The sequence below is a fragment of the Acinetobacter sp. Ver3 genome (genome assembly GCF_000632455.1).
Classification (GTDB): Bacteria; Pseudomonadota; Gammaproteobacteria; order Pseudomonadales; family Moraxellaceae; genus Acinetobacter.
This window is the reverse complement of sequence record NZ_JFYL01000010.1, coordinates 1-57,671: the sequence shown is the minus strand read 5'-3', so window position 1 is coordinate 57,671 and position 57,671 is coordinate 1. Positions and strand designations below refer to the sequence as shown.

Here is a 57,671-nt window from a genome sequence, read left to right as displayed (position 1 = left end):
GTGACGTTTTATTTATTGATGAGATTCACCGTCTCTCTCCAGTGATCGAGGAAATCCTTTATCCTGCAATGGAAGATTACCAACTGGATATTATGATTGGTGAAGGCCCTGCTGCGCGTTCAATTAAGTTAGATTTACCGCCATTCACTTTAGTCGCTGCGACTACTCGTGCCGGTTTATTGACCTCTCCGCTTCGAGATCGTTTTGGTATCGTCCAGCGATTAGAGTTTTATTCAGTTGAAGATTTGACCCATATCGTGACTCGTTCTGCAAATCTGATGGATGTTCCAATCACTGAAGCTGGTTCGAAGGAAGTGGCTCGTCGTTCTCGTGGTACGCCTCGTATCGCAAACCGTTTACTGCGTCGTGTACGTGACTATGCTCAAGTGAAAGGTACAGGTGAGGTCACACAAGAAATGGCGCAACGTGCGCTTGATATGTTGAATGTGGACAAGGATGGTTTAGATACACTCGACCGCCGTTATTTATCCATGTTATTAGAACGTTTTGATGGTGGTCCTGCAGGTGTTGAAGCTCTAGCAGCGGCAATGGCAGAAGATTCAGGCACGCTGGAAGATGTGATTGAACCTTACTTGATTCAGCAAGGTTATGTGATGCGTACCGCACGTGGTCGTATTGCAACAAATCAGGCGTATTTGCAGTTTGGGATGACACCACCTGAACCGAAAGAGAAGTGATTTATAAAAGCAGCTTAGGCTGCTTATTTATTGAGAATTTTTTTAAACTCATCTGCCAACTGATCACCCAAATTTGCAATGTCAGTCAAGGATAATAAATCATTTGATTCATCCCACTTTCTAGCATCTATTAATATCTTATTAACTTTTCTTATTAAACCCTCTTCAATAATAAACTTACTCACATAAATGTCTTTGGTATCGGTCTGTTTTATTAATTGATTGTTAAAATGCATTATTGAGATGATCAAAAGTTTCCCAAGTTGAGAAATTATTTTTTCTTTTTCATGCCCAACACTAAAATATAAATTTAGTTTAGTTAAACAAGCATTAGTATTTTCTGTAACGTCTAAAATTTCTTTTAATTTTGAACCAACTAATGTTGAATAATCACTTTTATCAGCTACAGGAAAATTAACAAAATTATCCTTAAATATCATAACTTTTTGAATATACTTAGCTAAAGAGTTAAGACAATCCGATGTAATACTTATGATCTCATCTTCCCATTTAAGTTGCTTAGTGTACTGAAATTCTTGTTTTCCTAACTCTCTTTGTTGCTCAAATAATTTTTGATTGAGATTAAAAGCAATTTGTTGTGAACTTTTTATTTCTAGTACTACTGTATTAAAAGACATTTCAGTTAATTTAAAACTTCTGACACCATACCAAATTGCAATGATTGTCGCTGAAATTCCTAGAATAAAAGCTATCGCCATTGCAATCATAAAAGACCAAATTGCAGTCGTATCAGTTGAGCTTACATTCAAATCCAAAGGAATTTTCTGCGTTTCAGGATCAATTTGAATACTCGCCGTATATAAAGGTTGTTGAGGTACAGTCCATGGAAGTTGAATCATGACATCTTGATTATGCTTTAGTTCTTCTTCAACGCCCATTAGCTCCCCCACAACTATTAAAATAATTATTTAAAATGAATAATTTACAAATAATAACAACTTTAAATCTATGGATAAAGCATTAAAAATCAATGCTTCATGGTCACTATACTTTTCATGTATTTCGATATACCTGTTAAGTTTTGCAACCATCAGAAGTGAATGAGAAGCTCCTAAAACTTTAGGATTTTTAGGACATTGAGTTTATGATCTCACTTAGGCTATTTTTTGCTTGTACCATCTTGCCCCTTTGTTCAACCTTGAGTTTTGCAGATTGGGTTGATGACGGTGTGAACGCTGTTGAACAACATACCATCAAATTAAGACAGCACATTCACCAACATCCCGAACTCGGCAATATGGAATTTAAAACCTCGGCTCTGGTTCAAAAAGAATTAAAAAAATATGGAATTGAAGTCCGCACAGGCTATGCCAAAACAGGTGTAATCGGAATTCTTAAAGGTGCAAAACCTGGCCCAGTGATGGCATTACGTGCAGATATGGATGCATTACCGATTGAGGAAAAAACAGGACTTTCTTTTGCGAGTAAGGCAAAGGCAATCTATCAAGGTAAAGAAACGCCAGTGATGCATGCCTGTGGACATGATGCTCACACAGCAATGTTACTCGGCGCTGCAAAAGTGCTTTCGGAAAATAAAGATAAAATTGCAGGTACTGTTGTGTTTGTCTTCCAACCAGCTGAAGAAGGTGGAGCAGATATTGATAACTTTAGCCATGGTGATCAAATTGGTTCACGTAAGATGATTGCAGATGGGGCTTTAAAAAATCCTAAGCCTGAAGTGATCTTCGGTATGCATGTTATGGCAGGTATGCCAAGTGGTCATATTTTTTATAAAGATGGCACTATTTTAAACAGTGCAGATCACTTGCGCATTCAGGTCAGTGGAAAACAAGTTCATGGTTCTATGCCATGGCTTGGACGCGATCCCATTTACGCTTCATCTCAAATGATTAGTAATATGCAGAGTTTGATCAGCCGTCGTGCAGATTTAACCAAAGGTATGGGGGCAATCAGTATTGGCAGTATCCAAGGTGGAACGGTAGGAAATGTGATACCAGAGCAAGTCAATATGGTTGGCACGATTCGATCAAATAATGAAGAGGTCCGCCAGAATATTCTCAAGGATTTACCGAAATTGATCGAACATAATGCTCATGCAAATGACGTAAAAGCCAAAGTAGAAATTGCCGCTTATGCCCCCGTTACCACGAACGATAAAACGCTAACTCAACTCATCGCGCCATCACTTGCGAAAGTTCACGGTGAAGATAAATTACATGTGCTTGAAAACAATGCAAGCGCAAGTGAAGACTTTGCCTATTATGGTCAACTTATGCCTTCATTGTTCATTTTCATTGGTGCAACACCTCAAGATCAAGAGATCAGTAAGGCTGCACCCAATCATAACCCTAAATTTATTGTAGATGATGCGACATTAAAAACTGGCGTTGAAAGCCACATTCGTTTTGTGATGGACTATCCGACTATTGCACAACAAGTTAAACAAGATTGGAATAACAAATCTTAAGCATCATAAAAAAATACCTCCTTGATAGAGATTTTTTTATTTCAAAAAATTTATTTCTGCTCGATGAACTCTTTAAAATCTGCTTTACGAATCATCGCATGGATGCCTTTTGTTTTATCTACAACTTGAGAAACTTCAAAATCAGTCGCCGCACTGAGATAAGCATATGCAATATCTTCACTTATGCCATATTCATTCACTAAGAAATTAATTGCTTCACGCGTAGATTTGCGCATTGCTTCATCCAAATCTTCATCTAAACCAGGCGTGATCCAAAACTCACCATTTTCACCTAATGGCTGAGAAAGGTGCTTACCTGGAATATGATCTTTACCCGCTTTTAACACACTAATTTTAAACGTTGCGCGCGCTGAACCCTCTAAAGCAGTTAATGCAACCTCACCATCGCCTTGAACGAAATGACTATCACCTGTGTAGAATAATGCACCTGGAACTTGAACAGGATAATAAGCGGTTGCCCCAGCAGTTAAATCATTAATATCAATATTTCCACCATAAAATGAGGGTGGAACTGAGTGAACAGGTTCGCTGGTATTCGGTGCAACTCCCATTGTTCCCATAAACGGATTTAATGGAAAACGAATCGCTTTACCAGATTCTGTTTGAATCACCCCCTCCCATACACCCTCTTTATTTTGCGCAATGGGTGTAAATACTGAAACATTGCCATAAGCATCTGGATTTTCTGGCGAAGCATGATCATGTTTTTGACGTTTAGGGAATTCAGGCAATGTACCTTTACCATGACGGTTTGAAATAACACCATAAGGAACACGCGGTTCTATTTTGATGATTTCAACTTTAAGCACGTCTCCCGGCATTGCACCTTCAACGTAGATCGGACCAGTAATAATGTGTGGGCCATCTTTATGGAAATCATGCTTTAAATTAGAGCGGGTGATCAATTTCGCTTCATCTAAAATGTGCTCTTTTTTAACACCTTTAGATGTAAAGTATTTTTCAGCATCACGCCCTTGGTCCTCTAATAAACCTTCATGTGACACTGTATCAAAAGTCACATGACTCCCCGATGGAACCGTTAAAACTGGCTTAGCATCTTTATTCGGTAGATAACCCCATTGAATAGTATTGAGTGTGCTTGGAATATAATAGTGTCCAGCATATTCCCCTTTTTTTAGTAAAGTTGGCTTGCTTTCAATCTGTTTTAAAATTTTAAAATCTTCAGCCGAACTAAAAGTCGAAAAACTTAATATTGATGTAGCAATCGAAATCGATAAAGCTAACTTTTTTAACATGCACTCAAATCCAACTATAAATTTCATGTGAATTTATTTAAGCAATCCCTATGCCAAACATGATTAAAATTCAATTAAATCTGCATTTTCATCTTAAAATATTTCGCCCAATCTATAGCTATTTTTGAAATCTTGTGCCATTGGTCTGTAAAAATGGAGTGCTAAACTTCAAGCCTTTCAAACATTGTATAAATCAGCGTTTCGCATTCTTTGTCAAGAATGTTGCAAAACACTGGACTATTTAAAGTAATGGAACACCTGTATGGCGAACAAATTTGAATTTCAAATCCGAGTGTATATTGAAGATACAGATGCAGGAGGCATTGTTTATCATGCCAATCATATTCGCTTTATGGAACGCGCACGTACAGAATGGTTACGCGCTTCAGGGATTTCACATTACTGGCATCAAAAAGATTACAACTTTGTCGTGCATAAATTAGCGCTTAAATATTCACGTCCAATATTAATGGATGACTTAATTACTGTTACAGCAAGTGTAGTTTCGTGTAAAGCAACGTCTTTTGTATTGCAACAAAATATTTATCGTGGTGAAATCATGCTAGCTTCAGGGGAAGTAGAATTGGCGTGTATAAGCGCTGAAATGAAACCGCTGAGAATTCCAAATGAAATCCGTGATCTAATCGAAAAAGAATTAGCCCACGCATAAAAATATGATTGGCACATGTAACTATGGCAACACAACTCGAATCTTCACTTCACGTCACAGATTTAATTCTTCAAGCGAGTCCAGTCGTACAACTGGTCATGCTGGTGTTGGTACTAGCTTCACTCTTTAGCTGGTACCTTATTGCCAAGTTACATATGACTTTTAAAAAAGCTCGCCAAGGTGATGATCATTTTCAAAAGATTTTTTGGTCTGGTGCAGAACTCAACACTTTATATAACAATGCACAAGTCAACTCTAAGCGTGAAGGCTTGGAAGATGTTTTTTATCTTGGTTTTGCAGAGTTTCTCAAACTCAAAAAAACCAAAGCTGAAACAGCACAAGTCATTGATGGCACAGAGCGTATTCTTGGGGTGGGTTTAAGCCGAGATCAGAGCCGTATGGAACAAGGCCTCAGTGCACTTGCCAGTATTGGTTCAGTTGCGCCCTATGTTGGTTTATTTGGTACAGTTTGGGGCATTATGAATGCTTTTATCGGCTTAGCCCAAGTCGATCAAGTGACGCTAGCAACTGTCGCACCAGGTATCGCGGAATCCCTCATTGCGACTGCTATTGGTTTATTTGCTGCGATTCCTGCAGTACTTGCATTCAACCACTATACGGCCAAAAGTGAAGAAATTTACTCAGATCGTTCCTTGTTTGCTGAAGAAATGGTGGCGCTTTTACAACGTCGTTCTGTGGGTTCTACACAGGAAGCTGAATAAATGGCCGTTCGTCGCTCAGGGCGTTTCCAACGCATTAAAAAGCCACTTAACAGTGACATGAATGTAGTTCCTTATATTGACGTCATGTTAGTACTTTTGGTGATTTTTATGGTGACTGCACCAATGATCACAAGTGGCATAAAAGTTGATTTACCTGAAGCAAACAGTGTACCGATTGAATCTAAGGATGCACCAGCTATGGTGACTTTAGATCAACAAGGACAATACTTTTTAGAATACAAGGGTAGCCAACCAAGTCCACTGAGCTTGCAGGAATTACAACAGATACTTCGTGATGCACAACAAACTGCTGAACGTGAGAATAAACAATTTAGTGTCGTCATTAATGGTCATAACACTCGACCTTATGGTGAGGTGATGACGCTCATGTCTAACTTACAAGATGCAGGGATCAATCAAGTTGGCTTGCTGACCAAACCAATTCAATAAGCTATGAAAGAATCTAACTCTCGCTTTTCAAAAGAAAAGAAAATTGCAATCGGATTCACTGTTGCGGTCCATGTGATTGCGATCACAGGCTTATTGTTCCTTGGGTTGACTCAACCTCCTGAGCCAACTAAAACTGTTAAAACAGTTTTAGTGAAACCTGAAGATCTGGTACCACCTGAACCCACACCATTGGTTGAATCTGATCATTCAGATACAGCGCACCAGAACGTTCAAGAAAATATTCAACAGACCAATGAGCCTATTCAAAATGCTCCTGTGATTCCTGTTGCGCCTGCTGTACCTCCTCCAGCTCAACCAAAAGTCGAAGAGCCAAAATCCGACCGTAAAGCTGAGCAAGCGGCTGCGGTTAAAGCTCAACAAGAAGCCGAACGTAAAGCAGCGGCTGAAGCACAACGTCAAGCGACTCAAGAAGCGAATCGGAAAGCTAAAGCTGAGGCCGATGCTAGAGCTAAACAAGAGGCCGCCCAAAAAGCCAAAGCAGCAGAGCAAAACGCAAAACAGGAACAACAACAAAAGGCGAAAGCTGATGCGGCTTTAAAAGCGAAACAAGAGGCTGATCGAAAAGCTAAAGCTGAGGCAACTCAAGCCAAAGCTAAGCAAGAAGCTGATCGGAAAGCTAAGGCGGAGGCCGATGCTAAAGCCAAACAAGAAGCCGACCGGAAAGCTAAAGCTGCTGCTGAAGCCAAAGCAAAACAAGATGCTGATCGGAAAGCTAAAGTTGAAGCTGATGCAAAAGCCAAACAGGATGCTGATCGTAAAGCTAAGGCTGCAGCTGATGCCAAAGCTAAAGCGGAAGCTGATGCGAAAGCTCGTCAGGAAGCACAAAGAAAAGCGGATGCCGAAGCCAGAGAACGTGCCGAAGCTGAAGCTCGAGAATCTGCGGCTGAAAAAGCCAGACAAGAAGCAGCCAATAAAAAAGCTGAATCTAAACGCATCGCTTCTTCAGCAAAAAGAGACTTTGAGCAAAAAATTAAAGGTGCTTGGAGAATGCCAATAGGCTCTTCAGGTCAAAAAGCGACAGCACGCGTGACATTATCTGACAGTGGTTCTGTGACTTCAGTCATCGTCAATGCATCAGATCCAGATGTCAAAGCCAGTGTCGAACAGGCTGTTCGTGCAGCAGCACCATATCCGATGCCATCCGATCCTGATGCAAGGCGTGAAGCTCGTAGTTTCACTTCTTCATTCACCGTGAAATAATAAAAAACCTTTCGATTCGTCGAAAGGTTTTTTCATGAATTGCGGATAATTACACGCTTTATATAGATTCGGTACGGAGCTATATGCTAAAAAGCTAGAATATTCGAAAAATTAGTATCTTGAGTACGTGACTTCTCATGAAAATGATCTCAAAACATCTTCTCGGTTTAGCAATTTTGGTAGCATTTAGCCCTGCTCTCATTACGACCTCTTATGCACAGCTTCATCTTGAAATTGCTAAAGCACCTGAAGAAGCACCAAAAATTGCTATCGTGCCATTCCTAGGTGATCAACGCTTATACCCTGTTGTAGAGCAAGATTTAAACCGTTCAGGTCGCTTTACCAGTTCATCTAAAAATTTACCTGCAACAGCAACCATCAATCAAGCCAATGGTGCTGCTTGGCAATCTGCAGGCGTACCTTATGTTGTGAATGGTGAAGTTAAAACTAATCCTGATGGTTCACTGGCTGTTCATTACCAACTCTATGATGTCCAAAAACAACAATATTTGCTCAATGAACTATTAACTGTACCACCATCGCGCATTCGATCTGCAGCACATATGATCAGTGATGCGATTTACCAAGCATTAACAGGTATTCCTGGTGACTTTAGTGGTCGCATCGCTTATGTTTTGCGAAATCCTGCGACTCCTGATAATCGCTACACTTTACAAATCGCAGATACGGACGGCGAACAACCACGCACTGTATTGAGTTCACGCGATCCAATTTTATCCCCTGCTTGGACGCCTGATGGCAAAAAAATCGCTTATGTTTCATTCGAAACCAAACGTCCAGCCATCTATGTTCAAGATTTAGCGACTGGACAACGTGAAAAATTAGCTGGCTTCCGTGGCTTAAACGGTGCGCCAAGTTTTTCCCCTGATGGTAAAAGCATGTTGTTCACTGCTTCAATGCATGACAACCCTGAAATTTATCAAATGGATTTAAATACGCGCCAAGTGAAGCGTATGACAAATAATACAGCAATTGATACAGAAGCTCGCTATACCCCAGATGGTAAAGGTTTTATCTTTACCTCAGACCGTGGTGGTTCAGCACAGATCTATCATTACACATTTGCCGATGGTTCAACAAAACGTTTGACTTTCCGCGGAGCATTCAACGCACGTGGAAGTTTAAGTGCCGATGGTAAATATGTTGCTTTAGTACATCGCCCTTCAGGCAGCAACTATAAGGTAGCAATTCAAGAAATCTCAACTGGAATCACGAACATTTTAACGCCAACCAGTTTAGATGAATCACCAAGCTTTTCACCAAATGGTCAAATGGTCGTGTATGCGACACGTGAAGGCAGCCGTGGATTGTTATCGATTATGTCTACAGACGGTCGCTTCCGCATGAACCTACCTAGCGAACAAGGTGAAGTTCGTGAACCTGCTTGGGCACCCAAATAATCGAATTTAATCTTTCAAGGAGATGAACATGAACGCGATTAAAACGTTTGCTCTTCCACTCATTGCTGTTAGTTTAGTAATGACGGGTTGCGCAAGCCGTAAACCAGCAACTACAGATACCACTACGATGACACCACCATCAACGTCCACCTCTGTAAATACGACTGGTCTCAGTGAAGATGCAGCATTAAATGCTCAAAACTTAACGGGTGCTTCTGCTAAAGGGGTAACTGAAGCCAATAAAGCTTTCTTGGCTAAACGTGTTGTTCACTTTGATTATGACAGCAGTGAGCTATCTACTGAGGACTATCAAACCCTCCAAGCACATGCACAATTTTTATTGGCAAATGCAAACTCTAAAATCGCATTAACTGGTCATACCGATGAACGTGGAACGCGTGAATACAATATGGCTTTGGGTGAGCGACGTGCCAAAGCAGTTGAAAGTTATCTAGTTACAAATGGTGTAAATCCAAACCAACTCGAAGCTGTGAGTTATGGTAAAGAAATGCCAATTAATACAGGTAATAATGAAGCTGCGTGGAAAGAAAACCGTCGTGTAGAACTCAATTATGAAGCAGTGCCACCACTTCTTCGCTAATGAATGCAAAAAAAGCGCTCAATTCGAGCGCTTTTTTTATATCAGGTTTAAGACCTTTGCGAGTCTGGCATGGGCACTTGCATAGACTCAATCATGTCATGCTTATTAAACTCTTTATATTCAGGTTTAGCCTCGTACTGTTTCCATGCTTCCTTGGAACTCTCTGAACTAATTTCGTTTAAGTCGATTGCCTCACCTGGCGTTGGAGTTGCTTCAAACTTTTGAATGCTCATTTTAAAGCTCCTTTTAAAATCATCCTCCTATCAACATACCATGTTCTAAAACTCTGGCAAGTGCAAAATCACCACAAATAACGCAGGATAATTTCTATTTTGCACTGAACTCATCTAAAATAGCCCAAGATCCAAATTTTATTCTTTTAAAGCTTTTAGGAGCGTCCTTGTAATGTCATACCTCACCTTGTCACAATATCTTGCACAACAACAAGGAAATCTAACGCCTGAACTCTCTAATGTGATTGAAACCATTGCTGAAACGTGTAAAACCATCGATTCAGCATTGCAAAAGGGTGCCTTAGCGGGTGTATTAGGTAGTGCTGGTAATGAAAACGTACAAGGTGAAGCGCAAAAAAAATTAGATGTTATTTCAAATGACTATTTAATTGATGCGCTAAAAAACAACGCAAATGTAGGCGGTTTAGCTTCTGAAGAACTCGATGAGTTTACACCAGCACAAGAGAACGGTAAGTATTTAGTTTTATTTGACCCACTAGATGGCTCAAGTAATATCGATATCAATATGTGTGTTGGCACCATCTTCTCTATCCTACCTGCCAAAAATTCAGTGACACAAGCAGAAGATTTCCTTCAAGCAGGCACTGAACAAGTCGCAGCTGGTTATGTGTTATATGGCCCATCAACTATGATGGCATTAACCGTTGGTGCAGGTACTGTTTTCTTTACATTTGATCCAGAGTCAAAAACATTCCTGTTGACGACTGAAAATATCCAAGTGGATGCCGATACAAAAGAATACGCCATTAATGCTTCAAACCAACGTCATTGGGAAGAACCTGTTCAACGCTATATTGGTGAGCTACAAGCGGGTAAAACATCTGTACGTGAAAAAGACTTTAATATGCGTTGGGTTGCCTGCATGGTTGGTGATATCCACCGTATTCTTTGCCGTAGTGGGATCTTCTTATACCCTTACGATACCAAAGATCCTAAGAAAGCAGGTCGTCTACGTCTTATGTATGAAGCAAATCCAATGAGTATGCTCATGGAACAAGCAGGTGGTGCTTCGACAACAGGTCGCGTGCGTATTATGGAAATCCAACCGACTGAACTTCACCAACGTGTACCAGTCGTTATTGGTTCAAAAAATGAAGTTGAGCTTGTTACTGCTTATCATCAATAATCTTACAATTGAGAGCCTATTGATTTAGGCTCTCATGGAAGTCAAACTGAATGGCCATTATCTTTTTAGAATCTAAAGACAACCCGAAAATTAAACATTTACGTGGTTTAATTGATCAAAATAGTTACCGTAAAAAGCAAGGCCAAACTGTTCTAGAAGGCACACATTTGTGCTTAGCTTGGTTAGAAAAAAATCGTAAATTGAATTCGATTTTTACCACTGAAAAAGCAATGGAACACGCCGATTTTGACGAAATCGCACAACACTATACAGGTTCAGTGTTTGTTATTAGTGAATCACTCTATAAAGACATTAGCACGCTAGGAACCACCTTAGCATGTTTAGCGATTGTAGATTTACCAACTCAACGTGATGCTCTAGATTATACTCAAGACACTTTAATTCTTGAAAATGTTCAAGATCCAGGCAATGTAGGTACATTACTTCGTTCAGCTGCGGCTGCAGGTATTGAACAAATTGTTTGCACCAAAGGTTCAGCATCTTTGTGGTCTCCTCGCGTATTACGAGCAGGAATGGGTGCGCACTTTTCATTAAAAACCTATGAAAACGTTGCGCTTGAAGATGTGCTGTCTCAATTCAAAATTCCCGTGTATGTCACGAGCTCACATGAATCAGAAAGTTTATATGCAAAAGACTTAACTCAAGCTTGCGTATGGGTACTGGGCAATGAAGGCCAAGGCGTTTCGGAATATGCCCTAGCGCATGCTTCAGCAATTACCATTCCCCAACCGGGTGGTCAAGAATCATTAAACGTTGCAGTTGCCGGATCGATTTGTTTCTTTGAAATGGTACGCCAACGGATATGATTCGTTAAAATATATTAACGAAGTCACTGAAAATAAAAAAATCTATTAAACTGCTAAAAAATAGTTGCTTAGATTGTCAACCTACCATTATGTTTTGACGTTATATAAGTAACGATTAGAAAATAATGGTGGGTACCCAATGACGGGATTTTCCATCTCTATGGATTTAGCACCAAAAAAAGTCAAGCCTGAAGATTCGAGTGTTCTTTTGAATACGGCAGAACAACGTCTTAAATATTTTATGCAAGACGTCACTGGGCGTGCATTGGTGATGATGGAAAGTGCAACTCAAGGACACAATGGCATTGCCATGGATTTAGTCCAAGAAGCTTTTATATCCTTGCATAAATCATATGCTGATAAATCCACTGCAGAGTGGTATCCCCTTTTCTATACCATTTTAAATAACAAACTTCAGGATTGGCGTCGTAAAGAATCTCGACGGGCTTTTCCATTCACGTTATTTAAAAAAAATAACCACGATGAAGATGATGACGAAACCATCAATATTGTGGATGAATCAACACCTAATCCGCTGCAATTTCTTGCACAAGAGATGGCTGTTGAGGAGATTCAAAATGCAATTTCTAAGTTACCTGTTCGCCAACAACAAGCATTTATGTTGAGAGCATGGGAAGGGTTTGATACACAAACCACAGCCGAAATCATGAATTGTTCAGAAGGCAGTGTAAAGACCCATTACCATCGAGCTATACAGGGCTTAAGATCTGCTTTGTCTCACTTAAACCCAAATGACGGGGGATCATCGGATGAATCATGATGAATTTACGAAACAAGTGACTGAAAAATTGAATGTACTGGCATCACAACATCGCAATAAAGCGGTCGTGATGGAGCATGTACTCGATGAAATTAAAGACAAACCGTTATTTTCTCAGTTTATGACTTGGAAAGTTACTGGTTTTGCATTAGCAGCCGCGATCACAGGATTTGTGGTACTTCCTAATGCATTTGATTTAGAAGAAGCTCCAAGCCCACAACAAGTGATTGTCACCCCTAAACTTTCTCCGCAAATGATGGAAGATCTAGAAATGTTATCTGTTTTTGGTGAGGATAAATCAGCTCATGGCAGCTAAAGGCTTAGCGATTGCACTCTGCACATTAGGTTTTTTACAAACCAGTTTTGCAGGCTATGAACGTTTTTGGATCTTCTCGAAAGACAATAATCCTGAACTTAATGAATCTTGGGAATCTCTTTCTGAAGATGAACAAAAAGCACTGATTAAACGCTATCAAAATTTGAAAGAAATTCCTGAAGAGCAAAGTGTTGTTCTACAACAAAGAATGGATTGGTTTACTAAACTGCCTGAACAAGAAAAAATACAAATGCGCGAAACTTGGCAACAGATGAGCTCAAGTGAACGAAATGATTTGCGTAAAAAAATGATGAACGCGACGACTGCCGAGCAGCGCAAAGAAATACGCGAAACTTATTTAAATAAATATATGCAACAAACCACGATGAAATAATAAACTTTAAAGCCTCCACAAGAGGCTTTATTTTTTAGTTAAAGATATATGCCCTCTCGTTCAGGCTGATAGAGCACTTTATCAATTTTCACTTTCATTGTTTGCCCATCAGGCTGAGGCCATTCAATTTCTTGTCCTTCCGCCAAACCTAGGATTGCTGCACCAATAGGTGCAATCACATTAACCTGCCCCCTTTCACCTTTAAAGTCATGGGGATATACTAGCACAATCTCTGTAGATTCAGTGGACGGTGCAACCGTTATCAGTACTCTAGCATTCATCGTCACTACATTGGCAGGGATATCTTTAGGCTGTACGACTTCAGCACGAGCCAACTCATTTTCTAAATGCTCCATCGTTGGAGTTACCTGCTTCTGATGTTCCAACATGGTTTCTAAACGATTTAAATCCTGTTCAGAAATAATAATATTTGGATGGCTCATTTTCTGCTCCAATTCAAATGTATAACGACAATTGAATAATTAATAGATACATCAGTTATATCAGAACTATCTAAAAATGACAGATTTGACATTCCAACATTCAATAAAAAAGCCCCCTTGAGGGGGCTTTTCTCAAGTCGAAGATTATTTTGCGTAAACTGGGAATTTAGCGCATACAGTCTCAACTTTAGCTTTCACAGCGTTGATGACAGTTTCATCACCTTTAGAATCTAAGATATCCGCGATCCAACCTGCAAGTTCACGTACTTCTGCTTCACCGAAACCACGAGTTGTTACAGCTGGAGTACCGATACGGATACCAGAAGTTACGAATGGAGAACGTGGATCGTTTGGCACAGAGTTTTTGTTCACAGTGATGTGAGCCGCACCTAACCACGCATCAGCATCTTTACCTGTAATGTCTTGTTTGATGAGAGACAACAAGAACAAGTGGTTTTTAGTTCCACCTGAAACAACATCATAACCGCGTTCGATTAACACTTCAGCCATTGCTTGCGCGTTTTTCACAACTTGTTGTTGATATGCTTTGTATTCAGGAGCCATTGCTTCTTTGAAGCAGATTGCTTTAGCCGCTACAGCATGAACTAAAGGACCACCTTGGTTACCTGGGAATACAGCAGATTGAAGTTTTTTCTCAATCTCTTCGTTTGCTTTCGCAAGGATTAAACCAGAACGTGGGCCACGAAGTGTTTTATGAGTCGTCGTTGTAGTTACGTCAGCAATTTGAACTGGGCTTGGATAAACACCAGCAGCAACGAGACCAGCAACGTGAGCCATATCAACGAATAGATAAGCGCCTACTTTGTCCGCGATTTCACGGAAACGCTGCCAATCAACGATTTGGCTATAAGCAGAGAAACCTGCAACAATCATACGTGGCTTGTGTTCTACAGCTAAACGCTCTACTTCTTCGTAATCGATTTCACCCGTTTCTGGATTTAAACCGTATTGGATCGCATTATATGTTTTACCAGAGAAGCTAACTTTAGCACCGTGAGTCAAATGACCACCGTGAGCTAAGCTCATACCTAAAACAGTATCGCCTGGGTTAAGAAGCGCTAAATAAACTGCAGAGTTTGCTTGAGAACCAGCATGAGGCTGAACGTTCGCGTAATCAGCACCAAAGAGTTCTTTAGCACGGTCAATTGCCAATTGTTCAATCACGTCTACATATTCACAACCGCCATAGTAGCGTTTGCCTGGGTAGCCTTCTGCATATTTGTTAGTGAGTTTTGAACCTTGAGCTTCCATTACTGCTGGAGAGCAATAGTTTTCTGAAGCGATTAACTCAATATGAGCTTCCTGACGAGCATCTTCACTCGTAATAGCTTGAGCTAATTCTGGATCAAAGTCAGCAATAGAGATATTGGCAAACATTAGCGAGGTCCTATTAATGTAGGGCTTTTAAGCCGTGCTAAGATTGGCGCGTATTGTAACATGAACTTGTTAAATTTCGAGAATGAAGTTTAAACAGTTTGCAATTAAATTTGATTAATTCTTGTGTGTTCACTCTATTACTATTAAAAACAAATATCTGAATTAAGACTATTCTTTTTAAATTCAGCCATTTTTGAAAATTGCCTTTAACAACCTACAGCCTAAACTTGCAACGTTAATATGATCGAGCATGAAGATTACTTAAAATGAGCACCTCATCTAAATAATTCCCATGATTCGTTCAATTCAGCATAATTTATACAATTCACTGACTTTATTACTGTGAGCTCAGATTTGAAAATGTTAAATTAATTACATCTTTATCATTTACTTGGACATTTGCATGCAAGCCATTATCTTGGATACTGAAACCCATACATTGAACGGTTTGCCCATAGAAATTGCATATGCTCCTATTCAGATTGAACAAGGCAAATTAAGTCTTGATCGCGAAAAAATCTTTGACCAACTATATAGTATTGGTGACGAAAAAATTTCCTATGCTGCAATGGCGGTACATCATATTCTTGAAAGTGATTTAGTAGATCAGCCCAACTTCGGTACCTTCGAATTACCTCAAGAAACGACGTATATTATTGGTCATAATATTGATTATGATATTCGAGCTGTTCAGCAATGCGGCGTAGACACAAGTCATATTAAAGCCATCTGTACACTCGCTCTTTCTCGACTAGTTTGGCCTCATGCAGAAGCACACAACATTTCTGCTTTAATTTATATGATTAGTAAAGGCAGTAGCAAAGCTAGAGAGATGTTAAAAGGTGCCCATCGTGCTGATGCTGATATTATTTTGACTGCAAATATCTTAATGCACATTATTCATCATTTGGGTATTCAAAACATTGAAGAACTCTATGAAGTATCTGAAGATGCACGTATTCCTCGTACAATTAACTTCGGTAAACATCGTGGGACAGCCATTGTAGATCTTCCAAGTGATTATGTTTCATGGTTACTAAGACAAGAAGACTTGGATCCCTATTTGAAAAAAGCCTTAGAAAAAACTTTAATTGATACGCTTTAAGCAATATTTCATGACTCTCACTTTGAACCTAAACCTCAAAGTGAGAAATTAACTATTTTTTTAATACTTTTAAACGATTAAACTAAAATTTACACCAATAATTACAATAATATAATCACATGATAATTAAATATTTTTTATTATTTTTATTCATTCAACACTGCCCACCTCATCCGCTATTAGACTAAGGCGAAGTAGAACATCTGTACCATAAATATATTAATACCATCATCCAACCACGGTATAAATAGGTGCCTTATGTCTAAACTTAGCCAAATTCTAGAATTTGATCCTTTAGATAATCCTATGTATCTTAAAAAAGTCGGAAATTGGGTTCTCACCTTCTTGCATGCCCATGACCAGGTGGAGAAAATCCAGCTCGCCATTACCAATGTTATTCCGCGTCAAGCAGATGGCTCATTGCAGCCTCGACGTATTATCATTGAGCAAGCTGATCAAGATCATCAATGGCAAATCAATCACATAGAATGTTTTGATAGCCTTGAAAATAAAGAAGTCCTGCTCAATGCTTCAGAACAAACGGGGGGATCGATCATTCAAGACCTGCTCAGTGAATTTCGAAAATATGATGTTGAAGTCATGTTTAAAGCATAATTCCGATATGAAAAAGCCCGCTTTACGCGGGCTTTATGTTGGAAGGCTAGTGTTAGATTTATTGTTCAACTGAACTCAACTAACTGTCATTGATCCGTCCAACTCGTCAGTAGCGTTGAATATTTACAACCTACTGTGATTTTTAATTTAATACTTTCAATATGTGATGTGAAGTCACTTTAACACTTTTCAACAACTGTATAAAAAAAATACAATTGAATTTTTTTATTTATAGATAAGAATAAGTTTCGCGAATATGAACAAAGTTTTAATTCAAAAAAGTCGACCGAAATGGGTCGACTTTTAATTCTAATTTTAAGCTCAGAATTAAGCCAAATGACGTGAACGATTATTTGAATGATTTACACCAAAACGTCCAGCAAAAATCGTCACAATCAATCCAATCAATAAACCAATGAATGACCATAAGGCAGCTTTTGCAGCAGCTTTAGTCGCATTAGCTGCTTTTTCACGTGCTTGATCTTTTAGTTCAGCATATTTTAATTTAGCAGATTGAATATTCGCCTCTAAATCATTAAAGAATTTATCCTGCTGTATAAGGAAATTATTGACAGCTTGATTCGCTTCTTGCGGAGTTAGAGATGAATTTTTCGCTAAAGCAGCACTGACTTCATTCTTATTAATAGAAGCAGTTACAGATTGTGCACGAGTTTTTAATTGTTCTGATAACTTTTGAATAATAGCATCACTGTTATCTGGATGAATCACCAACTCTTTTGCAGCAACCTTAATTTGCTCTTTTGCCCATTCACCCTGCGCTTTTAAGAATTCGGGTTGCAATTCCTCGATTCCTGTTTTGCGTAATGCCTCAGACATCTTTTCATCACTATTTTCAAGCTTTGGTAAAGGAACCAATTCCTCAAAAGCTTGAACTCCGATCTGAGTTAAATTAACGCCACCTCGACCAATTTCTGATGCTACACTACCCGCAGCACTACTGACTGAACTAATCGCACTACCAGTAATTTTTGCCGCGCCGCTAATGGTCATTGCACCAAACCAGATACCTAACAGCAATGAAAGTGACCAGACAATAAAGCCATGGATTGCACCATCAGCTTGAGCCAAGTGACCTGCAACAAATCCACCAATAGCTAACGATACTAACAATGAAATAATTGTCCATACGCTTACTGCTATCCCTGAGCCATTTGTAATATCAGTGGTAGATTGTGGATCTAGGAGCGCAAATCCTAATGCAACGCCAAGTAATGAGAGTAAAATTGAAATAGCTAATACAACAATAACGCCAGCGAAAATACTCGCCCACGAAATTCGATTTTGGATCAGAACTTTTTCTTCGTACATTGTTGTGCCTCTTATTTGAATTATTCATAATTTATGTGATTTATACGGCAATGCCGCAATTCAAATTTAAAATAGGCCATGTGAATTTTATGTGACAAATTTTGCATTTTTATGTTTATTTTAAGACTAAATATATTGTTATTTGTCAGTATTGGAGCATCTCACGATTCAATCGACTCAGATTAACAATTCAGATTACGCACTAAATTTTGATAAAAATTTACTAAAAATATTTTATTTGACGGACTATGTTTTGTTTGAAAGACATAAAAGAAATGGTGCGCTCAGCGGGACTCGAACCCACGCCACAGGCTTCGGAGACCTGTACTCTATCCAGTTGAGCTATGAGCGCATTTTAGGAAGTGCGCACATCATAACAAAAAAAACTCTAAGGTAAAGCAACTATATATCTTTCCAATTTTTAGTGCTCATGCTTTATACAGCGTTTCAACATCAAAACAGAGAATTCTGATTACAGAGCTTGGTTTATTTTTCAAGATCACTCACAATATCTCAACTTTTCACCATTCGAGATATTCATGACTGATGCATTGACCTTAAGGGATTTGTCGAAGACCTATCGAAATGGTTTTCAAGCATTAAAAGGAATCAACTTAGATGTTCCAGAAGGTGAATTTTATGCACTTCTAGGCCCTAATGGTGCAGGTAAATCAACCACTATTGGCATCATCAGCTCTCTTACAAAAAAAACTGGAGGAACTGTCGAGATTTTTGGTCATAATCTCGATACACATCCTTCACAAGCTAAACAATGCTTGGGTGTAGTCCCCCAAGAATTTAACTTTGCGCAATTTGAAAAGACTTTCGATATTTTAGTCACTCAGGCAGGTTATTACGGCATTCCAAAAAAAGTTGCTGAAACTCGTGCAGAGGAGTATCTGACCAAATTAGGTTTATGGGAAAAACGTTCTACTCAAGCACGTATGCTATCTGGGGGAATGAAACGCCGCCTTATGATTGCCCGGGCAATGATGCATGATCCGAAACTGTTAATTCTCGATGAACCGACTGCTGGTGTTGATATTGAACTACGTCGCTCGATGTGGGACTTCTTAACAGAAATGAATCAGAAAGGTACATCTATCATTCTCACAACACATTATTTAGAAGAAGCAGAAGTACTGTGTCGCAAAATTGCAATTATTGATCGTGGCGTCATTAAAGAAGACACCACCATGAAGAACTTCTTAAATCAATTAAATGAAGAATCTTTCATTTTTGATTTGGCTGAACCTATAGAACCGATACAACTTGACATTATTGGTGTGAAATTTAATTTGGTTGATCCAGTGACCTTAGAAATTACGCTTGATAAAGCACATAGCATGAATGATCTTTTCCAACTTCTAGAATCACAGAACATTCAAGTTCGAAGTATGCGTAATAAATCAAATCGTTTAGAAGAGTTATTCGTCAAAATGGTCGAAAAGAATCTTGATGGAGCTGCGCAATGAATTTTAACCAACTCGCTGTAGCTTTATATACGATTATCCATAAGGAAATTCGTAGATTTATGCGCATTTGGCCACAAACATTGTTACCACCAGCAATTACCATGTCACTGTATTTTGTGATTTTTGGAAATCTAGTCGGTTCAAGAATTGGGGAAATGGGTGGCTTTACCTACATGCAGTTCATTGTACCTGGTCTAATTATGATGGCTGTCATTACTAATAGTTATGCCAACGTTTCATCAAGCTTTTTTAGTTCTAAATTTCAAAAAAGTATTGAAGAATTGATCATGAGTCCAGTGCCTTTACATGCCGTACTTTGGGGTTATGTGCTCGGTGGTGTTGCTCGAGGCTTATTGGTTGCTATCATTGTGACTGCGATGAGTTTATTTTTTACTGACTTATATATTACCAACTGGTTCGTAACAATTTATACCGTCCTGATTACATCATTACTGTTTGCATTAGGTGGATTTATCAATGCGGTCTATGCAAAGTCATTTGATGATATTTCGATTATTCCCACTTTTGTTTTAACACCGTTGACCTATTTAGGTGGGGTGTTCTATGCAATTTCTGCATTAAGCCCATTTTGGCAAAATCTATCTTTAATTAACCCTGTCGTATATATGGTCAATGCATTCCGTTATGGGATCCTTGGTCATAGCGATGTAAATGTATCTATCTCTTTATTAGTAATCACAGCGTGTTGCGCCGCGCTATATGCGGTCGCTTATCACTTACTCTCCCGTGGTTCAGGAATGCGTGAATAATGAGCGTTGAACAATCTCTTTTAGGCAAAGACACCAACTATCCAACTGAATATCAACCTGAGGTGCTATTTCCAATTGCTCGCGCAGAAGCACGAGCGAAGTACGCACATGTAGACGGTATTCAACAAGGAATAGATTGGTGGCATATTTTTGAAATTTCTTGGTTGAATCTGTCAGGGATTCCTCAAGTTGCGATTGGTCGAATGCACCTACCTGCTTCATCACCTTATCTCATCGAGTCAAAATCTCTTAAGCTATATTTCAATAGTCTGAATTTTGCTCAATTTGAATCTCAAAATCAGTTTATTGAGACAGTCGAGCGTGATCTATCTAAAGCTGCTAATGCAGAAGTCAGACTTGAATTATTCGATGTTGATCAGTTGAATATTGCCCAGCCTGAAGGAATATGCATCGACCATTATGAGCCTGAACGTCTTGAAAACCACCCTAATGCGAGCTTACTTAAACTCGATGCAGCGTCTTCCGAAGAAATCGTTGAAATTCAATTATATTCGCATTTATTAAGAAGTAACTGCCCCGTCACAGGACAGCCTGATTGGGGCACAGTTTTTTTAAGATATCGTGGCAAAAAACCTTGTTATCGTTCAATTTTAGCTTATATTATCTCCTATCGTCAGCATAATGGCTTTCACGAACAATGCGTTGAACAAATCTACGCAGACATTTGGGAAAACTTTAATCCTGAAAAGTTGATGGTATATGCGACTTATACACGCCGTGGTGGTTTAGACATTAACCCTTGTCGTGTATCGGACTTTGCATGGATGCCAAGCCCAATTCGATTGGCGCGACAATAAATTGAAGAATAGTTGAGGTTATACGATGTCATATTTTGGTTTTATTCCATCTGAATCTTTGTTAAAGAATATTCAAACTGGAATTGAGAAAAAAAATTCAAACGAACCACTTTACCCTTTGCGTGATCAAACTGCACTCGCTATTAATGATGAAATTATCGATGCAATTTTAGTTGAACTTGTACGTCGTTTCCCTGCAAGTGACAAACGAGAAACAGCTGAAAAACTTGCTGGTTATATTAAATCAACAGTATCGGTACTACTTAAACAGTTATTGGGTAAAGCACCAAATGACGTCGTGAGACAATCGATTGAATTCTCTGAAAAAAGTTTATTCAAAGATCCAGAGGGTAATTATCGTGTCGGTGCTCCATTACCCGCTGATTTAGTAACAAACTTAAAAAATAGCTTTGCAGAAGTACGTGCAGGCAATGATGTCAATCGTGCAGTTCTGTCTGAACAATACAAACAATTCGGTGAAGCTGCAGTTCGTCACTTTATGAATGATTTTAATAAGACCCTAGATTTGGGGATGATTAAACGTAAGGCGTCTGATATCGCTTCTTCAGCGGTCATCAAAGCAGTTCATATTGCTATTGATAAGCTCATTCCTAACTTTACTAAAGAAGAATTGTTAGCTGCAGCTGAATATCATGACACGCTATTTATTCAGGAATAAATCAGATTAATCAAAAACCTAGCTAAAGCTAGGTTTTTTTATGTTTTAAAGATGGTTCAACAATATTGAATAAATAAAAGACATAATTCATCCATTTTTACACTTTTTATGTAGGTTTTTGTGAATCCATCACGACCTAATGTTATCTTAATAAACATTGCGATTAATCAAATGATGCTGAACTTTTAATCCTTATCAACACTTATACCTTTGCATCTATCACCGATAATAATTGGATCTGCTGCTGTTATGTTATTTGAAAATTTTAATGTTAAATTACAACGTATTGGTCTAGCACTCAGTGCGTTTATGGTCACAAGTTTTGTTCAAGCCAATGACTTCGCTCAACATCCTCAATATCAAAATTTTAAACTAAAAACGATGCAGACCTATGGTTTGAGTGCTGAGCAAGTTGACTGGGCCATGAATGGGTCAAAAAACCTACCAAATATTATCAACATTATGAATCGCCCAGGAGAAAGCAAACCTTGGTACGAATACAAAAAGAATTTTTTAGCAGAAAGTACAATTCAACGAGGTGTGCGTTTTAAAAATCAGTATGCAGACACTTTAAATCGAGCAGAACAGCAGTTCGGTGTTCCTCAGTCCATTATTCTTGGTATTCTCGGCGTAGAGACAGGTTTTGGGGCAAATAAAGGCTCATTCATCACACGTGATGCCCTAGCCACGTTAGGGTTTGGATATGAACGACGTGCACAATACTTTCAAGATGAATTAAGCGCTTTGATTGCATGGTCTTATAAGGATGGCATTCCAGCTAATTCAGTCGTTGGCTCTTATGCTGGTGCTGTGGGCTATCCTCAATTTATGCCAAGCAATATTCCGAAATTTGGTGTGGATTATGACGGTAATGGTCATATCGATCTCAGAAACTCTGCTGTAGATGCAATTGGTTCTATTGCAAATTATCTTGCTCAACATGGTTGGCAACGAGATCAACCGATTGCTTTTGCCGCACGCTACCAAGGAAATAATGCGGATGCCATCATAGCCAAAGACTTAACACAACCTACCCCATATGGTGCATTAAAAGTTCAAGGCATTAGCCCACTCAATCCTATTGTTAAAATAGATGACTTAGACATGGTCAATGTGATTCAACTACAAGAAAATTATGGACCAGCTTATTACCTTACATATCCTAATTTTCAAGTCATTACGACCTATAACCGTAGTCGAATGTATGCAACTGCACTGTGGCTTTTAGGGACTGAAATCGCGAGTAGATAAATATAAATCTACTTGTTTTCACAAAAGTCAATAAATATTTTTGTGATTAAGTTCACTATTTGCACATTTTACATATTTTGTTACACTATTGATTAATTATTAACCAAATTTTGTGATAATTTGTCGTTTTTGTAACTAAAGTGAAAATAAAGCTAGACACTTTTGTATCAGGATGAATATCATCCACTACCGTTAAATGCAGTTGCACAAGTAAATTTACAGACCATTTAGGTTAATTATCAGCAACTTAGATAATTAACTTAGGGTTCCAAGGAGTTAAACGATGCATGCTTCGCTGAAAATGTTATCAATATTAGGTATTAGTTTGGCTTTGTCTCAAACTCATGCCGAGCTGGTTCAATCATCTTATCTGAATAATGATGTTGACCAATCAAGTCTTGCTTCACGCGTGATTAGCAAAGACTCTACAAGTTTCAATTCGCACTTCTCGAATTTAAACAGTTTAGCAATTACTGAAAGTTCAGGTGATAAAATTCGTCGCGAAACAATCGCAGCGAAAATTCAAGTACCTGTTGAAGAGCCTTCAGTGATTGATAAACTTAATAATGTTGCTTCAAACACTGTTCGTCGTTTTAGTCAAACAGGCGTTGCTTCTTGGTACGGTCGTCAATTTCACGGTCGTAAAACTGCAAGTGGCGAAACATTTGATATGAATGCACTTACTGCAGCGCATCGTAGCCTACCTCTTAATTGCTATATTCGTGTAACGAATAAATCAAATGGTAAAAGCGTCGTTGTTAAAGTAAATGATCGTGGCCCATTTCATGGTAATCGTGTTGTAGATTTATCTTACGGTGCTGCGAAATCTCTTGGTATTACCAATGCTGGTACTGCGCGTGTAAGCATCGAACGTGTGGATGGTCCAAACTCTTAGGTTCTCATGATTCAGCGAAGCATTTAACGACAAGCCACTCATTGAGTGGCTTTATTATTTTTAATTTTTTTTGATGTGACCAATATACAAAAAAGAATCTTGATTTATCATCTTATGTCATACTGTAGTTTATAGAATAAATAAAATTCAAATAATCAGTGAAGGAAATAGGATGAAGACAATTACAGAATGGTTAGATGAATATAGTGATAGCCATCAAAACCCAACCAATAAAACATTACACTGGATTTGCGTACCCACGATTCTATTCTCGATCATTGGCATACTCGCTCATTTCAGCGCATTACTGACTACCCTTTTACTGGTGTTAACACTCATCTTTTATGCAAGATTAGATCTTGTACTCGCGGTTGCAATGGCAGCATTATTATTGATCATGTCTTGGCTTATCATTATTCTTCCATTCGGGAAAGGATTCTATATTGCTCTGTTCGTTTTGGCTTGGATAGGTCAATTTTACGGGCACAAAATTGAAGGGAAAAAGCCTTCTTTCTTTAAAGACCTTCAATTCCTTCTGATTGGCCCTCTATGGTGTATGGATGCTTACCTAGATAAGATAACTACCTAATTGGAAATCACGCCAAATCAGCGCTTAAATTAGCAAATACAGCACGGGTTAAATTAGAATTTAATTTAGCCCGTTTTTACATTGATTAACTAATTCATTGATAACTTCGACCTTGATGCTTTAACCAACCATCAATATGCCGTTTATTAGGATCATGGTGAGTCCAATGAATTACACCACCCTTGTCGGTATATTCATATTCACCATAGAACTTGACGATATCCCCTTTTTGAATATTTTCAACACGTGGTGCCAAGTCTATATTATGAGCTACCAAAACTGTCTGACCATGATTAAGTTTTAAAATAAATTTCTGATGTCTAGATCCTTCATTATCATCTTTTAATATTGCAACAACTTCTCCAGAAGCCCTAACTTGCACATCACTGATCTTTTTTTGAAATAGTGTGGCTATTTTTGTGGCATCATCATTATCCGCAGAGGGTAGTTCTCGTTGGTTAGCATCATTATAGTGAGTACTTACATCCGTATGATTGAGTCTGTGCTCATTACTCTGTTTTAAATCCTGTTTTAAATCGATACCGAAATATGCTGCGACCACGACTACAATTAACGCAGCAATACTCATTTTTGATTTCTGAGACATATTGATCTCTAAGTTATATTTTTATTTCATCCTAAAGTTTATATCATTTAGACCCATCAAAAAAAAAGAAAAAGACCCTTAAAGGGCTTTTTCTTTTTCAAAATAATTGAATCAATTATTTTGCAGCAGCTTGAGCAGCAGCAACTTCTTCAGCGAAAGAAAGTTCAGCTTTTTTCTCAATACCTTCACCCACTTCGAAACGTACGAATTGAGCAACAGTTGTACCTGTAGATTTAAGAACATCAGCAACTTTCTTGTCGTTGTCGATAACGTACATTTGACGCTCAAGAACAACTTCATTTAAGTATTTTTCAACTGAACCAGTTACCATTTTTTCAACGATATTCGCCGGTTTACCAGATTCAATTGCTTTTGCTTCAGCAATTTCTTTCTCTTTAGCGATTAACTCAGCAGAAACACCTTCAGCATTTACAGCAACTGGGTTGAACGCAGCAACGTGCATTGCGATACCTTTACCAGTAGCAGCATCACCAGCAAATGAAACTACAACACCGATTTTTAAACCGTGTTTGTAAACTGCAAGGTTTTCACCTTCAACGATTTGAGCACGACGAACTTGAATGTTTTCACCGATTTTTTGAACAAGCGCAATACGAGCTTCTTCTACAGTTGCACCATCTTCAAGTTTCAATTCAGCAATTTGAGCAGCATCAGTTACGTTCGCAGCAAGCGCAGCAGCAGCAACTTTTGCAGAGAAACCAGCAAAGTTTTCGTCTTTAGCAACGAAGTCAGTTTGACAGTTTACTTCTAAAAGAATTGCTTTATTGCCTTCTTGAGCAATTGTAATCGCGCCATCAGCAGCAATGTTACCTGCTTTTTTAGCAGCTTTTGCTTGACCAGATTTACGAAGGTTGTCGATCGCTAACTCGATATCGCCACCAGCTTCTGTCAACGCTTTTTTACATTCCATCATTGCTAGACCAGTACGATCACGCAACTCTTTAACCATGCTTGCAGTAATAGCAGTCATGTTATTCTCCTAAATTCGGTCGAGATATGTATCTGTTAACAAAAACGGCCCAAATTAATCATCTGGGCCGTTTTGCTTGATTGATGCTTAAGATGCCACGATTACGTGTCGCAAAAATGACAAATCCGCATCAAATCGCATTAAGCCTCAGGAGCTTCTTTAGCAGCTTCTTCGCCTTTAGCTTGCGCATTAGCTTGAGTTTGAGCGTATTCTTTACCAGCAATAATCGCATCAGCCATCGCAGTAGCGTAAAGAGTTACAGCGCGGATCGCATCATCGTTACCAGGAATAACGAAATCAACGTTATCTGGGTTAGAGTTAGTATCAACGATACCGATTACTGGAATACCAAGGTTCTTAGCTTCTTTGATTGCAATCGCTTCGTGGTCAACGTCGATGATGAACAATGCGTCAGGTAAACCACCCATGTTCTTAACACCGCCAAGAGCACGTTCAAGTTTTTCCATTTCACGAGTACGCTCTAAAGCTTCACGTTTAGTAAGCTTAGCGAAAGTACCGTCAGTAGACTGAGTTTGAAGATCTTTAAGACGGTTGATTGATTGACGAAGAGTTTTCCAGTTCGTCAACATACCACCTAACCAACGGTGATCTACATATGGTTGACCAGCACGTTGAGCTTGTTCACGGATGATGTTAGAAGCAGCACGTTTAGTACCAACGAACAATACTTTGTTCTTTTTGCTTGCTAGATTGTTAACAAAGTTCAATGCATCATTTAACGCAGGAACAGTGTGCTCAAGGTTGATGATGTGAATTTTGTTACGCGCACCAAAAATGTATTGACGCATTTTTGGGTTCCAGAAGCGAGTTTGGTGACCGAAGTGCGCACCAGCTTGAAGAAGGTCGCGCATGCTTACGTTGTAATCTGCCATTTTCTTTACCTTAAAAGTTTGGGTTAGGCCTCCATATGTCCGCATTCTCCACCCTTACGGGCACCCAGAGGAATGTGTCGACATATGTGCGGATTTTATTAACCAACATATCATCCGATTAAGTGAATCTATTCACGAAAAGCATTTGATAAATTGGGCGGCTATTTATACCATAGTCACACACAAATTTCCAAAAGTTTTTAAAGATCATGAACAGTACTTATGAAGCACCACGTCGTTTAATTAAATCTGCTGAAGATATCGAAAAGATGCGTGTGGCGGGACGACTAGCGGCAGAAGTTTTGGATATGATCAAACCGCATATCAAGCCTGGTGTGAGTACACTAGAATTGGATACGATTTGTCATGATTATATTGTGAATAAACAAGATGCCATTCCTGCTTGCCTAGGCTATGGTGCTGCGCCTGGTCGTCCTGCATTCCAGCATACGATTTGCACATCAGTAAACCATGTGGTTTGCCACGGTATTCCCTCTGAAAACAAAATCTTAAAGAAAGGTGACATCTTGAATATTGATGTCACTGTGATTAAAGATGGATTTCATGGTGATACCAACATGATGTACATCGTGGGTGGTGAGACTTCTATTCTTGCAGATCGCTTATGCAAAGTTGCACAAGAAGCAATGTATCGTGGTATTGCTACGGTAAAACCTGGTTCGACGATCGGTGATATTGGTCATGCGATTCAAAAATATGTTGAGTCAGAGCGTTTCAGTGTCGTTCGTGAATATTGTGGTCATGGTATTGGAACTGTTTTCCATGATGAACCTCAAGTGCTTCATTACGGTCAACCAAATTCAGGCATGGTTTTAGAAGAAGGTATGACATTTACAATTGAACCAATGGTCAATGCTGGTGTATGGCAAACTAAACTTCTTGGTGATAAATGGACAGTTGTAACGAAAGATCATAAATTATCTGCGCAATATGAACATACTGTTTTAGTCACTAAAACAGGTGTCGAGGTATTAACTGCTCGCCCTGAAGAGGATTTATCCCGATTTCAATAATTTTAGTTAATTAATAAAGTTAAAAAAGTCAGGCCAATTTAAATTGATCTGACTTTTTATTTTGCTAAGTCACTCAATAAGAAATAAATTCACAAACAAACCTAACAAATGTTGGATTTTTAAGATTTAAATTCATGATTTTTAAAAATTTTTTATCAAAAAAATGAGTAAAAACGCTTTTCAAACTGATTCATTTTATGTTTATATAACGCTTAAAGAATGTAAAACAACAACTAGCAACAAAATCGGACAGGGAGTCCAAAATGACGAAAAAAGCATTCTGGTGCATGGTCGTACCTATTGTTTTTGCATCTACAACTATTTATGCAGAATCATCATTTTTTAATCTGGATGAAACTGAAGGGTTTAAACGATATTCAATTTCAGTCGGACCATTACATGTTATGCCTCAAGGTAAAGCCAAGGCACCTAAAATTCGTACAGCAGTAAAAAATGGTGAAGTTGCAAAAAATGGTGATATTACACTTTCTACAGTTTTTGAGAACTTAGATCCTGATAAAGAAAAAGAAAATCAAAGTATGCAAGCGCTTTTGAAGATCGTTGATGCTTTTAGTGATACTTATCCAGCCAGTCAAAGTGGAACTTCAACTGTAAGCGGCATTGAAAGTTGGAGTATGGATGGTTCTGGAATGACTGCAGATGATGTCACAACACTTGGCATCATGATCAATTACCATTTCAACGATAAGATCTCATTTGAGAGTAAAGCTGGGTTCCCCCCAAAAGTAGACATTCAAGGTAAAGGTAAGATTACAGCACCATTTACAGCCGAAGCAAATTCAACACTTTTAGGTATACCTTTACCAACAATCTATCTTAAGAATGATCTGCCAATTACAGATCTTGAGAGTCATGGAAATTCTATTGCGACAGCACGTGCATGGACTCCAATGTGGGAATTGCAGTACCATTTTGGACAGACTGGGATCAATAAATTTAGACCCTATGTTGGGCTTGGACTTATGGTCGCATACTTCAATGAATTAGAATTGAATCCAAGTCTTGAAAAAGACCTAATTGATTCAGGTCACATGATTGCCAATATGAAAAATGGACGCGGTGGCGATGCATTAATTAAAGGTAAAAAAAGTACAGCAAATCCTAAGGTTAAACTTGAGTCCGAATTGAGTTTTGCGCCAATAGCCACGCTTGGGTTTACTTACGACTTCAATCAGAACTGGTTTGCAGTTGCATCTATTAGTTATGCACATCTAACAGGTAAAACCACAATTGAAGTCAACGATGATAAACTCGGAACATTATTTTCATCGGAAGTTGATTTAGAAGTAAATCCTATCATTGGTTATGCTGGTGTAGGCTATCGCTTCTAAAACACTTGAGGCATATTGAAGTCACACCCCAATATGCCCAACCCATCACAAATAAAGAAAAAATAAGACAATTAATACACACTTTAAAATCCAACTTATATCATATTTTTCAATAATTTAACAATTGTAAATTAGGATAATAAATTTGATTTCAAGTGAACAAACTGCTTTGCATTTAGATGATTTAATGAATATAAAATGAACTAAAAATTGGACATGGAGTCCTTCAAACAATGAAGAAGTTTTTAGTTCCTACATTATTCGCAAGTTCATTCTTATCTACTCTGAGTTATGCGGAGTCAGGATATTTCAGCCTTTCTGATGAGGGTTTTAAGCGCTTTTCAATTTCAGTGGGTGCATTACACGTAATGCCACAAGGTAAGGCCCAACCTTTTAATGTAAAAACAGTCATAAATGACAATTATGAATCAAAAGTTGGGGACATTAATGCTTCCACGGTAATCGATAACCTTGACCCAGATCGTAAACCAAATTATTTAGTAGAAGGTATTGTTAAATTAATTTCTGCTTTTCAAGGCAATGTCTCAGGGGCTATTAGTGGAAAATCCTATATTAATGGATTAGCTGAATGGGATAATCCGAATACTGGCTTGGAGGCTGATAAAGTTACAACAGTTGGCATCATGAGCAGTTATCACTTTACAGATAATTTATCTGTGGAAATAAAAGGTGGAATTCCACCTAAAGTGGATATTAAAGGTATTGGAAATATTAAAGCCCCATTCTCAGCTACTGCAGCACCCTTAGGTGGAATTGCGGGGAACTTAGACCTCAAAAATAATATTCATATTACTAATCTAGAACAATCTTCAAAAGCTGCTGAAGCTAGAGCATGGACCCCTGCTTTTGAATTACAATATCGTTTTGGTGAAACCGGAATTAATAAATTCCGCCCTTACGTTGGCGTTGGATTAATGTACGCTTATTTTAATGAGCTAAAAATGGATCCAGGTATCGAAAAAGATTTAGTCGCCGCTGGGCATATGATCCAAAATATTATTAATCAAAATGCTGGTGCAGCACTTGATAAGAAAGATACCAATGGAAAAATGAAAGTTAATTTAGAAGCAACTGATGTTTTTGCGCCTATAGCAACAGTTGGATTCACCTACGACTTTAATGATACATGGTATGCAGTAGCATCTATTAGTTACGCCCACTTGCAGAATGAAACGAAGATCACAGTCGTCAATGAAAATACTGGACAAGAGTTGATCAACTCAAAAGCTGATATCGAGATTAACCCGATATTAGGCTATGCTGGGGTTGGCATGCGTTTCTAACGCATAGAGTAAGAAAAGAGGCAATTGCCTCTTTTTTTGTAATCAAACAAAAACCAAACATAATTGGCAAATTATTACTACAATGTGTCTAAAAATAAATTTGATAATAAAAATACAAAAATAATCACTCTTAATTTACAGTTTTGGACATGGAGTTCCATAATGAAAAAAAAACTAGCTTACTTAGTTGCATCTATCAGTGCGTTAAGTTTTCCAGTCTTCAGTTATGCAGATTCACCTTATTTTAGTTTAAAAGATGGCGACGGCTTTAAACGTTTTTCTGTGTCAGTGGGTGCATTACATGTAATGCCTCAGGGTAAAGCTCAACCAATTAATATTAACACTGCTGTAGCTGAGGGTGAAAAAACGAAGGTTGGAAATGTGCAAGTCGATTCTGTATTGAATGCCATTGACGATAGCGTTCCTGGAACTGCAATTAAAAAGCAATTACTCGAAACTGCTGTAGCTGCAGATGTTTTAAATCTCATTAGCTACAAAGAAGATGGCAAGACCTATTTACGTGAAAATACCTCTGGTGAAGCAGTAATCAACGGATTAAACAACTGGGAAGCTAAAGGCACTGGACTTGAAGCAGATGATGTCACAACACTCGGAATCATGACCAACTATTTTTTCACCGACAATATTTCATTTGAAGTGAAAGCTGGAATTCCACCTAAAGTCGACATTCAGGGGAAAGGACAAATTTATGCTCCACTTTCAGGCATCGCTACCCCGACAGGGATTGGTGCAATTCTAAACGATTTGCCTTTAAAAGATGACATCTTCATTACTGATTTATCAGGTCATGGTAAGGTTGCAGAAGCTCGTGCATGGACGCCAGCATTCGAATTCCAATATCATTTTGGCAAAACAGGCGTAAATAAATTTAGACCATATGTAGGACTTGGTTTGATGTATGCATACTTCAATGAATTGGAAATGAACTCCAACCTTGAAGCTGATCTAGTCGCTGCAGGTCATAAAATTGCGAACATCAAATTAGGTGAAGCAGGGAAAGCACTTGATGGAATTGAAAGTACTGCGAATCCTAAAGTTAAACTCGAAGCTAAAGATGCTTTCGCCCCTGTAGCTACTGCCGGTTTTACTTATGATTTCAACGATCGTTGGTTTGCAGTCGGGTCAATTTCCTATGCGCATCTCAAAGGTGAAACAACAATTACAGTAAACGATGCTGAACTTGGTGAATTAATCAATGCAAAATCAGATATCGAAATTAATCCGATTCTGGGATATGCCGGTATTGGTTATCGATTCTAATTTCCATCAGTCTTCATAAAGCGGCCAAGTGCCGCTTTATTCATTCTAATAACTAAATTTTATTGATTGATAAATTTTTATTCTGTCGTCATGATGCTACTGATCTTTTAAAATTACAAAAAATGCTAAGCGGATTGACCATGTCAGAAACCAAATTTTCAAAACCCCTCATCTTTATGCTCATTGGGAGTGCTTTTATTTTGGCACTCTCCTTAGGTGTCAGACATGGATTTGGCTTGTATTTAGTTCCAATGAGTCATGAGTTTAATTGGAATCATCAAGTTTTTAGTTTAGCAATTGCCTTTCAAAATTTATTATGGGGTGCTGTTCAACCCTTTACTGGAGCGCTAGCAGATAAATATGGGAGTAAAAAAGTCGTTGCTGTAGGTGGCGCTTTATACGCGATAGGACTTGTGATGATGGCATTTAGCTCAACAGGGCTTCTCATCAATCTCAGTCTAGGTTTAATCATTGGTTTGGCTTTATCAGCTACTTCATTCTCTGTTTTGCTCTCTGCTGTCGGACGTGCAGCGCACCCAAGTCGACGTAGTATGGCTATGGGTATTGCCAGCGCAGCAGGCTCTTTTGGGCAATTTATTATGTTGCCAACCACACTTTTACTCTTACAAAATTTTGGTTGGTCATCGGCGCTACTCATCACAGCGATTTTAATTGCATTAATTGTACCCTTGGCTTGGATGCTAAAAGCTCCAATGTATCAAGCGCCTCAAACAGTTGATACGATTGCTAAACCTTCTTTAAGTTTTAAACAAATACTCATAGTTGCCAAAAACCACAAACCTTTTATCTGGTTGGCATTAGGATTTTTAGTTTGTGGATTTCAGGTCGTATTTTTGGGCATTCATTTGCCGGGTTATTTAACTGACCATGGTTTTAGCACCACCACTGGTACTATGTTTTTAGCCTTGGTTGGGCTATTTAATATTGTTGGAACTTACACTGCTGGTTGGCTGGGTGATAAATATTCCAAACCTAAATTGCTCATGTGGTTATATGGACTACGTGGCATCGCCATCATTTTATTCCTCGCATTGCCACTCTCGATCTTTACGATTTATAGTTTTGCCATCATTATGGGGTTGTTATGGTTATCAACAGTTCCCCTTACCAATGGTATTGTTGCTAATATGTTTGGGGTTAAGTATCTCACCATGCTAAGTGGAATTGTATTTTTTACTCACCAAGTCGGTTCATTTTTTGGAGGATGGTTGGGTGGCTTAAATCATGATATGACAGGCAATTACAATATTATTTGGATGATGTGTATTGCGCTCAGTATCTTCGGTGTATTGATTCATTTATTTGTTAATGAGGAGAATGTCGTCAATGACTAATCGCTTCAATCTGCTCAACATCAGCATATTCATCGGAGTCATCCTTCTGCTTAGTCTATCAATTGCTTTGTGGATGAACACTCCTGATTTATTTACATATTTTAACCAAGCTTTTTGCGCACATTAATTTATATAATTTTATGGTTTTGACAGCTCAGTTTTTTAAATTCCTCAATCAAATAATCTAATAAACATCTCACGGCAGGCATCATGCCTTGTCGTGATGTATAGGCAACATGAATAACGCCACGTGGTAACTCCCATTCAGGGACTAATTCTACAAGAGTGCCTTGATTAAGCTCTTCATAAACAAACACTCTAGGTAATGATGCTATTCCAACACTATTCAACACTGCAGATTTCATGGCAGCAAAATTATCAGTTTTGAGTCTTGGAAAGAATTCTACTTCTTGAAACTGATTAACTGTGTCAAATTTGGATTGAAATCTCCAAATCGATTTTGGGACATGAAAACCTATACTCGGAAGTTGTGCAAGGTTATCCAAATGGATAGGCTCATGAATCTGTTGAATTAATTCAGGCGTTGCCACTAACACATGTTGCCAAGCATCAAGCTCTCGTACAATCAAGTCGCTATCTTCAAGTGGTAAATTTCTCACCCTAACAGCCAAATCAATCCCCTCTTCTATGAGATCAATTTTACGATTTGTTGCGACCAGATGAACTTGAACACGTGGGTAATGTTGCATGAATTTAGCAATCATATTCCCCAACGGAAACTCAACCAAACCAATTGGGCACGAGATTCGAATTAAACCTGAAGGCTCGCTCGACAAACTTTGCTCTACAAAATTTTCTGCCGCCTCCACTTGATCCAAAATCTTAATACAATATTCAAAAAATTCTTGACCAACTGCGGTTACGGCAAACTTTCGTGTATTTCGTTGCAATAATCTTACGTGTAAACGGTTTTCTAAATCTGAAATATGACGAGATAACTTAGATTTTGTAATACCTAAAGCTTCACTTGCTTTAGTAAAACCTTGATATTTAACGACCTGCACAAAATAGTAGTAATCATTTAAATTTTGCATAATTGTTTCATTTTTGGAATTATCTGTTGAGAGAATCGCCCTGTAATCTCATCAATATACCTCAATATCATGATTAGAACGATATATAGAGGAATACAAAATGACACACGTTCAGAAAGTTTATACCAGCGATCGAAGCACATGGGTGGGTGATGGTTTTCCAACAAACTCCATGTTACCCATGCATGAAATAGGAAATCATACTAGCCCGTTCTTGGTAATGGGTTATACAGGTCAATATCGATTTTCTCCAAGTCATCACCAACGCGGTGTTGGTTTACACCCTCACCGTGGCTTTGAAACGGTGACGATTGTCTATGACGGCGAATTAGAGCATCGTGACTCAAAAGGCAATCATGGCAAAATTGGTCCAAACGAAGTGCAATGGATGACCGCAGGTAAAGGTATTTTGCATGAAGAACACCATTCAGAAGCTTTTGCAACAACTGGCGGAGTTCTGGATATGGTTCAACTTTGGGTAAATCTACCACAGCATGCAAAGATGACTGAGCCAAGATATCAGGAATTGACTGAGCAAAATATTCCTGAAGTTTTATCTCACGATGAGCAAACCAAGATTCGTGTTATTGCTGGTCAATATCAAATTGGCTCAACTGTTTATCAAGGCCCAGCTCAAACATTTAGCAACATGAATGTTTATGACATTAGACTTAATCATGGAGCACACCTTCCATTAAATCTTATGCCAAACTGGAATCATCTGATTTTCATCCTTGATGGAGAAGTTGAGATTGATGGTCAGATCTATACAGCCATGCAAACGCTTTATCTTGATCCAAAATCAACAGAGGTCGAAATATTTGCTCATCGTAAGGCGAAAATTCTTTGCTTAAGTGGTGAACCATTGAATGAACCCATTGTTGCCCACGGTCCTTTCGTCATGAATACTCAGGAAGAAATTGTGCAAGCATTTGATGATTTCAGAAATGGAAATTTTGCTTAATTTAACATCCACAAGCCTTATCATTTTCAAGATAAGGCTTACCCTCATCACTCTTCATTCATTTCAAATACCTGTCATAATCCCCTATTAGACTTAGTTCAAAAACAACATACGATTACAAAATGAAATCAGATACTTTTCCTAAAGTTAGCTTATCAACACTTTTTTTTATTTTTCTAAAATTAGGATGTATTTCATTTGGTGGTCCTGCAGCGCATTTGGTGTTATTTCATCGCACTTTTGTTGATCAACTCAAGTGGTTAAGCTCTCATGAATATGGACAATTGGTCGCATTAGCACAATTGTTGCCAGGTCCGACAAGTAGTCAAGTGGGATTATCGATAGGATATTTATCCAAAGGATATTGGGGGGGCTTTATTGCTTGGTTAGGATTTACATTACCTGCCTTCATTCTAATGACTTCATTTGCTATTTTTGGTCAATATTTTTTTTCCGATATACCTCTTGAACTGTTTCACGTCATCCATTTGATTGTATTAGCCGTCGTCATTTGGGCTTTTTTACAAATGTTCAAAAGCTTCTGTACTGAAATTTGGCAGTATGTCCTGATGCTGAGTTCTGCTTTTTTTATTTATTTTGCGCAGTGGAGCTATAGTCAAATTTTCTTAATTTTAGTGGCTGGATTCATTGGCTTAGCATTTACAAAAAAAGGAAAATCTCAGCCATCACCGCACATCAAAACAACTCAGGCATATCAAAAGTATCATTATCTCTGGCTCATCCTGTTTATAGCTTTATTTATTATTTTTCCTGCGCTGCAATTTATCTATTCATCAAGCTTGCTTAGCAATCTAGAAAGCTTTTATCACACTGCTTCAATGGTTTTTGGAGGCGGTCATATCATCCTGCCACTCATGTATGAAGATTTTGTGCTTACTCAACACATCACTGCGGAACAATTTGACTTAGGCTATGCATTTGCTCAACTTATTCCAGGCCCTTTATTTAGCTTTGCAGGATACGTTGGCACATATTTAGGATTTACCGCATCGCCTTTACTTAACGCTGCGATTGCAACCAGTATAATTTTCCTGCCCTCATTTCTGCTTATTTTCGGCACGCTCCCTTACTGGTCAAAATGGGTCAAAAACAAAAAGATTGCAGCAGCCGTCGCTGCTATTAATGCAGCGGTCATCGGATTATTACTCTGTTTAATTGCTCAAATGGCTGAAAAACATCTACATTCGATTTATGATTTTATTTTTATCGGCATTGTCATTCTTTTACTGAGATCAAAAATCCCTGTCATCATCTCTTTATTAGCGAGCTTTGTTAGCTATGGAGCTTTATTGTATTTTGTGATTTAAAGATCAAACTTAAATGCAAAAATAAAAAAACTCGCAAGCCTGAACTTGCGAGTTTTTATCATCAAGTCGCCTTAGAATAAACGATTCATCCCGTTTAACGTTGCTACACGATAAGCTTCAGCCATCGTTGGGTAGTTAAACGTTGTCTCAACAAAATACTTGATGGTGTTGTTCGGGCTATTCATCACGGCTTGACCAATATGGATAATTTCAGAAGCATTATTACCGAAGCAATGCACACCTAAAATTTCTAAGGTTTCGCGATGGAATAAAATCTTTAACTCACCCACTGTATCACCCGTGATTTGTGCACGAGCGAGGTGACGGAAAGACGCCTGACCAACTTCATAAGGAATTTTTTCTTCAGTTAATTCCTGCTCAGTTTTACCAATTGATGAAATCTCTGGAATGGTATAAATACCAGTAGGGATATCAACCACGGGTTGGATACCTTGTTCACCGCTCATAATCGCGCCAGCACAACGACCTTGGTCATATGCAGCTGAAGCTAGAGACGGCCAACCAATCACATCACCCGCAGCATAAATGTTTTCAACTTCAGTTTGATACTGCTCGTTCACTGATAGTTGTCCACGGCTGTTTGGTTTGATACCAACATTTTCCAAGCCAAGACCATCTGTATTACCAGATCGACCATTACACCATAGAATTGCATCAGCTTTAATTTTCTTGCCACTTTCAAGATGCAACACCACATGATCATCAAATGTTTCTAAGTGATCAATCTGCTCATTGTGACGAATCAATACACCTTGTTCACGTAAGTGATATGACAATGCATCAGCAATTTCGTCATCTAAATAGCTCAGTAATTTATGCTGAGTATTAATCAAATCAACTTTGTGATCTAAGCCAATAAAGATAGATGCATATTCACAGCCAATGACACCAGCGCCATAAATAATGATTTTTTGAATTGAAAAATCTAGATCTAAGATTTTGTCAGAATCAAACACACGTGGGTGATTGAAATCTAAAATTGAAGGACGATATGGACGACTACCTGTCGCAATCACCAACTGTTTAAAAATAATCGTTTCTTTCACACCTTCAGGCGTGAAAATCACCACCGTATTTTGATCTTGGATATAAGCACGACCGTGGAAAATATCAATGCGGTTGCGGTCGTAAAAACGCGAGTGTGTATCTACTTGCTGTTGGATCACTTTATGCGCATTACGAAGCACTTGCTTCATGGTGAATTGTTTCCAATCACCCACTTTTTGGAACATTGGATCACGTTGATAACGGATAATGCTAGAAACCGTTTGACGTAAAGCTTTACTTGGAATAGTTCCTACATGAGTACAGTTACCACCAAGTTGTTCACGCATATCAACTACTGCAACGCGCTTGCCTGATTTGGCAAGTTTCATTGCCGCACCTTCACCAGCAGGGCCTGAACCTAAAACGACTGCATCATATTTGACAAAGGTTCCACTCACGACCTCTTTCTTACGCGGCATTCAATGCTCCTATACAATTATCTCTTCATTTATCTAACTTATATTATGACTGAAAATGCGCACATTTGCTGTATTTCAATACCATATATTGCTTGATAGCCACATTTATTTTATGAATATCGTTTTTGCCCAATTTATGCATAAATTCGCTATAATAAGAGACCTATTTTTAATATTTCCTCCCGTCACACATTAGTGGAATCGTTGAATATGTCAGAAAACCGTAAACCAGTACAGGGTGAAAAACTTCGTGGCGCTGAGAAAGTTGCACGTATTCCTGTAAAAGTGATTCCTACGGTTGAAGCACCTCGTAAACCAGACTGGATTCGCGTCAAAATGGCTGCACCAGAAGAGGTTCAACGCATTAAATCAACTTTACGTGAACAAAAATTACATACAGTGTGTGAAGAAGCTGCATGTCCAAATCTTCCTGAATGTTTTGGTGGTGGTACAGCAACTTTCATGATTATGGGTGACATTTGTACACGTCGTTGCCCATTTTGTGATGTGGCACATGGTCGTCCGAATGCATTAGACCCAGATGAACCGCGCCACATGGCTGAGACAATTGCAAACTTAGGTTTGAAATACGCTGTTATAACATCTGTAGACCGTGATGATCTACTCGATGGTGGAGCGCAACACTTTGTTGATTGTATTAAAGAAGCGCGTGCTTTAAGTCCTAATACATTATTGGAAATTTTAGTACCTGATTTCCGTGGTCGTATGGATGTTGCATTACGCATCATGACGGAATGTCCTCCAGATGTGTTTAACCACAACATTGAAACCGTACCACGTTTATACAAAGCAATGCGTCCAGGTTCAGACTATCAACATTCCTTAAACCTTCTTAAAATGTTTAAAGAATACTGCCCAGATATTCCAACTAAATGTGGCTTGATGGTAGGTATTGGCGAAACTGAAGAAGAAGTTCTCGCACTTCTTGATGACCTTAAAGCACACGATGTTGACTACGTAACGATTGGTCAATATTTACAACCATCAAAAGAACATGCACCAATTGATCGCTTCGTCACACCTGAAGAGTTCGAACGCTATACAGCACATGGGCAAAAATTAGGCTTTAAAAATATTTGGGCTGCACCAATGGTACGTTCAAGTTATTTTGCTGATCGTCAATACTATGGCGAACCAGTACCAGCAGTTCGTCGTAAAGCTGATCCTGCAAAGAAAATTACTGTTCAAACAATCGAAGCATAATTCTTCTTACTTTAAAGCCCTCGTATGAGGGCTTTTTTGTTTGTGGTTTTTATAATTCTCAATTACTTATTGACACATTTCTTATCTCTCTTCAGCTTGAATTTTGAATATTTTTCAAACAATCTTATCCAATATAAGTATTAATATGCGTCCGTTTTAGAACTCAACGCTTTCGTTTCACATTTCATGATCCAATATCTCTGTAGATCTGATGTTTGTGCTTTGATTAAATTTACTGTGGGTATTGGCTCCATGACCAAATCATAAATGGAGCAGTTCATAATGTTTTTTATACTCAGTTTAATTATTTTATTTATAACACTCTGGGCTATTTTTTATTTCGAATTCTCAAGAACTTCTGGGGCTATCACACTCACAGTCGTATCTATTTTAGTCGCGTTGATCAGCCCTTGGTCGCTGATACTCGGTATTCCTTTTATCCTAATTTCATTGATTGTCAGTATTGATGCGTTAAGGATGAAATTTATTACACAACCTGCCTATAAAGCTCTAGCCAATGCAATGCCAACAATGAGTAGTACTGAGCGTGAAGCATTGGATGCAGGAACCAGTTGGTGGGAAAAAGAATTATTTATGGGGGCACCAGACTGGAAGAAATTTGATCAGTATCCGTACCCCACGCTGTCTGAAGAAGAACAATCATTTATCGATCATGAAGTCGAACAGCTCTGCCAGATGCTGGATGAATGGGATATTCACCATCATCGTAAAGACCTCCCTGAAGAAGTCTGGTCATTTATTAAATCCAAAGGTTTTCTGGGTTTAATTATCCCTAAAGAATACGGCGGTAAACAATTCAGCTCATTTGCGCAAAGCCGTATCATGAGTAAGATTGCCTCGCGCTCACTTACCACTGCTGTCAGTTGTATGGTGCCTAACTCTTTAGGTCCAGGAGAATTACTCTTACACTACGGTACTGAAGATCAAAAGAGTCGTTATTTACCAGGTTTAGCAAAAGGTGAAGAAATTCCATGTTTTGGTTTAACAAGCCCTGAAGCAGGTTCAGATGCAGGTGCAATTCCTGACACAGGTGTGGTTTGTTATGGTCAATTTGAAGGACAAGAAGTTCTTGGCCTAAAAATGAATTTTTCCAAACGTTGGATTACACTTGCCCCTGTTGCTACGGTGGTCGGTTTAGCTTTCAAATTATATGACCTTGAAGGTTTACTAGGTGATAAAAACAAAACTGAATACGGAATCACATGTGCCCTATTACCAGCTGATCATGAAGGTGTGATTGTAGGAGCACGCCATAATCCAGGTTCGCCATTTATGAATGGTACCGTGGATGGTAAAGATGTCTTCATTCCGCTGGATTGGATTATTGGTGGTGTAGAAAATGCAGGTAAAGGCTGGCGTATGCTGATGGAATGTCTGGCAGTTGGCCGCGGTATTTCTCTTCCAGCACTATCAACAGCTGCAGGTGAAATGTGTTATTTAAATGTCGGCGCCTTTGCTCGTGTCCGTCAACAATTCAAAATTTCAGTCGGTAAATTCGAAGGTGTTCAAGAGGTTTCAAGTGATATCGCTAGCGATACCTATATGCTCGAAGCTTTCCGTTACTTAGTCACTTGTGGCCTAAACCAAGGGGGTAAGCCCGCAGTTATGACCGCAATGGCAAAATACTACGCAACTGAGACCATGCGTAAGATTGTTAATCATAGTATGGACATTGTGGGCGGCCGTGCTATCCAAATGGGTCCTCGTAACTTCTTGGCGCTCATGTACCAAGCGATCCCTGTTTCGATTACTGTTGAGGGTGCCAATATTCTGAGTCGTTCACTGATGATTTTTGGTCAAGGTTCGATGCGTTGTCATCCCTATTTATTTGAAGAATTACAACTTTTACAAGCCGAAAATAAAGATGCAGCATTAAAAGAGTTTAATGACATTCTTTATAAGCATTTGGGTTATACATTTAATCGAACCGCTAAATCATTTGCTTATGGTTTTATAGGCGGATCAACAGAAGGCTCAGTAAAGGCTGATGATTTCAGTAGCCCTTACTACAAAACCATTAATCGTTTGAGTGCTAATTTTGCCTTAGTCGCAGATATGTGCTTAGGCCTCCTTGCAGGTGATATCAAACGCAAAGAAATGCTGTCTGGACGATTAGCAGATATGCATTCACACTTATTTATTGCGACTGCAATTCTTAAATTTTATGAAAATGGTCAACGTACTGAAGCTGAACAACTGCATGCTAAACTCGCACTTGAGAAAGCATTATATGCATCTCAAGAAGCGTTCTATGGTCTGTTTGATAACTTCCCTGTAAAAATTGCCGCAAGTTTAGTCAAACTTATTTGTTTCCCTTTTGGTCGTCCTATTACTCAACCATCGGATGCCTTGAAACTTAAATTAGGTGAACTAATTCTTCAGGAAAATGCTTTCCGCGATGAATTAAAAAAACATGTCTTCTATAGCACTGATCCCGATGATGTCAATGGACGCATGGAGTCTACATTCCAAATGTTGCTTCAAATTGAGGATTTATGGAATAAGTTTAAAAAGGCTGAATCCAAAGGCCAATTTACAGGTCTGACTTTCGAAGAGCATATTGAATCTGCTCTTAAGGAGAATTTCATCACTCAAGCTGAAGCTGATCAGTTGCTTACGTATAACGCTAAACGTTTTGACAGTATGTTGACTGATGTTTTCGATACTGAACTTAATCAAAGTTTAGAACTTGAGAACCCTCACGCTCAGGCGCTGTCACACTCTACACAACACTAGTCACTCAATTGCTTCTGAAAAAACGATCCTAAAGGGTCGTTTTTTATTTTTTATCCCACTTTTTATATTTCATTCCACTATGGTGTTATAGAAAACAACATCAAAATAAGCGAAATTAAATGAAAACAAAATAATGAATCTTTATTCATTTTTTATGATAATGTGATTACAACTAATAAAATAGCTGTCATTAAATTTTAAACATATGAAATTGACACGCATTTGAATCATATAAACTACAGGACAAGGATTAACGCTATGAGTCAAGAAATCGTATTAGTTGCAGGTAGCCGTACCGCTATGGGTAGCTTTCAGGGAGGACTTTCAAACTTAACAGCCCCGCAACTTGGTGCTGAAGTCATTAAAGCCGTACTTGACCAATCTAAGCTTGCTGCAGACCAACTAGATGAAGTGATTATGGGCTGTGTTTTACCTGCGGGATTAAAACAAGGCCCTGCTCGTCAAGCGATGCGAATTGCAGGTGTACCAGATCATGTAGGTGCAACAACGATCAATAAAATCTGTGGGTCTGGCATGAAAGCCGTGATGCAAGCTGCAGATGCCATTAAAGCTGGCTCGGCAAATATTATTGTCGCTGGCGGAATGGAATCCATGTCGAATGCACCTTATCTCATGGACAAAGCACGCGCAGGTTACCGTATGGGACATGGCAAAGTGATTGATCACATGTTCCAAGAAGGTTTGGAAGATGCTGAAACTGGCTATTCAATGGGTATTCTTGCTCAAGAAATGGCAAATAAGAAAAACTACACACGTGAACAACAAGACGATTTCGCGATTCGCTCCTTAACTCGTGCTCAGAATGCGATTCAAAATAATTATTTCAAAGATGAAATCACCCCCGTTACAGTAAGTTCACGTAAAGGCGATGTCATCGTTGCCCAAGATGAAAATCCATTTACAGCAAAAATTGATAAAATTCCTACGCTACGCCCAGCATTTGCTAAAAACGGTACAATTACTGCAGCGAATGCTAGTTCAATTAGTGATGGTGCATCAGCATTTTTAGTGACTTCTGCTGAACACGCAACAGCAAAGGGGCTTTCAACTTTAGCAACGATTAAAGCTTACGCATCTCACTCTCAACACCCATCAGAATTTACCATCGCACCTGTTGGTGCAATAGAAAAAGTATTAAACAAAGCGGGCTGGACTGTTGAAGACGTGGATTTGTGGGAAATTAATGAAGCGTTCGCGATGGTAACCATGGCAGCGATTGATGCTTTTCATTTAGATCCTGAAAAAGTGAATATTCATGGTGGAGCTTGTGCACTCGGACATCCATTGGGGTCATCCGGTTCACGTATTATTTTGACTCTCATCCATGCATTAAAACGCTTAGGTAAAACAAAAGGTGTTGCCGCGCTTTGCATTGGTGGTGGAGAAGCAACTGCGATTGCGATTGAAATCCCAGCTTAATATTTATGCTATAGCGCATCTTAAGATGCGCTTTTTTTATGAGGAAAAAAATGTCAAAACAAGATTATGAAAATGGTTTAAAAGTTCGTACCGAAGTGATGGGAGAAAATTTTGTCAAACGTGCACAAGACAATACAGTTCCATTTACTCAACCACTTCAAGATTGGATTAATGAGCATGCATGGGGTTCAACTTGGCAACGTGAAGGTGTTTTACCGCGCAAGTATCGTTCGTTAATCACGATTGCATTTTTAACAGCCCAAAAAAGCCCAACAGAACTTAAAGGTCATGTACGTGGCGCTTTAAACAACGGCGCAACTGTTGAAGAAATCCAAGAGGTTCTTTTGCACAGCTTGCCGTACTGTGGTGCTCCAGCTACCCAAGAAGCATTTAGAGCCGCGTTAGAAGTCATTAATGAATATCAACAAAGCTAATCTCATTGAGCATTCATAGATAAACCGCTTAATCTACATTAAGCGGTTTTATAAGGTATTTCGACGCTAGATTTAACTTAATTCAATTTTAGATTGATGTTCAAGCACCTGAACCACAGCTGAAAAATCAGAATCTTGGGCTTTCACTTTTTCAATTTGCATATACTGATTTTGTATAAGTTGCATCGTTGGCAAATTCAACGCTTGCTCTTGAATTAGATCGGTCGCAATTCCAATATCTTTTTGTAAAAGATCTAAGGCGAAGGTTTTTGGAAATGCACGACTCAAGACACGTTGCGCCATAATATTTTCAGACATTGAACTTTTACCACTAGAATGATTAATACAATTCAATGCACTATTCAAATCTACTCCTTTTGACTTTAATACCGTCAATCCTTCTGCAAGTGCCCATAGATGGGTTGCCATCAACGTATTATTCACCGCTTTAACAGCAAATCCAGAACCACTCTCCCCGACATATTCAATTAATCCTGCAAATGCCTGAATAATCGGTTTTGCACGCTTATAAGCATCGAAATCACCTCCAACCATTACCGTCAGTGTCCCTTTTTCAGCACCTATAGTTTGCCCAGAAACGGGGGCATCTAAATATTCAACACCATTAAATTTCAACTGATTTGCAAGTTCTAAAGCACTTACAGGTACACCACTGGTACAGTCGATCCATACGCTCCCCTTGACCGGAGGATTTTGAGCAATAAGCTGTTCGACATCTGCACTGGTGGGTAAGCAACTGAAAATAAAATCTGCTTTCGCTGCTTGATCGACAGAGGTCGCTTTAGTACCAAATGTTTGTGCATGTGCTTCTGCTTTTTCAAAATTACGGTTCCAAACTAAAACTTCAAATCCTAGTTTTGGTAAATGGCTCGCCATGTGCCATCCCATAGCACCTAAACCGATAAATGCAATTTTCATTTTTAATTTCACCTTAAATTTGAGTGTTAGGGAGTGCCGTTGCTTCTGGTGAATGCGGTTTGTTTTCGAGTTCTACTGTTTGCACATTCTTATCTTCGCGATTTAAGAAAAGATTCAATAAAATAGCCGCTAATGTTGCAGTCCCTATTCCACCCAAATCAAAATTCCCAATTTGTAAACTATAATTGCCTGTCCCCATAATTAAGGTGACTGCAGCAATCAACAGAGTACTGTTTTTGGTAAAATCTACGCGGTTGTCCACCCAAATTTTAGCACCGGCCACTGTAATCAGACCGAAAACAACAATCGAAGCTCCCCCTAATAATGCGACAGGAATCGTACTAATAACCGCGCCAAATTTTGGTGATAGACCTAGCAAAATTGCAAATACGCCAGCAAATAAAAATATGGTGGTCGCATAAATTTTGGTTACCGCCATCACACCAATGTTCTCAGCATATGTCGTCATTCCTGTTCCACCCACTGATGCAGACAAGGTCGTACATACACCATCAGCAAAGAAACCTCGTCCCATATATGGTGAAAGATTACGTCCAGTCATTGCAGATACCGCTTTGAAATGTCCTAGATTCTCTGCAACTAAGATGATCGCTACGGGAGCAATAAGCAGCATTGCATTAAATTCAAACACTGGCGCATGAAAAGTAGGTAAACCGAACCAAGCTGCCTCACTGACTTTAGTAAAATCGATCGCTGTACCGAAACCCAAAACATTGGTGAGTAAAAAATAAATAAAGTAAGAAGCCACTAAGCCAATGAGCAATAACAATCTACGGATCATGCCCTTAGTAAATACGGCGATTACACTAATACAAATAATCGTGATTAGAGCCATCCATGAATCAAACTGATTAGCAGAGACACTTTTGATCGCCACTGGTGCTAAATGCAAACCAATGATCATCACAATTGCTCCAGTCACAATTGGTGGCATCAATTTTTCAATCCATGCTGTGCCAGTTTTCATCACGATCAAACCGATCAGTGCGTACAAAATACCACATGCAATGGTACCGCCAAGTGCTAAGCCTAAGTTTGGATTTAAGCCAACACCGGTATAACCAGTGACTGCAATGACTGCTCCAATGAAAGCGAAGCTCGAGCCTAAATAGCTCGGCATACGCCCCCCAGTCATTAGGAAAAATAATATTGTCCCAATACCCGTAATAAACATTGTAAGATTCGGATCGAAACCCATCAGTAAAGGGGCAAGTACTGTTGCTCCAAACATTGCAAATGCATGCTGCAGCCCCAATACCATACTTTTACCTGGCGGCAAGTACTCATCTACTTGAACTGCGGTCGTGTCTAGATTTCCTTGGAAAGGTTTAAATTTTGGAAACCATGTTTCTTTTGTGCTCATCGACCTTCTCCTGATCAAGCATGCTGTTTTAGACCATTGGAACTGGCTCGCAATATGCGCGGTTAAAATACATGAGGGCTTTTTCACCCGCTTGCTGTTTCATCCCCTTTACATGGCAGAACAAAACATCATGACTGCCTACCGATAAACTTTGTACGACTTCACAATCAAAACTCACTAGCGCACCTTCTAAAATAGGTGCACCTGTGACTAATGTTGACCAGTCCCCCTTTTCGAAACGTTCTGCCATTGGAGTTTTACCCCCAAACACATGCGATAAATGCTTTTGACTACTGCTTAAAGTATTGACACACAGAACCTGATTACTTTTAAATGTTTCAAATACTGATGCTGATCGATTTAGACATACCAGCAATGTTGGTGGCGTATCTGTCACACTACATACAGCTGAAGCTGTGAAGCCAGCTTTTCCTGCTAGACCAGCTGTAGTAATGACATTGACAGCTGCACCTAAATTCGACATTCCTTGTCTAAAAACCTGTTGGTCAATGTTGAGTGTGGCACTCACTGCCTCGGGTAAATTGATTGATTTCACATTTGCATTCATAGTGTTCTCCATCCCTCATCGCCTAAACAGTCAGTGAGGGACTCATAATAGGGTGATGAAAGCTTTCAAATTAAACATGAGCAATCGAAGCAATTTCGATGAGTGCATCAGGTTTGACTAATCCTGTTTGAACACAGTAACGAGCTGGTTCTGCATTCGGAAAATATTCGGCATATACTTCATTCATTGCAGCGTAGTTTGCCCAATCTGTCAGAAAAATATGGTTGAAAGTAATGTCCGACATTGTTCCGCCAGCAGTTTCGATGACCTTCTTTATTGTTTCAAGGACATGGCGTGTCTGTGCTGCTACGTCTCCAACATGAACTACATTGTTGTTTTCATCAAAAGGCAAAGTGCCTGAAACATAGACAATGTTGTCTGCTTTAGTTGCTGGCGAATACGGTGCGAGTGGCTTACCTGAACCCACTGGAATAATGACTTCTTTTGACATGACTTATTTCCTAATTTTAGAATCTATAAATATTTATGCGCTTTCAGCGAGTGTTGGTTGATCTGCAAAACTACTGACAAAACTTTCTGTATCCGACACCCATCCAAAGAAGGTTTTTATGTTGTACATACTTGCGACATGGGCTTCTTTTGGTCCTGCTTGATGACAGGCATCGTCTAAAGCCACGCCAAAATATTCTAGAAAGAAGCCATCTCTGAGCGTCGATTCAACACATACATTGGTCGCGATACCAACAAAAACCAAATTACGAATTCCACGCACTCTGAGCATGCTGTCTAGTGCTGTGTTAAAGAATCCACTATAACGAGGCTTTTCAATCACAATATCTTGAGGAGCTGGCACCAACTCATCAATCAACTCAAAATCCCAATCCCCTTTTGCTAACAATTTGCCTTGTAACTCAGGACGCTTACGCATGGTCTTCAGTGCATTTGATTTATGAAAGTTTGGTGAATCAATACCACCTGCTTCACGATATTGATTATCCCAACCGTTTTTGAAATAGATCACTTGAATACCAGCATCATGTGCTGCAGAAACTGCCTTTTTAATATTTTCAACCACAGGTTTTGTCGTCGACACATCAAACCCAGCAAGATCTAAATAACCACCTTTTGACGTATACGCATTTTGCATATCAATCACGATTAATGCTGTTTGCTCTGGTGCAAGCACAATATTTTCCGGTTCGGCTTTGAGTTTTACACCCGTACCCGCTTGTGCAGTAAATCCAGCTTCAACGGTATTTTCTAAATGACTCATGCGATTTTCTCCAACACAGGTTCTGAACTCATTCCTTCAACCACAACATGTTCACGACATTTCATAAGCGGCTGAATCCGTTGTCCAAAACTTTCAACACCTTCAACAAAATCATCAAATGTCAGTAAAATGCCTTCAGTTCCTTTCACCTCACTAATCTCATCTAGCATTTTTGCGATAGTTTCGTAAGAACCCACCAACGTTCCCATATTGATGTTGACTGGTGATACTGATGAAGCCATTTGACGAATATTAGTATCTGCACCGGATTTAGTATCTTTTCCGCCTTGATTCATTAACCAGTTGATCGCTTCAATATCAGCGCCATCGTTATAATGTTGCCACTTCGCCATCGCTTCTTCGTCTGTTTCAGCAGCGATAATCATGAACAAAACGTAGGTTTGAACATCACGACCCGTAATATCTGTTTTTGCTTTTAAACGATCGTTGATTTCTGCATATGCTGTTGGTGTATTAAGCCCTTTACCAAAAACAAAATTGTAATCAGCGTGTTGAGCAGAAAATTCCAAACCTGTATCCGATTGACCAGCGCAGATAATTTTCATCTCTGCTTGCGGGCGTGGGCTAACTCGGCAATCATCCATTTGGAAATGGTCACCTTTAAAATCAGATTTACCTGTTGCCCATAATTCACGCAGAATTTGTACGTATTCAGATAAGTATTCGTAACGCTTTCCGAAATATTCATCACCGGGCCACATGCCCATTTGGGTATATTCTGGCGCTTGCCAACCTGTGACGACATTTAGGCCGAAACGACCATTCGAAATTGAATCAATCGTAGATGCCATGCGTGCAACTATGGCAGGCGGCATCACTAGCGTCGCAGCCGTTGCATAAATTTTTATTTTGCTGGTGACTGCAGCAAGACCCGCCATAAGCGTAAAAGTTTCTAAGTTGTGATCCCAAAACTCAGTTTTACCCCCAAAACCACGCAGCTTGATCATAGACAATGCAAAGTCAAAACCATAATGCTCTGCGCGTTGGACAATTTTTTTATTTAACTCAAAACTTGGTTTGTATTGAGGAGCATTTTCTGAGAGTAACCAGCCATTATTTCCGATCGGACAAAAGACACCAATTTTCATATCTAACACTCCTAATTTAACGATCAGTTAAATTTGATTTAGTAGGATTAAGCCTTAGAGCTTGTATTAGATATTTAGCAAATGATGTGCCAATTATTATTTTATTATATATTACAATAACTTAATAATTTTATATTTTACCTTATGATAAATTAATCATATAATCCCAATACCCATTACTCCTAAATAACGTCATAAAAAAGTGCACAAGATGTTCCAAAAAATACCATTTGGTAAAATAATTAAAAAAACCACGATCTCAATCGTGGTTTTTTATATGCAATTGAAAAGTTTCAAATGCTAGAGTGATCGAAGAAATTGAATAAGTGCCTGATTAGTGATATCTGGCTCAGTCACAGTAGAAGCATGTGCACCTACATCAAAAATTGAGCATTGTGCATGTACAAAATTTTTCTGAAGATCAAGAGTCTTATGTACTGGAACCAAGAAATCATCACGATTTGCAATCAAGTGAATTGGAGTTCGTTGAAGTGCGGTGATATGTTCATTTTTTATTTTAAATTCCTTTAAAGCCTTCAGACGTCTCAGTACATTCTCTTTTGGTGGAAAGTTTCGGAGTTGATTATTTTCTGCTTGTTGTATTTGATCGATATTAACAGAGATCCATACAGGTGGATAAAGAAATAATGCTTGAGCTCTAACATATGCCTCTGCACCAGCATTTTGTAATAACGATTCTCGAGCTTCAAAACATTTGAGCGTATGTGGATCTAGTGAGTCCCATGCATTAATACTGGTCAAACTCAACATTTCCAATTTTGTATTTTGAATTAAAACGGCTAACTCCGCTCCAATATGCCCACCTAAAGCATGACCGATAAAATGGAATTCATCGATCTTTAGATCCTCTAAAATCTGTATCACTTGTATTGCCATATCGGTCATTGAATAAGTTGGTGCTAGTAATGCAGCATCTGCATGACATCCTTGTTGATCATATGTAATGACATGAAAAAATCGAGTCAATATATCTAATTGAGGATGCCAAAAATGTCCATGCCCTCCTAACCCTGAAGAGAACAACACAAATTGAGCATCAGGATTAGCTTTGCAGTAAAAAACTTGATACGTCATAAATTTTACCTATCGATAAAAAATAACTACAACTCTGCAATTAACATGCCCAAGCTAATTCAATTAAAAATTTATTTCTAAAATGCTAAATTTATAATTCTAAAGATAAACAATAATTGTTATCATTTACAATAATTACATACACTCACACTTTCTTACTTTTATGAACAGTACAGAATTCGAACTACCAGGCGAGTTAACACTTGGGAATCAAGTAAAAAAAACTCGTAAGACTACTAAATCAGTTTCTATCAGTTATCGCCTGATGGTGCTCTATCGTTTTTTATTGGCGGGTATTGGAGGTTATTTGCTTGCATCCCTCTCTGCTATCGTGATTGCACAAACATTTAGCACATATCAATCTAGCGCAGCGATGTCAGCAACGCTCATTGCTTTCTGTTTACAGTGTGCAGCGTTTATTTGGGTTTTTATGGTTCACAAAACCAGGAAAGCTACATTGGGCATCGTCTTACCTAGCCTTGCTTTATTTCTCATCTATAAAATCATGGGGAACTAATTCATGAGAAGTGATGCCAAAGCTGAAGGGCCACGCCAGTCTATGTCATGGTTACATACTTGGGCTAGTTTGATACTAGGATGGTTGCTGTATGCCATCTTTGTAACCGGTACTTTGAGTTTTTTCCAAGCAGAAATCAGTACATGGATGAAACCCGAGTATCACCAATCGATTCCAAGCCAATCTCAACTTGAGCAGACGCAAGTGGCTCTGCAATATTTGCAGAATAATCATGCTGATGCAGGGAGCTGGGGAATTCAATTGCCCAATGCTCGTCAAAATTACACCACACTGAATATCCGCAGTGTCGGAGAAGATCCCAATGCTCGTCGCGGTGGTGAACGTGTGACGATTGACAGTGCCACAGGTGAAGTATTAGAAGCCCGTGAAACCCGTGGTGGTAGTTTTCTATATCGTTTCCATTTTGAATTATATGGAATGCCACGTATATGGTCACGTTGGATTGTGGGCATAGCGACCATGTTTATGCTTGTTGCGATTGTCAGTGGCATCATCACCCATAAGAAAATCTTTAAAGATTTCTTTACCTTTAGGACAGGTAAAGGACAGCGTTCTTGGTTAGACGCACATAATGCAACAGCTGTATTTGCACTTCCCTTTCATATCATGATCACTTTTAGTGGTTTACTTTTATTATTGTTTACCATCATGCCGTGGGGGGTACAGCAAATCTATGATAATCGTGGCGCGTTCCTACAAGATCAACGAAAATCCTTAATTCAAAATCCAGCAGAATCAGAAGGTCAGACTCGTACTGGTCAACCGCAAGGAAATGAGCGCTCAATGATGAATGCTCGTACAGAAGTTGAGGCTCGTGGTACGCAGTCAGCATCAAATGAACATGCTAACAAAATGGATGGTGAGAGAAAGAATCGAGGTGAAGGTCGACGTACGCGAAACCAAGATCGTAAAGCTGAACCTGCACCACTTACAGATATTGCCCCAATCCTCACTCAAGCTGAAGCGAAGTGGAAAAACAATCCGATTGGTTCGATCACGATTAAAGCACCAAATACATCTAAGGCGACCATAGAGTTACGTGCTTTACACGGCGCAAGTATCGCTCATCGTGGCGTATATGAAACTTTAGACTTCAATGGTGTGACAGGTCAAAACATTACAGATGATTCCGCTCAACTCAAAAATCCTTCTATTCCCAATGGCATTTACAATGTTGTCACTGTTCTACATGAAGCACGAGGAGTTGATTTAGCCTTACGTTGGATACTCTTTTTTTCTGGTATCGTTGGCACGCTAATGGTCGCAACAGGATTAATTTTATGGTGCGTTAAACGTGCACCTCAACAAGCGAAACAAGGTTATAAATCCTTTGGCTATCGCACGGTTGAGATTACCAACATCGCTGCGATTATCGGCTTACCAATTGCTTGTGCAGCTTATTTTTATGCAAACCGTTTTATCCCTGCCGATATGGAAATGCGTTTAAATTGGGAAATCCGTACATTCTTTATTGTGTGGCTTTTCACACTTGTTTATGCTGTTTTTCGCACCCATCGCCAAGCTTGGCTTGAATTACTGAGTTTCGCTACCCTGCTTTTCGCTTTCCTTCCGCTCATAAACTTTATCACAGGTGGTCAACCTTTATGGCGTTCGATAGCTCACGGACAATGGGTTATCGCTTCGTTCGATCTGGCTATGATGGTATTGGCAGTGGTTTTCTATTTTGCACTTTACAAAGTTCAAAATCATCAAGGAACTCCATTAAAAAAGAGTCAAGTTTTACCTAAGGTAGAGGGGTAATCACCATGAGCTTTTTTCTCCTCATTTGGGCAGTTTGTACTTTAGGTTTTATAGGTTTAGCCAGTGCAATGCAAAAGCATCAAAAACAAATTTTTGGTCAAACATTGAGTATTAAACACCAGAAAATAGCCTCAATAGTTGGATGGGGATTCCTGTCGTTAGGGCTTATCCTCTGCATGAGCAAAGGACAAGTCAGTAATATGATGAGTTATTGGGTTGGTGTACTGACATTCGCTGCACTTTTTGTTGCACTTTGTCTGACCTATTTTGAGTCACAAATAAAAAAAATCATTTTGGGCGTATCCTTTATTGGATTCATCAGCTTGATCTTCTCAATCATTTAATACTTTACTTGATAAAAACCGACCCATATTTCATTTAAATATGGGTCGGTTTTTTTTCTTAGATTAGCTTTAAACGTGAATCACGCTGAAGTTCTAGCAAATCAAACGTATAATGAACCTCATTTATTATGGCGGTTAAGGATCGGTACGCATGGAACTTCGACATTTGAAATATTTCGTCTCAGTTGCCGAAGAACTTAATTTTACGCGTGCTGCAGAAAAACTTTTTATAGCGCAGCCTTCTTTAAGCCTGCAAATTAAAGACCTTGAAGCGGAGTTAGGTACATCCCTGCTGATTCGTAAAAGCAGAAGCTTATCGCTCACAGAGGAAGGAGAAACTTTTTTAAAAGATGCTCGACATATCTTGAAACTTGCTCAAGACGCCAAACACAAGATTCAAATTATGGCGAATACCAAGAAAAATAAATTAAATATTGGTTTTTTACCTGTGGCAGAAATGAAAATTTTTCCCTATGTCATGCCAATTATTCGTGCACAACAGCCTGATTTAGATATTCAATTTCATAGTTTGAGCTGTGTACATCAAATCCAAGCACTTCGTGATCAAAAAATTGATGTCGCATTCACTCGCCAATGTATCGATGATGAGCATATTGCCTCTATCGAATTGTTTAGTGAGCCTCTGATCTTGCTGATTCCTCGTCATTCAGCCCATGCGCATTTAGACTGTATTTCAAAACAGGATTTAATTGCCCAAAAATTTATCATGAGCGAGGAAACTGCCTCACCGATTTTGTTCCAAAAAATTCAAAATATTTTTGAAGCCCTAAATACATCTATTCAAGTTGCTCAATACTCGAGTAATATTTTAATGAATATTAATCTTGTAGCGATGCAAGTCGGTTGGACCATTGTTCCAAAATATGTTGAAAGCTTGCTCAGTGAAAATGTCTTAATTAAGTCAACTGAAATCGATTTACCGAATATCAGCTTATATTTGAGTTTCAGAAAACAAGATCAAAGTAAGCATTTGCAAACTGTGAAAAATATTCTAAGCCAACACTTTCATTGTCATATTTTTTAAAACTTTGAAAGCTATTTTAAAAATAAAAAACCTGCAAATTTGCAGGTTTTCTTTTAGATTAGTCTTAAACTTTTTGATTAAACGCCAAGTTTATCAAACAGTTTTTGACTGAGCTCTTCGCTCGTCTGAGGAATACTTAAGCCAGCGACAAATTTATCTGGTCTTAAAAATGCCATCGAGTATTGAGTACGACCAAACCATGCTCGAATCGCATGCTCCGTATCCCCAAGTGTCAATATTTCATCATCATGAGCATCAGTATTCAATTGTTCAGGTGGAACGACTTTAATGAATTTCACACCCAATGCTTTCCATTTTTGAATACTTGTTGGTGTGAGTCCCCAAGTCGGATCTACTCCCCAAGCAATAATAGCAAAGCCTTGACCAATAAAATCATCCAGTAATTTCACCTGGCCTGTGCTGTCTTGCATTTTAGGTTGAATAAACATTTTACCGATTGGTGATGTCTTATTGACCTGTCCAACCAAAATACCAGATTTATATTGTGGCATTGGCTTAAAGCGCATTTCCAACAAATATTGTTTAACTGGTTTAATGTAATTTAGAACATATGAAATAGCATCACGCGCAGTACCTTGCCATTTTTTAGGCGGAGCCAGCACATGGCCTGCTGTAACAGATAAATCAATCATCGCTTTGGCATGATCATGACGCTCTTCTTGATAAGAATCTAGAACTTTAGCATCTACTTTACCTTGTACGACCATAGCCAGTTTCCAAGATAAATTGAACGCATCACGCATTCCACTGTTATAACCCTGCCCCTGCCATACTGGCATAATGTGCGCTGCATCTCCCGCAAGTAAGATACGCCCTTCTTTAAATCTACTGGCAATACGTGCATTATGGGTATAAACACGATTTCGGATCACATCGATATTTTCAGTGTTTGGTAATACTTTGGATAAAAGTTTAGCCATGTTTTCAGGTTGGCTAAGTTGCTCTTGCGTCTCCCCTGGCATCACCATAAATTCAAAACGACGGATACCATGTGGTAAAGCCGCTGACACATATGGACGTACTGGATCGCAACATAAGTAAATATGTGGTGTCGCCAATGGATCGTTTGCAATATCGACAACAATCCATTGGTTTGGTGCAGTTTTACCTTCAAAAGGAATATTCAACATACGGCGAACGTAGCTATTACCGCCATCACATGCCACAAGATACTTTGCAGTTATATATTCAATTGTTTTATCTTTATTTTGGATTTGAACTTCAACTTGATCTTCAGTCTGCTTAAAACTTTGAAGTTGACGAGAAAAAAGTACTTCCACATCATCAAAACGTTCTAAACCTTCCAATAATTCTGCATCAACATAAGGTTGTACGAATGCGTTACGACGAGGGAAACCAAACTCACGTGTTTTAGGTTGGATATCTGCAAAACAACGGCCTGAAGGCGTAAGAAAACGCATCGCATGATCGGGAGTGGTATGCGGCAATACTTTGTTGATCAAGCCAATCGATTGCATTGTTCTTAGAGATTCATCATCAATACCAATTGCACGAGGATAATCAATCAATTGATCAAGCTGTTCAATCACTTTTACTTTTAAGCCCGCAAGGCCAAGGCCGTTCGCCATCGTTAAACCGACTGGGCCTGCACCAAGTACGATCACATCTGCTGAATAAGTGTTGGTCTGTGACATGGTCAATCTCCTCTAATATTCGCATTAGAGAGGATTTTCAGCATAGGAAAAAGTTATGCTAAGGTCTTATGAAATTTAAGAAATTGTCACTTTTACTTCAATTCCATCAAAAAACCTTAATTTATGTCGCTCATCTATAGCTTTTACCTATAGTTGAATTTGTAATTCATCTACAAAATATCTTAGTAAATAGGCTCGAACCATACTACTCAAGCTTTGAATCAGTTTTGCAGTATAATAAGGGAACAACTTTAATATTTTTTGCTTCGCTTTGAAGCCATGGAATCCCACTATGACTAAACGTGTTACCGTCCCGATTGCTCTCGAAAATCGTGCTCATGCAGGTAATGCCGCTGCTCAATTTGAACTTGCTGAACTTTATATGACGAGTGAACACGATGAAGACATTGCGCTTGCAGAAGAATGGGCTTTACGTGCTGGTCAATTGGGTCATGTCGAAGCGATGTACTGGTTAGGGGAAGGTTATACACATTATGCGAAAGAAGTTTTAGAAGAAGATCCTGAAGATGCAAAACTAAACTTTGAGTACGGTTTTAACTGGCTCACGCAAGCAAGTAAACATCAACATGCTGCTGCGATTTTAGAGCTCGCAGGTTATTACCGTCGTGGTAATGTGGTCGAAAAAGATGTACAAAAATCTGTTGAATTGGTGACTCAAGCCGCTGAACTTGGTGATACTCAAGCAATGCGTGATTTATCTGCCATCTATGCACATGGTTTAGGTGTAGATGTAAACGAGGAAAAAGCTGATTATTGGCAGGAAAAAGCTCAATCAAGCACTTAAGATAAATCTCGTTTTTTTGCCTCAAAAGCCTTCATGATTGAAGGCTTTTTATTGAACTACTTTAGATCTTGTTAAAACTTTAACATACCTTAAAATAGCAACCCACTTTAAGATAGTGACATACTTTTAGATATTAATTAACTTCAGCGATGATGGCTTGTCTACAAATCCCATCTACTGCCCTTTGCTGTTCAAATATTTTTTTCGGCATTGCTTCAAAGCTATCAAAAAAGCAGATTTCTTCTTCATTAATGTCATATACCAATGAATGATTACCAATGCCTTCTAAAGTATCGTAATACACGATCACGAACTTATTGGCATCAAATGCGATTTGAATATCTTGATAGCTGATTGCGGGGGATATTTTTAGCGCAAGTTTTTCAGCTTCTAAATAGCTTTGCTTTTCTTGCTCTTGAAGTGCATTGTCTTCATCTGTGGTAAATTCCACATCTAAGCCAAATTTTTTAAGTCCCACCGCTAGACCGATCGTGGTCGTTCCATCACCTTCTACATAACCACAGACTTCTTTTAGTTGTTCAATATCTGGGTCTAAGCCAAGATGTTGAAAGAGCATCCATACGGCGTAAATGCCAGCATTGGCTTCGAGGTTAGCTAGTTCTTCGGGAATTTCCATCAAAAATATATATTATTTATTGAGCTATCAATTATAACAAATAATCTTCTTCAAAATTTAAGAAATTAAATACAAAATTCAAGCTCACTCATCTAAAAGTTTCAAAAAGTTTGGACATTGTAAATGGTCATCGTATGGACATTTTTCAACGTGTGACAAAATTAAGAGTAATTTATTTAAAGTCTCAATTTTATCTTTGATTTCGTTTTTTGCTTCCCTAACTTGATCGCGTTTAATTTTAATTTTTTCATGATCAATTGACATATTTTTAATTTGGCTCAGCGTCATACCACCATTTTGGAAGATCTTGATTAATGAGATATTCTGTATTGCTCGGGATGAATACTGTCTTCTAAGCCCTTTCCTTCCAATAGATCGAATAAGTCCTTTTGATTCATAAAACCTAATCGTGGCAGTTGAAGTATTTGTTCGATCAGCTAGATCACCTATATCTAT

At 38.7% G+C, this 57,671-nt stretch carries 58 protein-coding genes, 1 tRNA gene and 1 pseudogene (1 of these 60 running past the window's edge); 38 read left to right on the top strand and 22 right to left on the bottom strand.

Annotated elements, in window-relative coordinates; translation table 11 throughout:
* Positions 1-698, top strand: partial view of a Holliday junction branch migration DNA helicase RuvB gene (ruvB, locus tag CL42_RS04890; protein ID WP_035265728.1) — the 3' portion only. The gene continues 310 nt to the left of window position 1, outside the view; the window shows 698 of its 1,008 coding nt (coding positions 311-1,008); the start codon falls outside the window, past its left edge; it ends in the stop codon at positions 696-698.
* Positions 699-721: 23 nt separating this feature from the next.
* Here the strand turns inward: ruvB and CL42_RS16445 are convergent, their stop codons facing one another.
* A complete protein-coding gene (locus tag CL42_RS16445; RefSeq protein WP_051586525.1) occupies positions 722-1,597 on the bottom strand; it encodes a hypothetical protein in 876 nt (291 codons plus the stop codon).
* Between the two features lie 206 nt (positions 1,598-1,803).
* Here CL42_RS16445 and CL42_RS04880 point away from each other — a divergent pair, with 206 nt between their 5' ends.
* Positions 1,804-3,147, top strand: a complete 1,344-nt coding sequence (locus tag CL42_RS04880) for an amidohydrolase (RefSeq protein ID WP_051586524.1) — start codon at positions 1,804-1,806, stop codon at positions 3,145-3,147.
* Positions 3,148-3,197: 50 nt separating this feature from the next.
* On the opposite strand, the gene CL42_RS04875 is transcribed toward CL42_RS04880, so the two are convergent.
* Positions 3,198-4,424, bottom strand: coding sequence for an acetamidase/formamidase family protein (locus tag CL42_RS04875; protein ID WP_035265726.1), 1,227 nt, complete (start codon positions 4,422-4,424; stop codon positions 3,198-3,200).
* Positions 4,425-4,686: 262 nt separating this feature from the next.
* Here CL42_RS04875 and ybgC point away from each other — a divergent pair, with 262 nt between their 5' ends.
* The 6 genes from ybgC (at position 4,687) to pal (ending at position 9,509) form a co-directional block, all read left to right on the top strand.
* Positions 4,687-5,094: a tol-pal system-associated acyl-CoA thioesterase gene (gene ybgC / locus CL42_RS04870; RefSeq protein WP_035265725.1), complete on the top strand. Its 408-nt coding sequence runs from the start codon at positions 4,687-4,689 to the stop codon at positions 5,092-5,094.
* Positions 5,095-5,117: 23 nt separating this feature from the next.
* Entirely contained in the window at positions 5,118-5,816 is a 699-nt protein-coding gene (tolQ, locus tag CL42_RS04865; protein WP_035265724.1) for a protein TolQ, read from the top strand.
* Entirely contained in the window at positions 5,817-6,266 is a 450-nt protein-coding gene (gene tolR, locus CL42_RS04860; protein ID WP_035265723.1) for a protein TolR, read from the top strand. It begins immediately after the preceding gene.
* Between the two features lie 3 nt (positions 6,267-6,269).
* Complete coding sequence (tolA, locus tag CL42_RS04855; RefSeq protein ID WP_035265721.1) at positions 6,270-7,487, top strand: cell envelope integrity protein TolA; 1,218 nt, start codon at positions 6,270-6,272, stop codon at positions 7,485-7,487.
* Positions 7,488-7,624: 137 nt separating this feature from the next.
* Positions 7,625-8,908: a Tol-Pal system beta propeller repeat protein TolB gene (gene tolB / locus CL42_RS04850; protein ID WP_035265720.1), complete on the top strand. Its 1,284-nt coding sequence runs from the start codon at positions 7,625-7,627 to the stop codon at positions 8,906-8,908.
* 28 nt (positions 8,909-8,936) lie between these two features.
* Positions 8,937-9,509: a peptidoglycan-associated lipoprotein Pal gene (pal, locus tag CL42_RS04845; protein WP_035265718.1), complete on the top strand. Its 573-nt coding sequence runs from the start codon at positions 8,937-8,939 to the stop codon at positions 9,507-9,509.
* 47 nt (positions 9,510-9,556) lie between these two features.
* On the opposite strand, the gene CL42_RS04840 is transcribed toward pal, so the two are convergent.
* Positions 9,557-9,742: an NF038105 family protein gene (locus tag CL42_RS04840; protein ID WP_035265716.1), complete on the bottom strand. Its 186-nt coding sequence runs from the start codon at positions 9,740-9,742 to the stop codon at positions 9,557-9,559.
* A gap of 172 nt (positions 9,743-9,914) precedes the next feature.
* Between CL42_RS04840 and CL42_RS04835 the strand changes: the two genes are divergently transcribed.
* The 5 genes from CL42_RS04835 to CL42_RS04815 all read left to right on the top strand — a co-directional run bounded on the left by CL42_RS04835 (position 9,915) and on the right by CL42_RS04815 (position 13,207).
* Positions 9,915-10,889 (top strand): class 1 fructose-bisphosphatase, encoded by a 975-nt coding sequence (locus CL42_RS04835; protein ID WP_035265714.1) that lies wholly within the window; start codon positions 9,915-9,917, stop codon positions 10,887-10,889.
* A gap of 50 nt (positions 10,890-10,939) precedes the next feature.
* A complete protein-coding gene (locus CL42_RS04830) occupies positions 10,940-11,716 on the top strand; it encodes a TrmH family RNA methyltransferase (RefSeq protein WP_035265712.1) in 777 nt (258 codons plus the stop codon).
* A gap of 160 nt (positions 11,717-11,876) precedes the next feature.
* Complete coding sequence (locus CL42_RS04825; protein ID WP_035265710.1) at positions 11,877-12,497, top strand: RNA polymerase sigma factor; 621 nt, start codon at positions 11,877-11,879, stop codon at positions 12,495-12,497.
* Positions 12,487-12,813: a hypothetical protein gene (locus CL42_RS04820; RefSeq protein WP_035265708.1), complete on the top strand. Its 327-nt coding sequence runs from the start codon at positions 12,487-12,489 to the stop codon at positions 12,811-12,813. Before CL42_RS04825 ends, CL42_RS04820 begins: the two co-directional genes overlap by 11 nt.
* Positions 12,803-13,207: a DUF3106 domain-containing protein gene (locus CL42_RS04815; protein ID WP_035265706.1), complete on the top strand. Its 405-nt coding sequence runs from the start codon at positions 12,803-12,805 to the stop codon at positions 13,205-13,207. The genes CL42_RS04820 and CL42_RS04815 overlap by 11 nt, the downstream gene beginning before the upstream one ends.
* A gap of 38 nt (positions 13,208-13,245) precedes the next feature.
* On the opposite strand, the gene rnk is transcribed toward CL42_RS04815, so the two are convergent.
* Both rnk and glyA read right to left on the bottom strand, forming a co-directional pair.
* On the bottom strand, positions 13,246-13,650 hold the full coding sequence (rnk, locus tag CL42_RS04810; RefSeq protein WP_035265705.1) for a nucleoside diphosphate kinase regulator: 405 nt from the start codon (positions 13,648-13,650) through the stop codon (positions 13,246-13,248).
* Positions 13,651-13,794: 144 nt separating this feature from the next.
* Positions 13,795-15,048, bottom strand: coding sequence for a serine hydroxymethyltransferase (gene glyA / locus CL42_RS04805; protein WP_035265704.1), 1,254 nt, complete (start codon positions 15,046-15,048; stop codon positions 13,795-13,797).
* A gap of 403 nt (positions 15,049-15,451) precedes the next feature.
* On the opposite strand from glyA, the gene CL42_RS04800 reads away from it, so the two are divergent.
* Together CL42_RS04800 and CL42_RS04795 are read left to right on the top strand one after the other, a co-directional pair.
* Positions 15,452-16,153, top strand: coding sequence for a putative quorum-sensing-regulated virulence factor (locus tag CL42_RS04800; protein WP_035265703.1), 702 nt, complete (start codon positions 15,452-15,454; stop codon positions 16,151-16,153).
* Positions 16,154-16,411: 258 nt separating this feature from the next.
* Positions 16,412-16,768 (top strand): hypothetical protein, encoded by a 357-nt coding sequence (locus CL42_RS04795; RefSeq protein WP_035265701.1) that lies wholly within the window; start codon positions 16,412-16,414, stop codon positions 16,766-16,768.
* 327 nt (positions 16,769-17,095) lie between these two features.
* Here CL42_RS04795 and CL42_RS04790 read toward each other — a convergent pair whose 3' ends face one another.
* On the bottom strand, positions 17,096-18,097 hold the full coding sequence (locus CL42_RS04790; protein WP_035265699.1) for a hypothetical protein: 1,002 nt from the start codon (positions 18,095-18,097) through the stop codon (positions 17,096-17,098).
* A 276-nt stretch (positions 18,098-18,373) separates the two neighbouring features.
* Positions 18,374-18,449: transfer RNA gene (locus tag CL42_RS04785), tRNA-Arg, on the bottom strand.
* 187 nt (positions 18,450-18,636) lie between these two features.
* Between CL42_RS04785 and CL42_RS04780 the strand changes: the two genes are divergently transcribed.
* From CL42_RS04780 to CL42_RS04750, 7 genes and pseudogenes are all read left to right on the top strand, one after another.
* Positions 18,637-19,572: an ABC transporter ATP-binding protein gene (locus CL42_RS04780; protein ID WP_035265697.1), complete on the top strand. Its 936-nt coding sequence runs from the start codon at positions 18,637-18,639 to the stop codon at positions 19,570-19,572.
* Positions 19,569-20,342, top strand: coding sequence for an ABC transporter permease (locus tag CL42_RS04775; RefSeq protein WP_035265695.1), 774 nt, complete (start codon positions 19,569-19,571; stop codon positions 20,340-20,342). The genes CL42_RS04780 and CL42_RS04775 overlap by 4 nt, the downstream gene beginning before the upstream one ends.
* A complete protein-coding gene (queF, locus tag CL42_RS04770; protein ID WP_035265693.1) occupies positions 20,342-21,160 on the top strand; it encodes an NADPH-dependent 7-cyano-7-deazaguanine reductase QueF in 819 nt (272 codons plus the stop codon). The genes CL42_RS04775 and queF overlap by 1 nt, the downstream gene beginning before the upstream one ends.
* A gap of 25 nt (positions 21,161-21,185) precedes the next feature.
* Positions 21,186-21,839 (top strand): hypothetical protein, encoded by a 654-nt coding sequence (locus CL42_RS04765; protein WP_035265692.1) that lies wholly within the window; start codon positions 21,186-21,188, stop codon positions 21,837-21,839.
* 309 nt (positions 21,840-22,148) lie between these two features.
* Positions 22,149-23,090 carry a lytic murein transglycosylase B gene (gene mltB, locus CL42_RS04760; RefSeq protein ID WP_416202006.1) on the top strand — a complete coding sequence of 314 codons (942 nt, stop codon included), beginning with the start codon at positions 22,149-22,151 and terminating at the stop codon, positions 23,088-23,090.
* Positions 23,091-23,373: 283 nt separating this feature from the next.
* On the top strand, positions 23,374-23,985 hold the full coding sequence (locus CL42_RS04755) for a septal ring lytic transglycosylase RlpA family protein (RefSeq protein WP_035265690.1): 612 nt from the start codon (positions 23,374-23,376) through the stop codon (positions 23,983-23,985).
* Between the two features lie 172 nt (positions 23,986-24,157).
* Positions 24,158-24,602: pseudogene (locus CL42_RS04750) on the top strand (DUF962 domain-containing protein).
* Between the two features lie 66 nt (positions 24,603-24,668).
* On the opposite strand, the gene CL42_RS04745 reads toward CL42_RS04750, so the two are convergent.
* The 3 genes from CL42_RS04745 to rpsB form a co-directional block, all read right to left on the bottom strand.
* Positions 24,669-25,181 (bottom strand): DUF3465 domain-containing protein, encoded by a 513-nt coding sequence (locus CL42_RS04745; RefSeq protein ID WP_035265688.1) that lies wholly within the window; start codon positions 25,179-25,181, stop codon positions 24,669-24,671.
* 115 nt (positions 25,182-25,296) lie between these two features.
* Positions 25,297-26,172 carry a translation elongation factor Ts gene (gene tsf, locus CL42_RS04740; protein ID WP_035265686.1) on the bottom strand — a complete coding sequence of 292 codons (876 nt, stop codon included), beginning with the start codon at positions 26,170-26,172 and terminating at the stop codon, positions 25,297-25,299.
* Between the two features lie 140 nt (positions 26,173-26,312).
* Positions 26,313-27,065: a 30S ribosomal protein S2 gene (gene rpsB, locus CL42_RS04735; RefSeq protein ID WP_035265684.1), complete on the bottom strand. Its 753-nt coding sequence runs from the start codon at positions 27,063-27,065 to the stop codon at positions 26,313-26,315.
* A gap of 209 nt (positions 27,066-27,274) precedes the next feature.
* On the opposite strand from rpsB, the gene map reads away from it, so the two are divergent.
* From map to CL42_RS04710, 5 genes are all read left to right on the top strand, one after another.
* A complete protein-coding gene (map, locus tag CL42_RS04730; protein ID WP_035265682.1) occupies positions 27,275-28,099 on the top strand; it encodes a type I methionyl aminopeptidase in 825 nt (274 codons plus the stop codon).
* Positions 28,100-28,362: 263 nt separating this feature from the next.
* On the top strand, positions 28,363-29,451 hold the full coding sequence (locus CL42_RS04725) for an OmpW/AlkL family protein (RefSeq protein WP_081403241.1): 1,089 nt from the start codon (positions 28,363-28,365) through the stop codon (positions 29,449-29,451).
* 233 nt (positions 29,452-29,684) lie between these two features.
* Complete coding sequence (locus tag CL42_RS04720) at positions 29,685-30,755, top strand: OmpW/AlkL family protein (RefSeq protein WP_035265681.1); 1,071 nt, start codon at positions 29,685-29,687, stop codon at positions 30,753-30,755.
* Between the two features lie 162 nt (positions 30,756-30,917).
* Complete coding sequence (locus CL42_RS04715; protein WP_035265678.1) at positions 30,918-32,036, top strand: OmpW/AlkL family protein; 1,119 nt, start codon at positions 30,918-30,920, stop codon at positions 32,034-32,036.
* A gap of 140 nt (positions 32,037-32,176) precedes the next feature.
* Complete coding sequence (locus CL42_RS04710; RefSeq protein ID WP_035265749.1) at positions 32,177-33,391, top strand: MFS transporter; 1,215 nt, start codon at positions 32,177-32,179, stop codon at positions 33,389-33,391.
* A 128-nt stretch (positions 33,392-33,519) separates the two neighbouring features.
* On the opposite strand, the gene CL42_RS04705 is transcribed toward CL42_RS04710, so the two are convergent.
* On the bottom strand, positions 33,520-34,446 hold the full coding sequence (locus CL42_RS04705) for a LysR substrate-binding domain-containing protein (RefSeq protein ID WP_035265677.1): 927 nt from the start codon (positions 34,444-34,446) through the stop codon (positions 33,520-33,522).
* A gap of 100 nt (positions 34,447-34,546) precedes the next feature.
* Between CL42_RS04705 and CL42_RS04700 the strand changes: the two genes are divergently transcribed.
* Together CL42_RS04700 and chrA are read left to right on the top strand one after the other, a co-directional pair.
* Positions 34,547-35,410, top strand: a complete 864-nt coding sequence (locus CL42_RS04700; RefSeq protein WP_035265676.1) for a pirin family protein — start codon at positions 34,547-34,549, stop codon at positions 35,408-35,410.
* A 122-nt stretch (positions 35,411-35,532) separates the two neighbouring features.
* Positions 35,533-36,738: a chromate efflux transporter gene (chrA, locus tag CL42_RS04695; protein ID WP_035265675.1), complete on the top strand. Its 1,206-nt coding sequence runs from the start codon at positions 35,533-35,535 to the stop codon at positions 36,736-36,738.
* A gap of 71 nt (positions 36,739-36,809) precedes the next feature.
* Here the strand turns inward: chrA and sthA are convergent, their stop codons facing one another.
* Positions 36,810-38,225 carry a Si-specific NAD(P)(+) transhydrogenase gene (sthA, locus tag CL42_RS04690; RefSeq protein ID WP_035265673.1) on the bottom strand — a complete coding sequence of 472 codons (1,416 nt, stop codon included), beginning with the start codon at positions 38,223-38,225 and terminating at the stop codon, positions 36,810-36,812.
* A gap of 210 nt (positions 38,226-38,435) precedes the next feature.
* On the opposite strand from sthA, the gene lipA reads away from it, so the two are divergent.
* The 4 genes from lipA (at position 38,436) to CL42_RS04670 (ending at position 44,080) form a co-directional block, all read left to right on the top strand.
* Positions 38,436-39,449 carry a lipoyl synthase gene (gene lipA, locus CL42_RS04685; protein ID WP_035265671.1) on the top strand — a complete coding sequence of 338 codons (1,014 nt, stop codon included), beginning with the start codon at positions 38,436-38,438 and terminating at the stop codon, positions 39,447-39,449.
* A 282-nt stretch (positions 39,450-39,731) separates the two neighbouring features.
* A complete protein-coding gene (locus tag CL42_RS04680; RefSeq protein WP_035265669.1) occupies positions 39,732-42,206 on the top strand; it encodes an acyl-CoA dehydrogenase in 2,475 nt (824 codons plus the stop codon).
* Positions 42,207-42,464: 258 nt separating this feature from the next.
* A complete protein-coding gene (locus CL42_RS04675; protein WP_035265667.1) occupies positions 42,465-43,646 on the top strand; it encodes a thiolase family protein in 1,182 nt (393 codons plus the stop codon).
* Positions 43,647-43,696: 50 nt separating this feature from the next.
* Positions 43,697-44,080, top strand: coding sequence for a carboxymuconolactone decarboxylase family protein (locus tag CL42_RS04670; RefSeq protein WP_035265666.1), 384 nt, complete (start codon positions 43,697-43,699; stop codon positions 44,078-44,080).
* A gap of 72 nt (positions 44,081-44,152) precedes the next feature.
* Here the strand turns inward: CL42_RS04670 and CL42_RS04665 are convergent, their stop codons facing one another.
* The 7 genes from CL42_RS04665 to rutD form a co-directional block, all read right to left on the bottom strand.
* A complete protein-coding gene (locus CL42_RS04665; RefSeq protein ID WP_081403240.1) occupies positions 44,153-45,019 on the bottom strand; it encodes an NAD(P)-dependent oxidoreductase in 867 nt (288 codons plus the stop codon).
* A 13-nt stretch (positions 45,020-45,032) separates the two neighbouring features.
* The gene (rutG, locus tag CL42_RS04660) at positions 45,033-46,403 is read right to left on the bottom strand and encodes a pyrimidine utilization transport protein G (protein ID WP_035265665.1); all 1,371 of its coding nucleotides are present in this window, start codon (positions 46,401-46,403) and stop codon (positions 45,033-45,035) included.
* Positions 46,404-46,431: 28 nt separating this feature from the next.
* Complete coding sequence (gene rutF, locus CL42_RS04655; RefSeq protein WP_035265664.1) at positions 46,432-46,971, bottom strand: NADH-dependent FMN reductase RutF; 540 nt, start codon at positions 46,969-46,971, stop codon at positions 46,432-46,434.
* Between the two features lie 70 nt (positions 46,972-47,041).
* Positions 47,042-47,422 (bottom strand): pyrimidine utilization protein C, encoded by a 381-nt coding sequence (gene rutC, locus CL42_RS04650; protein ID WP_035265663.1) that lies wholly within the window; start codon positions 47,420-47,422, stop codon positions 47,042-47,044.
* Positions 47,423-47,455: 33 nt separating this feature from the next.
* The gene (rutB, locus tag CL42_RS04645) at positions 47,456-48,205 is read right to left on the bottom strand and encodes a pyrimidine utilization protein B (protein WP_035265662.1); all 750 of its coding nucleotides are present in this window, start codon (positions 48,203-48,205) and stop codon (positions 47,456-47,458) included.
* Positions 48,202-49,314: a pyrimidine utilization protein A gene (rutA, locus tag CL42_RS04640; protein WP_035265660.1), complete on the bottom strand. Its 1,113-nt coding sequence runs from the start codon at positions 49,312-49,314 to the stop codon at positions 48,202-48,204. The genes rutB and rutA overlap by 4 nt, the downstream gene beginning before the upstream one ends.
* 300 nt (positions 49,315-49,614) lie before the next feature.
* Positions 49,615-50,409, bottom strand: a complete 795-nt coding sequence (rutD, locus tag CL42_RS04635) for a pyrimidine utilization protein D (RefSeq protein WP_035265658.1) — start codon at positions 50,407-50,409, stop codon at positions 49,615-49,617.
* 163 nt (positions 50,410-50,572) lie between these two features.
* Here rutD and CL42_RS04630 point away from each other — a divergent pair, with 163 nt between their 5' ends.
* The 4 genes from CL42_RS04630 to CL42_RS04615 all read left to right on the top strand — a co-directional run bounded on the left by CL42_RS04630 (position 50,573) and on the right by CL42_RS04615 (position 54,097).
* Positions 50,573-50,926 (top strand): hypothetical protein, encoded by a 354-nt coding sequence (locus tag CL42_RS04630; RefSeq protein ID WP_035265656.1) that lies wholly within the window; start codon positions 50,573-50,575, stop codon positions 50,924-50,926.
* A gap of 3 nt (positions 50,927-50,929) precedes the next feature.
* Positions 50,930-52,708, top strand: a complete 1,779-nt coding sequence (locus CL42_RS04625) for a PepSY-associated TM helix domain-containing protein (RefSeq protein WP_035265654.1) — start codon at positions 50,930-50,932, stop codon at positions 52,706-52,708.
* Positions 52,709-52,713: 5 nt separating this feature from the next.
* The gene (locus tag CL42_RS04620) at positions 52,714-53,052 is read left to right on the top strand and encodes a DUF3325 domain-containing protein (RefSeq protein ID WP_035265652.1); all 339 of its coding nucleotides are present in this window, start codon (positions 52,714-52,716) and stop codon (positions 53,050-53,052) included.
* Positions 53,053-53,203: 151 nt separating this feature from the next.
* Positions 53,204-54,097 (top strand): LysR substrate-binding domain-containing protein, encoded by an 894-nt coding sequence (locus CL42_RS04615; protein ID WP_035265650.1) that lies wholly within the window; start codon positions 53,204-53,206, stop codon positions 54,095-54,097.
* Positions 54,098-54,174: 77 nt separating this feature from the next.
* Here CL42_RS04615 and CL42_RS04610 read toward each other — a convergent pair whose 3' ends face one another.
* Positions 54,175-55,773 (bottom strand): bifunctional 3-(3-hydroxy-phenyl)propionate/3-hydroxycinnamic acid hydroxylase, encoded by a 1,599-nt coding sequence (locus tag CL42_RS04610; protein ID WP_035265649.1) that lies wholly within the window; start codon positions 55,771-55,773, stop codon positions 54,175-54,177.
* A gap of 292 nt (positions 55,774-56,065) precedes the next feature.
* Here CL42_RS04610 and CL42_RS04605 point away from each other — a divergent pair, with 292 nt between their 5' ends.
* Positions 56,066-56,578, top strand: coding sequence for a tetratricopeptide repeat protein (locus CL42_RS04605; RefSeq protein ID WP_035265647.1), 513 nt, complete (start codon positions 56,066-56,068; stop codon positions 56,576-56,578).
* A gap of 133 nt (positions 56,579-56,711) precedes the next feature.
* On the opposite strand, the gene CL42_RS04600 is transcribed toward CL42_RS04605, so the two are convergent.
* Positions 56,712-57,215, bottom strand: coding sequence for a cysteine peptidase family C39 domain-containing protein (locus CL42_RS04600; protein ID WP_035265646.1), 504 nt, complete (start codon positions 57,213-57,215; stop codon positions 56,712-56,714).
* Positions 57,216-57,299: 84 nt separating this feature from the next.
* Positions 57,300-57,671 (bottom strand): MerR family transcriptional regulator (locus tag CL42_RS04595; protein WP_051586523.1); only part of this gene is annotated, 372 nt, incomplete at its 5' end.

Bases quoted from the DNA above. Each gene is read 5' to 3' on its own strand.
- CL42_RS16445 (WP_051586525.1), bottom strand. From the start codon at position 1,597: ATGGGCGTTGAAGAAGAACTAAAGCATAATCAAGATGTCATGATTCAA.
- CL42_RS04880 (WP_051586524.1), top strand. From the start codon at position 1,804: ATGATCTCACTTAGGCTATTTTTTGCTTGTACCATCTTGCCCCTTTGT.
- CL42_RS04875 (WP_035265726.1), bottom strand. From the start codon at position 4,424: ATGTTAAAAAAGTTAGCTTTATCGATTTCGATTGCTACATCAATATTA.
- ybgC (WP_035265725.1), top strand. From the start codon at position 4,687: ATGGCGAACAAATTTGAATTTCAAATCCGAGTGTATATTGAAGATACA.
- tolQ (WP_035265724.1), top strand. From the start codon at position 5,118: ATGGCAACACAACTCGAATCTTCACTTCACGTCACAGATTTAATTCTT.
- tolR (WP_035265723.1), top strand. From the start codon at position 5,817: ATGGCCGTTCGTCGCTCAGGGCGTTTCCAACGCATTAAAAAGCCACTT.
- tolA (WP_035265721.1), top strand. From the start codon at position 6,270: ATGAAAGAATCTAACTCTCGCTTTTCAAAAGAAAAGAAAATTGCAATC.
- tolB (WP_035265720.1), top strand. From the start codon at position 7,625: ATGAAAATGATCTCAAAACATCTTCTCGGTTTAGCAATTTTGGTAGCA.
- pal (WP_035265718.1), top strand. From the start codon at position 8,937: ATGAACGCGATTAAAACGTTTGCTCTTCCACTCATTGCTGTTAGTTTA.
- CL42_RS04840 (WP_035265716.1), bottom strand. From the start codon at position 9,742: ATGAGCATTCAAAAGTTTGAAGCAACTCCAACGCCAGGTGAGGCAATC.
- CL42_RS04835 (WP_035265714.1), top strand. From the start codon at position 9,915: ATGTCATACCTCACCTTGTCACAATATCTTGCACAACAACAAGGAAAT.
- CL42_RS04830 (WP_035265712.1), top strand. From the start codon at position 10,940: ATGGCCATTATCTTTTTAGAATCTAAAGACAACCCGAAAATTAAACAT.
- CL42_RS04825 (WP_035265710.1), top strand. From the start codon at position 11,877: ATGGATTTAGCACCAAAAAAAGTCAAGCCTGAAGATTCGAGTGTTCTT.
- CL42_RS04820 (WP_035265708.1), top strand. From the start codon at position 12,487: ATGAATCATGATGAATTTACGAAACAAGTGACTGAAAAATTGAATGTA.
- CL42_RS04815 (WP_035265706.1), top strand. From the start codon at position 12,803: ATGGCAGCTAAAGGCTTAGCGATTGCACTCTGCACATTAGGTTTTTTA.
- rnk (WP_035265705.1), bottom strand. From the start codon at position 13,650: ATGAGCCATCCAAATATTATTATTTCTGAACAGGATTTAAATCGTTTA.
- glyA (WP_035265704.1), bottom strand. From the start codon at position 15,048: ATGTTTGCCAATATCTCTATTGCTGACTTTGATCCAGAATTAGCTCAA.
- CL42_RS04800 (WP_035265703.1), top strand. From the start codon at position 15,452: ATGCAAGCCATTATCTTGGATACTGAAACCCATACATTGAACGGTTTG.
- CL42_RS04795 (WP_035265701.1), top strand. From the start codon at position 16,412: ATGTCTAAACTTAGCCAAATTCTAGAATTTGATCCTTTAGATAATCCT.
- CL42_RS04790 (WP_035265699.1), bottom strand. From the start codon at position 18,097: ATGTACGAAGAAAAAGTTCTGATCCAAAATCGAATTTCGTGGGCGAGT.
- CL42_RS04780 (WP_035265697.1), top strand. From the start codon at position 18,637: ATGACTGATGCATTGACCTTAAGGGATTTGTCGAAGACCTATCGAAAT.
- CL42_RS04775 (WP_035265695.1), top strand. From the start codon at position 19,569: ATGAATTTTAACCAACTCGCTGTAGCTTTATATACGATTATCCATAAG.
- queF (WP_035265693.1), top strand. From the start codon at position 20,342: ATGAGCGTTGAACAATCTCTTTTAGGCAAAGACACCAACTATCCAACT.
- CL42_RS04765 (WP_035265692.1), top strand. From the start codon at position 21,186: ATGTCATATTTTGGTTTTATTCCATCTGAATCTTTGTTAAAGAATATT.
- mltB (WP_416202006.1), top strand. From the start codon at position 22,149: ATGGTCACAAGTTTTGTTCAAGCCAATGACTTCGCTCAACATCCTCAA.
- CL42_RS04755 (WP_035265690.1), top strand. From the start codon at position 23,374: ATGCATGCTTCGCTGAAAATGTTATCAATATTAGGTATTAGTTTGGCT.
- CL42_RS04745 (WP_035265688.1), bottom strand. From the start codon at position 25,181: ATGTCTCAGAAATCAAAAATGAGTATTGCTGCGTTAATTGTAGTCGTG.
- tsf (WP_035265686.1), bottom strand. From the start codon at position 26,172: ATGACTGCTATTACTGCAAGCATGGTTAAAGAGTTGCGTGATCGTACT.
- rpsB (WP_035265684.1), bottom strand. From the start codon at position 27,065: ATGGCAGATTACAACGTAAGCATGCGCGACCTTCTTCAAGCTGGTGCG.
- map (WP_035265682.1), top strand. From the start codon at position 27,275: ATGAACAGTACTTATGAAGCACCACGTCGTTTAATTAAATCTGCTGAA.
- CL42_RS04725 (WP_081403241.1), top strand. From the start codon at position 28,363: ATGACGAAAAAAGCATTCTGGTGCATGGTCGTACCTATTGTTTTTGCA.
- CL42_RS04720 (WP_035265681.1), top strand. From the start codon at position 29,685: ATGAAGAAGTTTTTAGTTCCTACATTATTCGCAAGTTCATTCTTATCT.
- CL42_RS04715 (WP_035265678.1), top strand. From the start codon at position 30,918: ATGAAAAAAAAACTAGCTTACTTAGTTGCATCTATCAGTGCGTTAAGT.
- CL42_RS04710 (WP_035265749.1), top strand. From the start codon at position 32,177: ATGTCAGAAACCAAATTTTCAAAACCCCTCATCTTTATGCTCATTGGG.
- CL42_RS04705 (WP_035265677.1), bottom strand. From the start codon at position 34,446: ATGCAAAATTTAAATGATTACTACTATTTTGTGCAGGTCGTTAAATAT.
- CL42_RS04700 (WP_035265676.1), top strand. From the start codon at position 34,547: ATGACACACGTTCAGAAAGTTTATACCAGCGATCGAAGCACATGGGTG.
- chrA (WP_035265675.1), top strand. From the start codon at position 35,533: ATGAAATCAGATACTTTTCCTAAAGTTAGCTTATCAACACTTTTTTTT.
- sthA (WP_035265673.1), bottom strand. From the start codon at position 38,225: ATGCCGCGTAAGAAAGAGGTCGTGAGTGGAACCTTTGTCAAATATGAT.
- lipA (WP_035265671.1), top strand. From the start codon at position 38,436: ATGTCAGAAAACCGTAAACCAGTACAGGGTGAAAAACTTCGTGGCGCT.
- CL42_RS04680 (WP_035265669.1), top strand. From the start codon at position 39,732: ATGTTTTTTATACTCAGTTTAATTATTTTATTTATAACACTCTGGGCT.
- CL42_RS04675 (WP_035265667.1), top strand. From the start codon at position 42,465: ATGAGTCAAGAAATCGTATTAGTTGCAGGTAGCCGTACCGCTATGGGT.
- CL42_RS04670 (WP_035265666.1), top strand. From the start codon at position 43,697: ATGTCAAAACAAGATTATGAAAATGGTTTAAAAGTTCGTACCGAAGTG.
- CL42_RS04665 (WP_081403240.1), bottom strand. From the start codon at position 45,019: ATGAAAATTGCATTTATCGGTTTAGGTGCTATGGGATGGCACATGGCG.
- rutG (WP_035265665.1), bottom strand. From the start codon at position 46,403: ATGAGCACAAAAGAAACATGGTTTCCAAAATTTAAACCTTTCCAAGGA.
- rutF (WP_035265664.1), bottom strand. From the start codon at position 46,971: ATGAATGCAAATGTGAAATCAATCAATTTACCCGAGGCAGTGAGTGCC.
- rutC (WP_035265663.1), bottom strand. From the start codon at position 47,422: ATGTCAAAAGAAGTCATTATTCCAGTGGGTTCAGGTAAGCCACTCGCA.
- rutB (WP_035265662.1), bottom strand. From the start codon at position 48,205: ATGAGTCATTTAGAAAATACCGTTGAAGCTGGATTTACTGCACAAGCG.
- rutA (WP_035265660.1), bottom strand. From the start codon at position 49,314: ATGAAAATTGGTGTCTTTTGTCCGATCGGAAATAATGGCTGGTTACTC.
- rutD (WP_035265658.1), bottom strand. From the start codon at position 50,409: ATGACGTATCAAGTTTTTTACTGCAAAGCTAATCCTGATGCTCAATTT.
- CL42_RS04630 (WP_035265656.1), top strand. From the start codon at position 50,573: ATGAACAGTACAGAATTCGAACTACCAGGCGAGTTAACACTTGGGAAT.
- CL42_RS04625 (WP_035265654.1), top strand. From the start codon at position 50,930: ATGAGAAGTGATGCCAAAGCTGAAGGGCCACGCCAGTCTATGTCATGG.
- CL42_RS04620 (WP_035265652.1), top strand. From the start codon at position 52,714: ATGAGCTTTTTTCTCCTCATTTGGGCAGTTTGTACTTTAGGTTTTATA.
- CL42_RS04615 (WP_035265650.1), top strand. From the start codon at position 53,204: ATGGAACTTCGACATTTGAAATATTTCGTCTCAGTTGCCGAAGAACTT.
- CL42_RS04610 (WP_035265649.1), bottom strand. From the start codon at position 55,773: ATGTCACAGACCAACACTTATTCAGCAGATGTGATCGTACTTGGTGCA.
- CL42_RS04605 (WP_035265647.1), top strand. From the start codon at position 56,066: ATGACTAAACGTGTTACCGTCCCGATTGCTCTCGAAAATCGTGCTCAT.
- CL42_RS04600 (WP_035265646.1), bottom strand. From the start codon at position 57,215: ATGGAAATTCCCGAAGAACTAGCTAACCTCGAAGCCAATGCTGGCATT.